This is a genomic window from Pseudomonas sp. ICBG1301, from assembly GCF_016918385.1.
GTDB classification, from domain to species: Bacteria; Pseudomonadota; Gammaproteobacteria; order Pseudomonadales; family Pseudomonadaceae; genus Aquipseudomonas; species Aquipseudomonas palleroniana.
Map to the genome: position 1 here is coordinate 55,903 of NZ_JAEKGB010000013.1, position 56,385 is coordinate 112,287.

Annotated in this window: 54 protein-coding genes (2 of these 54 cut by a window edge); 30 read left to right on the forward strand and 24 right to left on the reverse strand. The window is 60.9% G+C overall.

Annotated elements, in window-relative coordinates; all coding sequences use genetic code 11:
• A protein-coding gene (locus JBE38_RS24450) for an SCO family protein (protein WP_060752522.1) crosses the window boundary here: on the reverse strand, positions 1-26 show its 5' portion. Its footprint begins 583 nt before the window's first position; 26 of the gene's 609 nt are visible here — the first part of the coding sequence; the start codon lies at positions 24-26; its stop codon lies off the left edge, out of view.
• A gap of 191 nt (positions 27-217) precedes the next feature.
• On the opposite strand from JBE38_RS24450, the gene JBE38_RS24455 reads away from it, so the two are divergent.
• The 3 genes from JBE38_RS24455 (at position 218) to JBE38_RS24465 (ending at position 1,522) form a co-directional block, all read left to right on the forward strand.
• Positions 218-601 (forward strand): DUF2946 domain-containing protein, encoded by a 384-nt coding sequence (locus JBE38_RS24455; RefSeq protein WP_060752523.1) that lies wholly within the window; start codon positions 218-220, stop codon positions 599-601.
• Positions 602-663: 62 nt separating this feature from the next.
• The gene (locus JBE38_RS24460) at positions 664-1,224 is read left to right on the forward strand and encodes a putative natural product biosynthesis protein (RefSeq protein ID WP_205345333.1); all 561 of its coding nucleotides are present in this window, start codon (positions 664-666) and stop codon (positions 1,222-1,224) included.
• A 91-nt stretch (positions 1,225-1,315) separates the two neighbouring features.
• On the forward strand, positions 1,316-1,522 hold the full coding sequence (locus JBE38_RS24465) for a PLD nuclease N-terminal domain-containing protein (protein ID WP_060752525.1): 207 nt from the start codon (positions 1,316-1,318) through the stop codon (positions 1,520-1,522).
• Between the two features lie 60 nt (positions 1,523-1,582).
• On the opposite strand, the gene JBE38_RS24470 is transcribed toward JBE38_RS24465, so the two are convergent.
• Complete coding sequence (locus JBE38_RS24470; RefSeq protein WP_090370511.1) at positions 1,583-2,143, reverse strand: type 1 glutamine amidotransferase domain-containing protein; 561 nt, start codon at positions 2,141-2,143, stop codon at positions 1,583-1,585.
• A 203-nt stretch (positions 2,144-2,346) separates the two neighbouring features.
• On the opposite strand from JBE38_RS24470, the gene JBE38_RS24475 reads away from it, so the two are divergent.
• The 3 genes from JBE38_RS24475 to JBE38_RS24485 are packed head-to-tail and all read left to right on the forward strand — an operon-like array spanning position 2,347 to position 3,718.
• Positions 2,347-2,559 carry a hypothetical protein gene (locus JBE38_RS24475; RefSeq protein ID WP_090370513.1) on the forward strand — a complete coding sequence of 71 codons (213 nt, stop codon included), beginning with the start codon at positions 2,347-2,349 and terminating at the stop codon, positions 2,557-2,559.
• Between the two features lie 2 nt (positions 2,560-2,561).
• Positions 2,562-2,993, forward strand: coding sequence for a hypothetical protein (locus JBE38_RS24480; RefSeq protein ID WP_060752528.1), 432 nt, complete (start codon positions 2,562-2,564; stop codon positions 2,991-2,993).
• Positions 2,990-3,718 (forward strand): DUF72 domain-containing protein, encoded by a 729-nt coding sequence (locus JBE38_RS24485; protein ID WP_090370515.1) that lies wholly within the window; start codon positions 2,990-2,992, stop codon positions 3,716-3,718. The genes JBE38_RS24480 and JBE38_RS24485 overlap by 4 nt, the downstream gene beginning before the upstream one ends.
• On the opposite strand, the gene JBE38_RS24490 is transcribed toward JBE38_RS24485, so the two are convergent.
• Positions 3,683-4,468, reverse strand: coding sequence for a DeoR/GlpR family DNA-binding transcription regulator (locus JBE38_RS24490; RefSeq protein WP_060752530.1), 786 nt, complete (start codon positions 4,466-4,468; stop codon positions 3,683-3,685). The genes JBE38_RS24485 and JBE38_RS24490 overlap by 36 nt on opposite strands.
• 121 nt (positions 4,469-4,589) lie before the next feature.
• On the opposite strand from JBE38_RS24490, the gene JBE38_RS24495 reads away from it, so the two are divergent.
• Positions 4,590-5,750, forward strand: coding sequence for an alpha-hydroxy acid oxidase (locus tag JBE38_RS24495; protein WP_090370517.1), 1,161 nt, complete (start codon positions 4,590-4,592; stop codon positions 5,748-5,750).
• 192 nt (positions 5,751-5,942) lie between these two features.
• Here the strand turns inward: JBE38_RS24495 and JBE38_RS24500 are convergent, their stop codons facing one another.
• Positions 5,943-6,869, reverse strand: coding sequence for an alpha/beta hydrolase (locus tag JBE38_RS24500; RefSeq protein ID WP_205345334.1), 927 nt, complete (start codon positions 6,867-6,869; stop codon positions 5,943-5,945).
• A 195-nt stretch (positions 6,870-7,064) separates the two neighbouring features.
• On the opposite strand from JBE38_RS24500, the gene JBE38_RS24505 reads away from it, so the two are divergent.
• The 7 genes from JBE38_RS24505 to uvrA all read left to right on the forward strand — a co-directional run bounded on the left by JBE38_RS24505 (position 7,065) and on the right by uvrA (position 17,749).
• Positions 7,065-7,652 carry an NUDIX domain-containing protein gene (locus JBE38_RS24505; protein WP_060752533.1) on the forward strand — a complete coding sequence of 196 codons (588 nt, stop codon included), beginning with the start codon at positions 7,065-7,067 and terminating at the stop codon, positions 7,650-7,652.
• 45 nt (positions 7,653-7,697) lie between these two features.
• Complete coding sequence (lexA, locus tag JBE38_RS24510) at positions 7,698-8,315, forward strand: transcriptional repressor LexA (RefSeq protein WP_205345335.1); 618 nt, start codon at positions 7,698-7,700, stop codon at positions 8,313-8,315.
• Positions 8,315-8,929: a translesion DNA synthesis-associated protein ImuA gene (gene imuA / locus JBE38_RS24515; protein ID WP_060752535.1), complete on the forward strand. Its 615-nt coding sequence runs from the start codon at positions 8,315-8,317 to the stop codon at positions 8,927-8,929. Before lexA ends, imuA begins: the two co-directional genes overlap by 1 nt.
• A gap of 7 nt (positions 8,930-8,936) precedes the next feature.
• Positions 8,937-10,349, forward strand: a complete 1,413-nt coding sequence (locus JBE38_RS24520) for a Y-family DNA polymerase (protein ID WP_205345336.1) — start codon at positions 8,937-8,939, stop codon at positions 10,347-10,349.
• Positions 10,346-13,417, forward strand: coding sequence for an error-prone DNA polymerase (locus tag JBE38_RS24525; RefSeq protein ID WP_205345337.1), 3,072 nt, complete (start codon positions 10,346-10,348; stop codon positions 13,415-13,417). The genes JBE38_RS24520 and JBE38_RS24525 overlap by 4 nt, the downstream gene beginning before the upstream one ends.
• Before the next feature lie 109 nt (positions 13,418-13,526).
• Positions 13,527-15,239, forward strand: coding sequence for an ATP-binding protein (locus JBE38_RS24530; protein ID WP_060752538.1), 1,713 nt, complete (start codon positions 13,527-13,529; stop codon positions 15,237-15,239).
• On the forward strand, positions 15,236-17,749 hold the full coding sequence (gene uvrA, locus JBE38_RS24535; protein WP_205345338.1) for an excinuclease ABC subunit UvrA: 2,514 nt from the start codon (positions 15,236-15,238) through the stop codon (positions 17,747-17,749). Before JBE38_RS24530 ends, uvrA begins: the two co-directional genes overlap by 4 nt.
• Before the next feature lie 110 nt (positions 17,750-17,859).
• Here the strand turns inward: uvrA and tkt are convergent, their stop codons facing one another.
• Positions 17,860-19,914, reverse strand: a complete 2,055-nt coding sequence (gene tkt / locus JBE38_RS24540; RefSeq protein WP_205345339.1) for a transketolase — start codon at positions 19,912-19,914, stop codon at positions 17,860-17,862.
• A gap of 175 nt (positions 19,915-20,089) precedes the next feature.
• On the opposite strand from tkt, the gene JBE38_RS24545 reads away from it, so the two are divergent.
• Positions 20,090-20,314 carry a YdcH family protein gene (locus tag JBE38_RS24545; protein WP_060752759.1) on the forward strand — a complete coding sequence of 75 codons (225 nt, stop codon included), beginning with the start codon at positions 20,090-20,092 and terminating at the stop codon, positions 20,312-20,314.
• Positions 20,315-20,369: 55 nt separating this feature from the next.
• Here JBE38_RS24545 and solA read toward each other — a convergent pair whose 3' ends face one another.
• The 5 genes from solA to hglS form a co-directional block, all read right to left on the reverse strand.
• Entirely contained in the window at positions 20,370-21,614 is a 1,245-nt protein-coding gene (solA, locus tag JBE38_RS24550; protein ID WP_205345340.1) for an N-methyl-L-tryptophan oxidase, read from the reverse strand.
• 12 nt (positions 21,615-21,626) lie between these two features.
• Positions 21,627-22,520: an EamA family transporter gene (locus JBE38_RS24555; RefSeq protein WP_205345341.1), complete on the reverse strand. Its 894-nt coding sequence runs from the start codon at positions 22,518-22,520 to the stop codon at positions 21,627-21,629.
• Between the two features lie 6 nt (positions 22,521-22,526).
• Positions 22,527-23,384 carry a methyltransferase gene (locus JBE38_RS24560; protein ID WP_205345342.1) on the reverse strand — a complete coding sequence of 286 codons (858 nt, stop codon included), beginning with the start codon at positions 23,382-23,384 and terminating at the stop codon, positions 22,527-22,529.
• A 2-nt stretch (positions 23,385-23,386) separates the two neighbouring features.
• Positions 23,387-24,190, reverse strand: a complete 804-nt coding sequence (locus JBE38_RS24565; RefSeq protein ID WP_205345343.1) for a pyrroline-5-carboxylate reductase family protein — start codon at positions 24,188-24,190, stop codon at positions 23,387-23,389.
• A 211-nt stretch (positions 24,191-24,401) separates the two neighbouring features.
• A complete protein-coding gene (gene hglS, locus JBE38_RS24570) occupies positions 24,402-25,778 on the reverse strand; it encodes a 2-oxoadipate dioxygenase/decarboxylase HglS (protein ID WP_205345344.1) in 1,377 nt (458 codons plus the stop codon).
• Positions 25,779-26,075: 297 nt separating this feature from the next.
• Here hglS and JBE38_RS24575 point away from each other — a divergent pair, with 297 nt between their 5' ends.
• Together JBE38_RS24575 and JBE38_RS24580 are read left to right on the forward strand one after the other, a co-directional pair.
• The gene (locus JBE38_RS24575; protein WP_205345345.1) at positions 26,076-27,485 is read left to right on the forward strand and encodes an OprD family outer membrane porin; all 1,410 of its coding nucleotides are present in this window, start codon (positions 26,076-26,078) and stop codon (positions 27,483-27,485) included.
• 134 nt (positions 27,486-27,619) lie between these two features.
• Complete coding sequence (locus JBE38_RS24580; RefSeq protein ID WP_205345346.1) at positions 27,620-30,259, forward strand: MGH1-like glycoside hydrolase domain-containing protein; 2,640 nt, start codon at positions 27,620-27,622, stop codon at positions 30,257-30,259.
• A 47-nt stretch (positions 30,260-30,306) separates the two neighbouring features.
• Here JBE38_RS24580 and JBE38_RS24585 read toward each other — a convergent pair whose 3' ends face one another.
• Together JBE38_RS24585 and JBE38_RS24590 are read right to left on the reverse strand one after the other, a co-directional pair.
• A complete protein-coding gene (locus tag JBE38_RS24585) occupies positions 30,307-30,621 on the reverse strand; it encodes an SCP2 sterol-binding domain-containing protein (RefSeq protein WP_003215671.1) in 315 nt (104 codons plus the stop codon).
• Between the two features lie 55 nt (positions 30,622-30,676).
• Positions 30,677-31,387, reverse strand: coding sequence for a histidine phosphatase family protein (locus JBE38_RS24590; protein ID WP_090370542.1), 711 nt, complete (start codon positions 31,385-31,387; stop codon positions 30,677-30,679).
• Positions 31,388-31,591: 204 nt separating this feature from the next.
• Here JBE38_RS24590 and sohB point away from each other — a divergent pair, with 204 nt between their 5' ends.
• Complete coding sequence (sohB, locus tag JBE38_RS24595) at positions 31,592-32,617, forward strand: protease SohB (protein ID WP_060752545.1); 1,026 nt, start codon at positions 31,592-31,594, stop codon at positions 32,615-32,617.
• Between the two features lie 137 nt (positions 32,618-32,754).
• Here sohB and JBE38_RS24600 read toward each other — a convergent pair whose 3' ends face one another.
• The gene (locus JBE38_RS24600; protein ID WP_205345347.1) at positions 32,755-34,284 is read right to left on the reverse strand and encodes an MFS transporter; all 1,530 of its coding nucleotides are present in this window, start codon (positions 34,282-34,284) and stop codon (positions 32,755-32,757) included.
• Positions 34,285-34,433: 149 nt separating this feature from the next.
• On the opposite strand from JBE38_RS24600, the gene JBE38_RS24605 reads away from it, so the two are divergent.
• On the forward strand, positions 34,434-35,330 hold the full coding sequence (locus JBE38_RS24605; RefSeq protein WP_205345348.1) for a LysR family transcriptional regulator: 897 nt from the start codon (positions 34,434-34,436) through the stop codon (positions 35,328-35,330).
• Here the strand turns inward: JBE38_RS24605 and dhaL are convergent.
• The 7 genes from dhaL to JBE38_RS24640 form a co-directional block, all read right to left on the reverse strand.
• On the reverse strand, positions 35,287-35,934 hold the full coding sequence (dhaL, locus tag JBE38_RS24610) for a dihydroxyacetone kinase subunit DhaL (protein WP_205345349.1): 648 nt from the start codon (positions 35,932-35,934) through the stop codon (positions 35,287-35,289). The two genes, JBE38_RS24605 and dhaL, sit on opposite strands and share 44 nt — an antisense overlap.
• Before the next feature lie 3 nt (positions 35,935-35,937).
• Positions 35,938-36,939 carry a dihydroxyacetone kinase subunit DhaK gene (locus tag JBE38_RS24615; protein WP_205345350.1) on the reverse strand — a complete coding sequence of 334 codons (1,002 nt, stop codon included), beginning with the start codon at positions 36,937-36,939 and terminating at the stop codon, positions 35,938-35,940.
• A gap of 76 nt (positions 36,940-37,015) precedes the next feature.
• A complete protein-coding gene (locus JBE38_RS24620; RefSeq protein WP_090370548.1) occupies positions 37,016-38,131 on the reverse strand; it encodes an MDR/zinc-dependent alcohol dehydrogenase-like family protein in 1,116 nt (371 codons plus the stop codon).
• A gap of 25 nt (positions 38,132-38,156) precedes the next feature.
• Positions 38,157-38,912: an SDR family oxidoreductase gene (locus tag JBE38_RS24625; RefSeq protein WP_090370549.1), complete on the reverse strand. Its 756-nt coding sequence runs from the start codon at positions 38,910-38,912 to the stop codon at positions 38,157-38,159.
• Positions 38,913-38,972: 60 nt separating this feature from the next.
• Positions 38,973-39,980, reverse strand: coding sequence for a substrate-binding domain-containing protein (locus tag JBE38_RS24630; RefSeq protein WP_090370551.1), 1,008 nt, complete (start codon positions 39,978-39,980; stop codon positions 38,973-38,975).
• A gap of 34 nt (positions 39,981-40,014) precedes the next feature.
• Positions 40,015-40,992: an ABC transporter permease gene (locus JBE38_RS24635; RefSeq protein WP_060752553.1), complete on the reverse strand. Its 978-nt coding sequence runs from the start codon at positions 40,990-40,992 to the stop codon at positions 40,015-40,017.
• Positions 40,989-42,476: a sugar ABC transporter ATP-binding protein gene (locus JBE38_RS24640; protein WP_090370555.1), complete on the reverse strand. Its 1,488-nt coding sequence runs from the start codon at positions 42,474-42,476 to the stop codon at positions 40,989-40,991. The genes JBE38_RS24635 and JBE38_RS24640 overlap by 4 nt, the downstream gene beginning before the upstream one ends.
• A gap of 283 nt (positions 42,477-42,759) precedes the next feature.
• Between JBE38_RS24640 and rpiB the strand changes: the two genes are divergently transcribed.
• From rpiB to JBE38_RS24655, 3 genes are all read left to right on the forward strand, one after another.
• Positions 42,760-43,221 carry a ribose 5-phosphate isomerase B gene (gene rpiB / locus JBE38_RS24645; protein WP_060752555.1) on the forward strand — a complete coding sequence of 154 codons (462 nt, stop codon included), beginning with the start codon at positions 42,760-42,762 and terminating at the stop codon, positions 43,219-43,221.
• A gap of 63 nt (positions 43,222-43,284) precedes the next feature.
• Complete coding sequence (locus JBE38_RS24650) at positions 43,285-44,265, forward strand: sugar-binding transcriptional regulator (RefSeq protein WP_060752556.1); 981 nt, start codon at positions 43,285-43,287, stop codon at positions 44,263-44,265.
• Positions 44,266-44,653: 388 nt separating this feature from the next.
• Positions 44,654-46,216, forward strand: a complete 1,563-nt coding sequence (locus JBE38_RS24655; protein ID WP_205345351.1) for a TerC family protein — start codon at positions 44,654-44,656, stop codon at positions 46,214-46,216.
• On the opposite strand, the gene JBE38_RS24660 is transcribed toward JBE38_RS24655, so the two are convergent.
• Both JBE38_RS24660 and JBE38_RS24665 read right to left on the reverse strand, forming a co-directional pair.
• A complete protein-coding gene (locus tag JBE38_RS24660) occupies positions 46,206-46,538 on the reverse strand; it encodes a thioredoxin family protein (RefSeq protein WP_205345352.1) in 333 nt (110 codons plus the stop codon). The genes JBE38_RS24655 and JBE38_RS24660 overlap by 11 nt on opposite strands.
• Positions 46,539-46,623: 85 nt before the next feature.
• Positions 46,624-46,872, reverse strand: coding sequence for a hypothetical protein (locus JBE38_RS24665; RefSeq protein WP_060752558.1), 249 nt, complete (start codon positions 46,870-46,872; stop codon positions 46,624-46,626).
• A 332-nt stretch (positions 46,873-47,204) separates the two neighbouring features.
• Between JBE38_RS24665 and JBE38_RS24670 the strand changes: the two genes are divergently transcribed.
• The 8 genes from JBE38_RS24670 (at position 47,205) to JBE38_RS24705 (ending at position 53,772) form a co-directional block, all read left to right on the forward strand.
• On the forward strand, positions 47,205-48,053 hold the full coding sequence (locus JBE38_RS24670) for a transporter substrate-binding domain-containing protein (RefSeq protein ID WP_060752559.1): 849 nt from the start codon (positions 47,205-47,207) through the stop codon (positions 48,051-48,053).
• Between the two features lie 52 nt (positions 48,054-48,105).
• The gene (locus JBE38_RS24675; protein WP_060752560.1) at positions 48,106-48,768 is read left to right on the forward strand and encodes an amino acid ABC transporter permease; all 663 of its coding nucleotides are present in this window, start codon (positions 48,106-48,108) and stop codon (positions 48,766-48,768) included.
• 11 nt (positions 48,769-48,779) lie between these two features.
• Positions 48,780-49,442: an amino acid ABC transporter permease gene (locus JBE38_RS24680; RefSeq protein WP_060752561.1), complete on the forward strand. Its 663-nt coding sequence runs from the start codon at positions 48,780-48,782 to the stop codon at positions 49,440-49,442.
• Entirely contained in the window at positions 49,439-50,221 is a 783-nt protein-coding gene (locus JBE38_RS24685; RefSeq protein WP_205345353.1) for an amino acid ABC transporter ATP-binding protein, read from the forward strand. Before JBE38_RS24680 ends, JBE38_RS24685 begins: the two co-directional genes overlap by 4 nt.
• Positions 50,222-50,235: 14 nt before the next feature.
• Positions 50,236-50,625, forward strand: a complete 390-nt coding sequence (locus tag JBE38_RS24690; RefSeq protein WP_060752563.1) for a RidA family protein — start codon at positions 50,236-50,238, stop codon at positions 50,623-50,625.
• A 148-nt stretch (positions 50,626-50,773) separates the two neighbouring features.
• The gene (locus tag JBE38_RS24695; protein WP_060752564.1) at positions 50,774-51,538 is read left to right on the forward strand and encodes an IclR family transcriptional regulator; all 765 of its coding nucleotides are present in this window, start codon (positions 50,774-50,776) and stop codon (positions 51,536-51,538) included.
• 9 nt (positions 51,539-51,547) lie between these two features.
• The gene (locus tag JBE38_RS24700; RefSeq protein WP_205345354.1) at positions 51,548-52,756 is read left to right on the forward strand and encodes an amino acid deaminase; all 1,209 of its coding nucleotides are present in this window, start codon (positions 51,548-51,550) and stop codon (positions 52,754-52,756) included.
• 110 nt (positions 52,757-52,866) lie between these two features.
• Entirely contained in the window at positions 52,867-53,772 is a 906-nt protein-coding gene (locus tag JBE38_RS24705; protein ID WP_205345355.1) for a sugar kinase, read from the forward strand.
• 136 nt (positions 53,773-53,908) lie between these two features.
• Here the strand turns inward: JBE38_RS24705 and JBE38_RS24710 are convergent, their stop codons facing one another.
• Together JBE38_RS24710 and JBE38_RS24715 are read right to left on the reverse strand one after the other, a co-directional pair.
• Positions 53,909-54,184, reverse strand: coding sequence for a peptidylprolyl isomerase (locus tag JBE38_RS24710; RefSeq protein WP_060752567.1), 276 nt, complete (start codon positions 54,182-54,184; stop codon positions 53,909-53,911).
• 50 nt (positions 54,185-54,234) lie between these two features.
• On the reverse strand, positions 54,235-56,385 hold the 3' portion of the coding sequence (locus JBE38_RS24715) for a PAS domain-containing protein (protein ID WP_205345356.1). The gene runs 387 nt beyond the window's last position; 2,151 of the gene's 2,538 nt are visible here — the last part of the coding sequence; its start codon lies beyond the right edge, outside the window; its stop codon occupies positions 54,235-54,237.

Consider the following 56,385-nt stretch of genomic DNA (forward strand, 5'->3'; position numbering starts at 1 on the left):
TTGCGGCGGGTGAATAACGTACTCATCAACTGTGCATCCTGTGAAGCGCCTGCATGGCTCTGGATCTACACATCAGGCTTTGAAAAGGCATTGAAACGTAGAAACGAGGAGGGCGCACAGTCTACCAACCCAGGCCTGGCTGCGTAATCTGCGACGTTCTGCCACAGGGGCGCGTCGCGCTTCATCCTTTTACGGCTTCGGTGGTAGAGTCGCCGCCATGAAACTGAGCCATCCCGACCGTTCGCTGATCGCCTGGACCCTGTACTTCTGCGTGCTGATGAACGTGTTCGTGTGCGGTTTGGGCCATGGGCAGATGCTGGGCCAGCAGCTCAACGGTATCGGCGGCGCGTTCTGTTCGGTGGACGGTAGCCAGGCGCCACTTTCCGATAAAGGGTTGGGCACTCCGTCGTCCAGCAACATCTCGAACTACTTTGCCTGCCCGGTGTGCAACGCGGTCACCGTGGCCATCGTGTTTCTTATCGGCCTGGCCTGGCTGCTGAGCCTTCAGCAAACCCCGGGCCCGGCCCATGAGCGGCGCAACAAGGCGCCGCCGCGTTATTCCTGGCCCTCGGCCAACCCCCGCGCTTCTCCCGCAGCCTGACGTGTGCCTTGGGCTTCCTGTGATCAGGAGGCGTTCTATCGTCACGACTGTGAGTCCATCTGATGACCTCTCTATTGCCTGCAGGCGCCAGTCGCCTGGTCAGCAAGGCGTCCCGTCGCCCGCTTGCGCAACCCTTGCGTACGGAACCGTTGTTGGCGCACTACCCGAGTAATTCCCGTTGCTTCGTGCACCTGGATGCACGCCTGCTGCCTCATTGGCACAGCTTGTTCGACATCTGCCCGACGCTGCTCAAACTCGACCCGCCCGAGGGCTTGAACCTGTTCCGCAGCTTCATGACCTGGGCCTATCGCAAGCAGCCGCCACTGGATTGGACCTACCACCTGAATGTGGCGCGCTGGCTGCTGAGCTCCCCGTACCGTGCGCAAATCAATGAGGAGCCGATCGAGGCGTTCATGGCGGCCGCAGCGGCGTGCTGGATCAGCCTAGACACCAGCCAGGCCCGGGGTCTGGTCCTGGCCTGGCAAGGCGCCACTCTCTTCGATTGGAAAGGCCCGCCGATCAGCGCCGCGCAACAGCAGGCATTACCCGCTTCTACCTTGGACTTCGCCTGGAGCCCGCTGAACGCACGGGGTGAATTCAGCGGTTGGTTGCCGGTGCCCTGAGCAGTCAGCAGCACGCTGCGATGGCTGCGCAATTTTAATGAACCCTTGGCGCATCGGCTTGACCTAACGCATACGACCTAGGAGGTGAAGCATGCAAACTGAATACATCTGGATCGGCCTGGCCGTGGTTCTGGTGCTGGTGGAATTGTGGGCGATCAGTACCGTGTTGCGCAGTACCGGGGGCTGGGAAAGCAAGGGTTTCTGGCTGGTGATCTTGATCTTTGTGCCGCTGTTCGGGCTGATCGCCTGGGCGATGTTCGGGCCTAAACGCGAGATGCCTGAGCAACGTAGAAGCTAACGTAGAAGCTGAAGCAGAACAGGCGCCCTTGAGGCGCCTGTTTTCATTCAAGGGTTCGGCTTATCCAGCAACCGCCTTGGCAATCGCGTCATTGAACGCCGGCAGGTCATCGGGTGTGCGCGAGGTGATCAAGGTCCAGCCATTGGCCTTGCATACCTTGACCTCGGCGTCGACCCAGCCCGCAGCTCCGGCATTTTCCAGGTCGATGCGCACGCTTTTATACGAGGTCAGCGTCTTGCCCTGGATCACGCCGGCGTCGATCAGCGTCCACGGCCCATGGCAAATCGCTGCCACGGTCTTGCCGGCCTTGACGAAATCGTTGATCAACTTCAACGCGCCGGCGTCCTGGCGCAGGGTGTCGGCATTGACGGTGCCACCCGGGATGACCAGGGCATCGAAATCGCTGCTCAACACATCCGACAGCGCCACGTCGGACTCTACGGTTTTGTCTTTCTCTGTATCGCCGACGAACGTCTGCGTGGTGCCGCCCTTGCTGGAACCGTGGGTTACGGTCGCGCCGTAGCCGCGCAATGCCTCCAGGGGCTTGAGCAGTTCATCGCGCTCGATACCGGTGTTGGAGGTGATGACCAGAATCTTCTTGCCGCTAAGGGGTGAGCTCATGATCGAGAGTCTCCTGATGGCTGGGTTTATGGGTGGATATGGGAGAGTTGATCAAGGCCAGGGGCTAAAGGTTTAAATTAATTTGGGTTGATGGGCTGGACGGTTGTGCGGGGCAGTTTCCTTGAACTATCGAAAGGGGGCGGGCTCTGCTGCATAAGGGCTCGCCTTTATTGCGAGCATTAAAAAAAGCCTGGAGACCAAGCATGACTGTCGATAAAACCCCTGACCCGATCAGTTCCGAGCAAGCGCAGAAGGGCGCGGAAAAACCCGTCAAAGGCCGCACGCTGGAGCATCCGAACCCGAAGACCGAAACCATCGACAAGGTGCTCACGCCCACCTCGATCAAGGACACCGAGCGCCAGGTGGAGGCGATCAACCGGCAGGCCGACAAGGCTGAGCGCAAGCTGGACCACTGATCATGGCCAAGTCGATCACCGCTTCCGAACTGGGTATCGAACTGGCGCCCGAAGACGACGCCAGCCTGTTCAAATGGTTTATTGCCAGCTTTCTGATGGGCAAGCGAATCCAGGCGCCGATTGCCGCGCAGGCGTACCGCGTGATCGTCGAGCAAGAGGGGCGTGATACTGCGCGCAAGTTGCAGCACTGCACTGCTGGCGAACTGGTCAGGATGCTGGGGCGTGCCCACTACGTGCGCTATGACGAAACCACCGCGCAACGGCTGTTGGACCTTAGCGCCAAGTTGAACGCCGAGTATGCCGGCAAGATCACGCAGATACGCGACGCCAGTGGCGACCGTCCGGGGTTCGAGAAACGCCTGGGTGAGTTCGAGGGGGTCGGCCCCAAGACGATCGAAATCTTCATGCGCGATGCGGCCAAGGTGCTGTTTTGACCGCACCGTTGTATCTAGGCTGTGCGGGGTGGAGTTTGCCCCGTGAGCACTGGCCGGCATTTGCCGACGAGGGCACGCATTTGCAACGTTATGCGTCGCGCTTCAATGCAGTGGAGATCAACAGTTCGTTTTATCGCGCGCACCAGCCCAAGACCTACGAGCGCTGGGCACAATCGGTGCCGGCAAGCTTTCGCTTTTCGGTCAAGGTGCCCAAGCGCATCACCCATGAACTGCGTTTACAGCGTTGTGACACGGCACTGGATGAGTTTCTGGAGCAGTGTCTGCACCTGGGTGAAAAGCTCGGTTGCCTGCTGGTGCAGTTACCGCCCTCACTGAGCTATGACCCGGCCGTGGCGTCGAATTGGTTCCTGGCATTGCGCCAACGTTTTGCCGGCGCCGTGGTGCTGGAGCCGCGTCATCCCAGCTGGCGAGAGGCCGAGTCGCTGCTGATGGACCTGCACATCGGCCGGGTGATCGCCGACCCGGTTGTCATCCAGATGAGCACCGGTTGGCCAGGCGTGCAGTATTGGCGCCTGCACGGCGCTGAGCGCATCTATTACAGTGCCTATGGGCCCGAACGCGTGAAGGCGTTCGGGCAACAGCTCGACCTCTCGGTAGCGGCGGGCGTGCCCACGTGGTGCATTTTCGATAACACCGCCAGTGGCCACGCGACGGCCGATGCCTTGTGCCTACTCGACCTCTACCCGAACCACTTCCAGACCTAGCTGTTCATAGGCTTCGACACTCGGCACATGCCACTCGGTAATCAGCGTGTGAAGACGGTTGCAGGGTGCTACGACAAAGGGCTCCACCGCGCCGAGCTTGTCCGCCATGGTCACTGCGACCACGTGGGAGGCGCTGTCGAGCAAGGCCTGTTTGACCACCACTTCATCGAAGTGCAACGAGGTGATGCCCACTTGCGGGTGCAGGGCGCACACGCCCGTGAACAACAGGTCTGCCTTGATACTCTGGATCAGGCGCACGGCATCGTGGCCGCCGGTGGAAAGGGTGGCCGGGTTGAGCTGGCCGCCGGCCAGGATCACTTTCACATGGGGATGGTCGGCCAGGGCGATGGCGATCATCGGTGAGGGCGTGACCACCGTCAGGTGAATCGAGCGCGGCAGCGATTGGGCAATGCGCAGGGTGGTCGAACCGGAATCGAACAGCACGATCTGGCCGTCCTCCACGCGCTGCGCCGCCAATTGGGCGAGCTGACGCTTGGCCTCGTTGGTCTCGCCGACCCGGGTAAAGAAGTCTTTGCCGGTGTCCTTGGGCCGGGGCAGGGCGCCACCGTGTACGCGCTGCAGCAAACCGGCGGCGGCCAGTTCGCCGAGGTCGCGGCGGATGGTGTCTTGGGATACGGCAAAATGCTCCACCAGCTCCGCTGCGGTGACTTTTCCGTCGCGCTCCAGCAGCAACAGGATCTTCTGTTTGCGCAAGGAAGGCAGGTCAGTGGCTTGATGAGTGTTATGCATGTTTGTGCGTCTTTTTGCTGGTTTGTGCGACATTAGCCGCCTGCTGCCATAAACGCAATGGCTGGTTGCGCAACCGCTGGACGGTTACTCTTCGTACTCGGTTCAGGGAAAGGTGACCTAGATGACGTTGATCACAACCATCGAAGACTTACGCAAGCTGGCGCAAAAACGTGTCCCACGGATGTTCTACGATTACGCCGATTCCGGTTCCTGGACTGAAAGCACCTACCGGGCCAACGAAAGCGATTTCGCCCGGATCAAATTCCGCCAGCGCGTGGCGCGCAATATCGACCAGCGCTCGATCCGCACCACGATGATCGGCCAGGACATGGCCATGCCGGTAGCCCTGGCGCCGACGGGCCTGGCGGGCATGCAGCACGCCGATGGCGAAATTCTTACCGCCCGCGCCGCCGCCGCATTCGGCCTGCGCTACACCTTGTCGACCATGAGCATCTGTTCACTGGAGGACATTGCCGAGCATGTCGGCCAGCCGTTCTGGTTCCAGCTCTATGTGATGCGTGATCGCGGGTTTATCGAACAGTTGATCGAGCGCGCCAAGGCTGCCGGCGTGGATGCGCTGGTGCTCACACTCGACTTGCAGATCCTCGGGCAGCGCCACAAGGACTTGATCAACGGCCTGTCGGCACCGCCGCGATTGACCTTGCCGAATATCCTCAACATGGCGACCAAACCACGCTGGGTGATGGGCATGCTCGGTACCAGGCGCCGTGGGTTCGGCAATATCGTTGGCCACGTGAAAGGCGTGGCCGACATGAGTTCGCTTTCGTCATGGACCGCCCAGCAATTCGACCCGCGCCTGAGCTGGGACGATGTGGAGTGGATCAAACAATGCTGGGGCGGCAAGCTGATCATCAAGGGCATTCTCGATGTGGACGATGCGCGCCTGGCGGCAGACGCCGGTGCCGATGCACTGGTGGTGAGTAACCACGGTGGCCGTCAACTTGATGGGGCGCCGTCGAGCATCAGCCAATTGCCGGCGATTGTCGACGCGGTGGGCCAGCGCATTGAAGTGTGGCTCGATGGCGGTATCCGCAGCGGCCAGGATGTGCTCAAGGCGGTCGCGCTGGGGGCCAGGGGCACGATGATCGGCCGCCCCCATCTGTACGGTCTGGGCGCGATGGGGGAGGCGGGCGTGACCAAGGCTCTCGACATCATCGCCCGCGAGTTGGATGTGTCGATGGCGCTGTGCGGCTATAACGATATACGCGATGTGAATCGCGAGATTTTGCTGCCGGGAACCTTGCCTGAAGGGAATTGCTGAGCAAAAAAATCGTAAAAAAGTAAAAAGAGTTGTCCACGAAAACCGTGGGTATCTCTGTGGATAACTTTGCGAAGACCCGGCTGGGTTGGCGATTTAACCTGCGGTTAATATTTGATCAACTGCCGGCGAGGGCCAGTATGGGCAGGGTTTGCGCTTGACAGGCAAGCGCGAACTCAGTGCCGAAATGCATGTTCAGGAGTCGCCGTCGGGCGCTGTGGAGTGTGTCACGACCTGGGACGGCGCCTTTGCTTGCATCAACCTGTCCAGCGCCTGACCATAACTGCGACCGGCCAGGCTCATGCTGTTGTTGTGGGTGGCACCGGGCACCAGCAGCAGTCGCTTGGGCTGCTGGGCGGCGTCGAATAATTGCTGGCTGAAACGCGGCGGCACGTACTGGTCGGCCAGGCCGTGGACCACCAGCAGCGGCATGTGCACATCAGCGATCTTGTCGATGGAGTCGAACTTCTGCGAGAGCAACCAGCGCACCGGCAGCGAGGTGTTGGCCACGGCGGTCGCCGCGTCCCCCAGCGATGTGAAAGTGGATTCGATCACCAGGCCGCGCACAGGGATCGGCGTTTGCCGGCTCAGTTCGGCCGCCAGGTCGATCGCCACCGCGCCGCCCAGGGAGTGCCCGTAGATCAGGCGCTTGTTCGGGTCGGGTTGCAGCACCTTGAAGCGGTCCCAGGCGATACGCGCGTCTGCGTAGACACTGGTTTCCGACGGCAGATCACCCTGGCTCTGGCCGAAGCCACGATAGTCGATGGCCAGCACCGAATACCCCAAGGCGTGCAATTGCTCGATGCGAAACAGCTGGCCGGTGAGGTTCCAGCGCACGCCGTGCAGGTAGAGGATCGCCGGGGCGTCCTTCTTGTCTGCCGGGTACCACCAGCCGTGAATGTTCTGGCCCGACTTGAAACTGGCCGGCTTGAGGTCGAATTCCTGTACCGCTTTGGGCAGCCCGGTATACCAGCCGGCGGTGCCCGGTTCGATGCGAAACACCAGCTCACGTTCTTTGTGTTGCAGCACGGCACACCCCACGGGCAGGCCGATGATCAGCAGCGCCATGCACAGCAGGGGAAACCAGCGCAGGCCGAGGCGAGACAGAAAACGAGAGGACATGAAGATTCCAGGACAAAAACAAAGCAGGGGTTTTACCAGATGGCTTATCGGGTAAGGAATTAATTCGACAGTCGTGAGTGGGCATTGCTTGCAAAGTGTTACATCGCCCCAGCGGAATTCGATCACGCCCCTGCCAACTTGACGTTGGCCGGCGCCCGGGAACATGCTCGCCCTCCCACGTACAGAGGCCCAACCATGGACAACAGCCCCGTTCGCATCACCGCCGAAGAAACCCTCTCGAAAAACTGGTACCTGTTGAAAAAATACAGCTTCGACTTGCGCCGCCAGGACGGCAGCTGGCAAGCCCAGACCCGTGAGGTGTACGACCGCGGCAATGGCGCGACCATCCTGCTGTACAACCGTGCGCAGCGCACGGTGTTGCTGATCCGCCAGTTCCGCATGCCCACCTTCGTCAACGACTACCACGGCTATCTGATCGAAGCGGCGGCCGGCTTGCTCGACAACGCCAGCCCCGAAGAACGCATTCGCCTGGAAGCCGAAGAAGAGACCGGCTATCGCGTCGGCCACGTGGAGAAGATCTACTCGGCGTTCATGAGCCCGGGTTCGGTGACTGAGCGCATTCACTTCTTTATCGGCGAGTACCAACCGACGGATCAGGTCGGTACGGGGGGCGGCCTGGAGGAGGAGGGCGAGGATATCGAAGTGCTGGAGCTGGGGTTCGAGCAGGCGCTGGCGATGGTACAGAACGGCGAGATTGTGGATGGCAAGACGATCATGCTGCTGCAGTATCTGGAACTGCGAATGTTGAAAGACGGCTGGTGAGCCCCGACTGGCGGTTATTGTCAGAAATTTCCCAGAGGAGTACAAATGTACTCCATGACGACTCTCACTCCCCGCCGTACCGCCATCCTGACCTTTATCCGCGACCGTATCGCGCAGCAAGGTCAGCCCCCCAGCCTCGCCGAGATCGCCGAGGCGTTCGGCTTCGCCTCGCGCAGCGTCGCGCGAAAGCACGTGGTAGCCCTGACTGAAGCCGGGTTCATCGAGGTCAACGCCAACCAGGCGCGGGGCATTCGCCTGCTCAACCAACCGGCACGCCCCGAATGGCTGGATGTGCCGGTGCTCGGCCGAGTGGCCGCGGGCCGGCCCATCGGCGCCGACGCCGAAGTGTACAGCCGCCTGCAACTGGACCCTGCCACCTTCACGAAAAACCCGGATTATCTATTGCGGGTGCAGGGCGACTCGATGATCGAGGACGGCATCCTCGACGGCGACCTGGTGGGCGTGCGCCGCAGTGCCGAGGTGTTGAACGGGCAAATCGTCGTGGCGCGGCTGGATGGCGAAGTCACCATCAAGCGTTTCGAGCGCAGTGGCGAGCGCGTGCGCTTGCTGCCGCGCAACCCCGCCTATCAACCCATCGTGGTCGGGCCCGACCAGGACCTGGCCATTGAAGGGGTGTTCTGTGGCCTGGTGAGGCAAGGCTGATGGGCGCCGTGGTTGCCCTGGACGCGCTGTTCAATGGCGGGCGCGTGTGGAAGGGCCGGCCCGTTGCACCACCGGCCAGCGTGCACCCCACGGGGTTGGCGAGGCTGGATGCGGTGTTGCCAACGGGCGGCTGGCCGGAGTCGGCTTTGAGCGAAATCCTGATGGCCAAAGAGGGCATCGGCGAATTGCAATTGGTGCTGCCGACCCTGGCGCGCTTGTCGGCGGCGGGGGAGCGCATTGTGTTGGTCGCGCCGCCTTACACGCCGTACCCACACGCCTGGCAGAACGCCGGGGTGGATGTACGCCAGCTGTCGGTGATCCGGGCCGAGGAGCGCGATGCGTTGTGGGCGGTGGAGCAATGCCTGCGCTCCGGTAGTTGCGGCGCGGTGCTGTGCTGGCCGCGCAAGGCCGATGACCGAGCACTGCGCCGCTTGCAGGTGGCGGCGGAAACCGGGCAGACCCTGGCGTTTGCCTGGCGTGCCTTGAGCGAGGCGGTCAATGCGTCGCCTGCGGCTTTGCGCTTGGCGGTTGAGGCAGCGCCTGCACAAGTGCGGGTGCTCAAATGCCGGGGCGGGTTGGCCCATCCGGCGCCCATCGCGTTGGCGGGGCACTGAGGTTGCCATGCGTTGGGTGTGTATTGTCTTTCCGCAATTGGCGCTGGATGGCGTGCAGCGTGCACACCCCGAGCCGGACGCGCCCCTCGCGTTGTTGGCCGGTACCCCGCAACGTCGCGTGCTGCAGACCGTCAATGCTGCCGCCCGTGCCTTGGGCCTGCGCCCCGGGCAATCGCTGACGGCGGCCCATGCGCTGGCCAAGTCCTTTGCCTGCGCCGAATACGACCCCGCCGAGATCGAGCGTTGGCAGCAGTTCCTCGCGGCCTGGGCCTACTGTTTCAGCTCCCAGGTCAGCCTGCACTACCCACGCGCCTTGTTGTTCGAGATCGAGTCGAGCCTGGGCCTGTTCGGGCCGTGGCCGCGGTTTGAAGCGCGTTTGCGCCAGGAACTGAACGAGTTAGGTTTTCGCCACCGTATCGTCGCCGCGCCCAACCCTGCGGCGGCGCGGGTACTGGCCAATCTCTACGATGGCCTGGCGGTGACTGACGACGCCTTGAGCCAGGCCCTGGCGCAGTTGCCCATCGACCGCGCCGGCCTCGACCCGCAGGCCGCCATCGCGTTGTCCCGCATGGGCCTGCGCACCCTGGCCCAGGTGCAGGCGTTGCCCCGGCACACCCTGGCGCGGCGTTTCGAGGCGGGCTTGCTCAAGCATCTGGATACCCTCACCGGGCAACGGCCATTGGCCTTGGCGTTCTATCAGCCGCCGGATCAGTTCGAGGCACGCATCGAATTGAATTTCGACGTGCAATCCCACCAGGCGCTGCTCTTCCCCTTGCGCCGTTTGACCGGCGACCTGTCCGCCTTCCTCTGCGGTCGTGACAGTGGTGTGCAGCGCTTTGACCTGCACCTGGAACACGCCCAGCAACCCGATAGCGTGATCAAGGTCGGCCTGCTCAGCGCCGAGCGGGAACCTTCGATGTTGTTCGAACTGGCCCGCGGGCGCCTGGAGCAGGTGCAAGTCAGCGCGCCGGTACGCGGCGTGCGCCTGCTGGCCCAGGACTTGCCCGTATTCGTGCCGCAGCGCCAGGACCTGTTCGACGACCGCCCGCAACAGACCTTGCCCTGGGAGCAACTGCGCGAACGCCTGCGTGCGCGGCTTGGCGATGACGCGGTGCAGAGCTTGCGTTTTCATGCCGACCATCGCCCCGAATGCGCCTGGCAAGCGGCAGCGGCCAAACACCCGTGCCAGCCCCTGGACAACGTGCGCCGCCCCGGCTGGTTGCTGGCCGAGCCGACCCTGCTGGCCGAGCCGGGCGTGCAGATCCTCATGGGCCCGGAGCGCATCGAATCCGGCTGGTGGGACGGCGCGGATATCCGTCGCGACTATTACCTGATCCGCACCCGTGCCGGCCAGCAAGGCTGGGCCTACCGCACCGTCGGCGAACCCGATGGGTTGTGGTTGCAGGGTTGGTTTGCATGAATTACGCCGAGCTGCATTGCCTGTCCAACTTCAGTTTCCAGCGCGGCGCCTCCAGTGCGCTGGAGTTGTTCGAGCGCGCCAAAGGCCAGGGCTACAGCGCCCTGGCGATCACTGACGAATGCACGCTGGCAGGTATCGTGCGGGCCTGGCAGGCGGCAAAGGCCGTGGCATTGCCGTTGATTATCGGCAGCGAAGTGCGCATCGAAAACGGCCCGAAACTGGTGCTGCTGGTGGAAGACCTGAGTGGCTACCAGCACCTGTGCCGCTTGATCACCCTGGCCCGACGGCGTGCCGCAAAGGGCGGTTATCGCCTGCTGCCAGCCGACTTCGAACAACCGTTGCCGGGCCTGCTGGCATTGTGGGTGGCCGAAGACAGCGACACCCAGGCGTCGATCCAATGGCTGCGCCACACCTTCGCCGAACGCCTGTGGCTGGCGGTACACCTGCACTGCGGTCAGGACGATGCGCGTCATCTGGAGCAACGCCTGCAGCTGGCTGCCAGCCTGAATATCAAGGCGGTGGCCTGCGGTGATGTACATATGCATGTGCGCGGCCGTCGGGCCCTGCAAGACACCATGACTGCTATCCGCCATCACGTGCCGGTGGCCGAGGCCGGCACGCGGCTGCACCCCAATGGCGAGCGGCACTTGCGTGACCTCGGTGCCCTGGCTGCGCTGTATCCGCAAGCGTTGCTCGACGAGACCCAGGCCATTGCGCGCCGTTGCACCTTTGACCTCGGCCAGTTGCATTATCACTACCCACGCGAGCTGGTGCCCGAGGGGCATGACGCAACGTCCTGGCTGCGTGCCGTGACGCAAGAAGGCATTGCCCGGCGCTGGCCAAAGGGGGTTGATAGCAAGACCTTGCAGCAGATCGACAAGGAACTGGAGGTGATCGGCACCCTGGGTTATGAAAGCTATTTCCTCACGGTTCACGACATCGTGCGCTTTGCCCGCAGCCGTTCGATCCTGTGCCAGGGCCGGGGTTCGGCGGCCAACTCGGCCGTGTGTTTTGCCTTGGGCATCACCGAGATCGACCCCAGCCTGACGGCTATGCTGTTCGAGCGCTTCCTGTCCAAGGAGCGCAATGAGCCTCCGGACATTGATGTGGACTTCGAGCACGATCGCCGCGAGGAGGTGTTGCAGTATGTGTTCCAACGCTACGGCCGCACCCGTGCGGCGTTGACGGCGGTGGTCAGTTGTTATCACGCGGCCGGCGCGGTACGCGACGTGGCCAAGGCCCTGGGGCTGCCGCCGGACCAGATCAACGCCCTGGCCGACTGTTGCGGGCGCTGGAGTGACGATGCTCCGCCCCTGGAACGCCTGCGTGAAAGCGGCTTTGACCCGCACAGCCCGATCCTGCGCCGCGTGTTGACGCTGACCCGGCAACTGATCGGTTTTCCCCGTCATCTGTCGCAGCACCCCGGCGGCTTCGTGATTTCCGAATATCCGCTGGACACCCTGGTGCCGGTGGAAAACGCAGCCATGGCCGAGCGCACCATCATCCAGTGGGACAAGGACGACCTCGATGCGGTCGGCCTGCTCAAGGTGGATATTCTGGCCCTGGGCATGCTCAGTGCGATCCGCCGCTGTTTCGACCTGTTGCGCCGCCACCGTGGCCGTGATCTGGCCTTGGCGACGATCCCCAAGGAAGATCCGGCGACCTACGCGATGATCAGCAAGGCCGATACCATCGGCGTGTTCCAGATCGAATCGCGGGCGCAGATGTCGATGCTGCCCAGGCTCAAGCCGAATAATTTCTATGATCTGGTGATTGAGGTGGCGATTGTGCGGCCGGGGCCGATCCAGGGCGGCATGGTGCATCCTTACCTGCGTCGTCGGAACAATGAAGAAGCCACCACTTACCCGTCGCCGCAATTGAAAACGGTGTTGAAGCGCACCCTGGGCATTCCGCTGTTCCAGGAACAGGTGATGCAGATCGCCATGGTCGCCGCCGACTACAGCCCCGGCGAGGCCGACCAGTTGCGCCGTTCGATGGCCGCCTGGAAGCGCCACGGCGGGCTGGAACCGCACCAGGAGCGCTTGCGCGACGGCATGCTCAAGAACGGCTACACCGAAGCCTTTGCCGCGCAGATTTTCGAGCAGATCAAGGGCTTTGGCAGCTATGGTTTCCCCGAGTCCCACGCGGCCAGTTTCGCCTTGCTGACCTATGCCAGTTGCTGGCTCAAATGCCATGAGCCGGCGGCCTTCGCCTGTGCGCTGATCAACAGTTGGCCCATGGGGTTCTACAGCCCGGACCAGATCCTGCAGGACGCCCGGCGCCATCGGTTACAGATTCGCCCGGTGGAAGTCCAGGCCAGCGACTGGGATTGCAGCCTGGAGCCTATCGACGGCGCGCAACCGGCAATCCGCATGGGCTTGCGCATGATCGCGGGGTTTCGCGAGGAGGACGCACGACGTATCGAGGCCGCTCGCCAACACCAGGCATTCAGTGACATTGCCGACCTGGGCGCACGCGCCGGGCTGGATGCGCGGGCCCAGGCCTTGCTGGCGGATGCCGGGGCCTTGCGGGCGTTGGCCGGGCATCGGCACAAAGCGCGCTGGGAGGTGGCGGGCGTGCAGCAGCAACTGGGCCTGTTCGCCGGCCTGCCCAGCCCCGACGAAGCGGTGGTGGAGTTGCCGGCGCCTTCGGTCGGCGAAGACCTGCACGCTGATTACGCCACCGTTGGCACCACCCTTGGCCCGCACCCGTTGGCGCTGTTGCGTGAAGAATTGCGCAAGCGACGCTGCCGCAGCTCCCATGAACTCCTGGCGGTCGAGCATGGTCGTAACGTGAGCATTGCCGGGCTGGTCACGGGGCGGCAGCGGCCCGGCACGGCCAGTGGCGTGACCTTCGTCACCCTGGAGGATGAGTTCGGTAACCTCAACGTGGTGGTCTGGCGTGACTTGGCCGAGCGCCAGCGCCAGGCGCTGGTGGGCTCTCGGCTGCTCAAGGTGGATGGGCGCTGGGAGGCGGTGGGCGACGTGCGACACCTGATTGCCGGACGTTTGACCGACCTGACGCCGCTGCTGGAAGGGATCCATGTGCGCAGCCGGGATTTTCACTGAAGACTGTGACACGGGTTGCATTTACCTGCTGGCGTTAAGGCAGTGAAACGATCTAGGGTTGGCGCGCTCCAACGCTGGTCGATGTTTTCTTTTCGTACTGAGTCAACCCATGCATTTTTTATCCAACTCTCATGGCTGCGAAGGCTGGGCCGGTGAAATGGCCCGGCGAATCCGCGCGTTCGACTGGTCGACCACTGATCTTGGCCCCATCGACTCGTGGTCCACCAGCCTGGTCTGCAACGTGCAAATGATGCTGGCCTCGCCCGTGCCGATGGTGATGCTGTGGGGGCGGGCGGGGTACATGATCTATAACGACAGCTATTCGGCGTTTGCCGGTGGCCGCCACCCGTATTTATTGGGCAAGCCGGTGGAGTTGGGTTGGCCGGAAGTCGCCGACTTCAACCGGCATGTGGTCGACACCTGCCTGGCGGGCGGCACCTTGTTATTCAACAACAAGGACCTGGTACTGTCGCGCCATGGCAAGCCGGAGACGGTCTGGCTGGACCTGTATTACAGCCCGGTTGCCGGCGACAACCAGCAGCCGGCCGGCGTGCTGGCGATTGTGGTGGAGACCACCGAACTGGTGAAGTCCGAGCAAGTGCGCCAGGAACTCACCCACAATCTGGAACAACGCGTCGCCGCTGAAGTGCAGGCGCGCTCCGCTGCCGAGGATCAACTGCGCCAGTCGCAGAAGCTGGAAGCCATCGGCGGCCTGACCGGTGGTGTAGCCCACGACTTCAATAACCTGCTGCAGGTGATCGCCGGCAACCTGCACCTGCTGGCCCGGCATGAGCCGGATAACGCCCAGGTGCAGCGCCGGGTCAACGCAGCCATTGAGGCCGTTGAGCGCGGCGCCAAGCTGTCGGCGCAACTGCTCGCCTTCGCCCGTCGCCAGCCGCTGTCGCCGGCGGTGTACAACCCGCAGCGCATCTATGCGGGCCTGGGCGAATTGCTGCAGCGTGCGTTGGGTGAAACCATTCATATCGATGTGCAGATGCCCACGGATGCCTGGTGCATCAAGGTCGACCGCAACCAGCTGGAAAACGCGCTGCTCAACCTCGCGATCAATGCCCGGGATGCCATGCACGGCGAAGGCGTGATTCGTATCACCGGCGAAAACATCATCCTCAACCCTGACGATTGCGCCGGTAAAAGCATCAAGCCGGGCGAGTATGTGCGCCTGGCGGTCAGCGACACCGGCGTGGGGATGTGCCCGGAGGTGCTCAAACGCGTCTTCGAGCCGTTTTTCACCACCAAGCTCGAGGGCCAGGGCACCGGGCTGGGCTTGAGCATGGTGTTCGGCTTCGTGCGCCAAAGCGGCGGGCACGTGGAGATGTGGAGCGAGGAGGGCAAGGGTTCGACGGTGCAGATGTATTTCCCCCACAGCCTGGAGCCGGAATGCCTGGACACACAGGAAGAACTGGCACTGCACTGCGGCGGCCAGGAGACCATTCTGGTGGTGGAAGACAATGAAGGCGTGCGCCTGACGGTCGTCGAGTTGCTCAAGCAAGCGGGCTACACCGTACTCACCGCCGAGGACGGCGACCGGGCGATGCGGGTGTTGCAGGACGGTGTACGGCCGGACCTGATTTTCACGGATGTGGTGATGCCCGGCCGAGTCAAAAGCACGGACCTGGCCGACTGGGCCCGCGTGCAGCAGCCTCCCGTGCCGGTGCTGTTCACCTCCGGGCACACCCGTGACATTCTCTCCAGCAATCATTTGCTGAGCCCGGATATCAACTTGCTGAGCAAGCCCTACAGCCCCGATGCCCTGACGCAACGGGTGCGCTCGGTGCTCACTACCCGACAAGGTTGTCCATGACCTCACAGCGCAACATGCCCAAGCTTTCTACCCCGGTCGGCTTCGTCCGGGTGCGTGGCGCCCGCGAACACAACCTGCGCGATGTCGATGTGGACATTCCCCGTGACGCCCTGGTGGTGTTCACCGGGGTGTCCGGCTCCGGCAAGTCGTCGCTGGCATTTTCCACGGTGTATGCCGAGGCGCAGCGCCGTTACTTCGAGTCGGTGGCGCCGTATGCGCGGCGCCTGATCGATCAGGTCGGTGTCCCGGATGTGGACAGCATCGAGGGCCTGCCCCCCGCCGTGGCCCTGCAACAGCAGCGCGGCACGCCGAGTGCGCGTTCATCGGTGGGCAGCGTGACCACGCTGTCGAGCCTGATCCGCATGCTGTACTCCCGCGCCGGCAGCTACCCGCCGGGCCAGCCAATGCTGTACGCCGAAGACTTTTCGCCGAACCTGCCGCAGGGGGCCTGCCCGGAGTGCCATGGCCTGGGTCGCGTGTATGAGGTGACCGAGGCGCTGATGGTGCCTGACCCGTCGTTGACCCTGCGCCAACGTGCGGTGGCATCCTGGCCGCTGGCCTGGCAGGGCCAGAACCTGCGCGACATCCTCGTGACGCTGGGCTATGACGTCGATATTCCGTGGCGCGACCTGCCGAAAAAGCAGCGCGACTGGATCCTGTTCACCGAAGAAACCCCGACCGTACCGGTGTATGCCGGCTTCACCCCCGAACAGACCCGCGACGCCCTCAAGCGCAAACTGGAGCCGAGCTACCAGGGCACGTTCAGCGGTGCGAGGCGTTATATCCTGCACACCTTCACCCACACCCAAAGCGCACTGATGAAAAAGCGCGTCGCGCAATTCATGCAGGGCAGCGCGTGCCCGTTGTGCGAAGGCAAGCGACTGAACCAGGCGGCGCTGTCGGTGAAGTTTGCTGGGGTGGATATCGGTGAGTTGTCGCAGTTGTCGTTGTCCCGGTTGGCCGAGCTGTTGCGCCCGGTGGCGGCGGGGCAGGACAAGATGAAACTGTCGGTGGAAAAGCGCCTGGCGGCGCAGCGCATCGCCCAGGACCTGCTGGAGCGGGTCAACACCTTGATCGAATTGGGCCTGGGTTATCTGTCCCTGGAACGCAGTACGCCGACCTTGTCGTCCGGTGAATTGCAGCGCCTGCGCCTGGCCACTCAATTGGGCTCGCAGTTGTTCGGGGTGATCTATGTGCTGGATGAGCCTTCGGCGGGCCTGCACCCGGCCGATGGTGAAGCGTTGTTCAGCGCATTGGAGCGTTTGAAGGCGGCGGGCAATTCGTTGTTCGTGGTCGAGCACGACCTGGAAACCATGCGCCGCGCCGACTGGCTGATCGACGTCGGCCCGGCGGCCGGCGAGCAGGGTGGGCAGGTGCTGTACAGCGGCCCGCCGGCCGGTTTGGCCGACGTTGAGGCGTCGCAGACCCGTGAGTATCTGTTCGCCGAACGGCGCCCGCCAGGTCAGCCGCAGCGTGAGCCCTCGGGCTGGTTGAAGCTCGAAGGGGTGACGCGCAATAACCTCAATGACCTGGACGTGGAGTTCCCGCTGGGTTGCTTCACGGCGGTGACCGGTATTTCCGGCTCGGGTAAATCCAGCCTGGTCAGCCAGGCGCTGCTGGAACTGGTGGGCACGGGCCTGGGGCGCGTGCTGGAGAACGACGAAGAACCAAGCCTGGAAGACGACGCGCCGCAAGCCAGCGGCGGGCGGATCAGCAGCGGCCTGGAACACCTTCGCCGTCTGGTGCAGGTGGATCAGAAACCCATCGGCCGTACCCCGCGTTCGAACCTTGCGACCTACACCGGGCTGTTCGACAACGTGCGCAAGCTGTTCGCCGCCACGCCGGCGGCGAAAAAGCGCGGTTACGATGCCGGGCAGTTTTCCTTCAACGTCGCCAAGGGCCGCTGCTCGAATTGCGAAGGCGAAGGCTTTGTCAGCGTCGAATTGTTATTCATGCCCAGTGTGTATGCGCCGTGCCCGACGTGCCATGGCGCCCGCTACAACCCTGAGACTCTGGCGATCCAGTGGCAGGGTTTGAACATCGCCCAAGTGCTGGGGCTGACGGTGGCGCAGGCGGTCGAGGTCTTCGCCGAGCAGCCGGGGATATTGCGCTCCTTGCAGGTACTGCGGGATATCGGCCTGGGCTATTTGCGCCTGGGCCAGCCGGCGACGGAGTTGTCGGGCGGTGAGGCGCAGCGCATCAAGCTGGCGACCGAACTGCAACGCAATGCGCGGGGCGCCACGTTGTATGTGCTGGATGAGCCGACCACCGGCCTGCATCCGCGTGACGTCGACCGCCTGCTCAGCCAGTTGAATCAACTGGTGGATGCCGGCCACACCGTGGTGGTGGTGGAGCATGAAATGCGCGTGGTTGCCCAGAGTGATTGGGTGATCGATATCGGGCCGGGAGCGGGCGCTCAAGGCGGCAAGGTGGTGGCGTGTGGTACGCCGCAGAAAGTCGCCAAGAGTAAGGCCAGCCGCACCGCCCCCTTCCTCGCCCGGGAACTGTGAGGCCGATGCGGGACAAACTGTGGGAGGGGGCTTGCTCCCGATGACGGCCTGTCAGTCACTTCATGTGTCGACTGAACCCCGCCATCGAGAGCAAGTGCGAATCAACGCATTCAGTGTTGAGCCCGTTGGATCTGCTGCCTGGCCAGCTCCACCACATTCTCAACCGTAAACCCGAACTTCTCCTGCAACTTGGCCAGCGGCGCCGAAGCCCCGAAGCTGTTCATCACCACTTTGGCCCCGGTCTGCCCGACATAACGGTCCCAACCCAGGGGGCCGGCCTGTTCTATCGCTACCCGAGCCTTCACTGCGGGCGGCAACACACTGTCGCGATAGCTGCGTTCCTGCTCTTCAAACAGCTCCCAACTGGGCATTGAAACCACCTGCGCGGCAATCCCTTCGGCGGTCAACTGTTCATAGGCCGCCACGGCCAGGCTGACTTCACTGCCGGTCGCCAACAGCAACACTTCAGGGCGCTCGGCACCCGCCAGCACATAGGCGCCCCTGGCCGCCCCCGAGGCGCTCGCATACTGCGTACGGTCCAGGGTCGGCAACGCCTGGCGCGACAGCACCAGGCAACTGGGCCGGTGGGTTTGCGCCAGGGCTACCTTCCACAATTCCAGGGTTTCATTTGCATCGCCGGGGCGCAGGGTCAGCAACCCCGGCGTGGCCCGCAGCTGCGTGAGGTGCTCGATGGGTTGGTGCGTTGGCCCGTCCTCACCCACGCCGATCGAGTCGTGGGTAAACACGAACACTACCGGCAACTCCATGATCGCTGCCAGGCGGATCGGCGGTTTCATGTAGTCGCTGAACACCAGGAACGTCGAGGTGTAGGGCCGCAGATAGGACAAGGCCATGCCGTTGGCGATGGCGCCCATGGCATGTTCACGAATCCCGAAGTGCAGGTTGCGTCCGCTGTAGTCGTCGGCGCTGAAACGCCCGGCGCCGTCAAAGGTGAGGTTGGTCTTGGTCGAGGGCGACAGATCCGCCGACCCGCCGATCAGCCAAGGGATATGCTGGGCGAAGGCGTTCAGCACCTCGCCGCCCGAGGCACGGCTGGCGACGCCCTTGGTATCCGCCGCAAAGTCCGGCAGGTCGGCTTGCCACTGTGCCGGCATTTCCCCGGCGCGCATGCGCTGGAGTTCGTCGGCCAATGGTGCGTCGAGCTGGGACAAGGTCTGGTTCCATTGGCTGAACAAGGGTTCGGCGCGTTCGAGCAGCGCATCGCGCAACGCCGTACGCGCCGCATCGGGCACCAGGAAACTGGAGTCTTGCGGCCAGCCATAGGCGGCCTTGGTCAGGCGGATTTCTTCTTCACCCAGCGGCTCGCCATGGGCGGCGGCTGTGTTGTGTTTGTGGGGCGAGCCATAGCCGATCACGCTGTCGACCACGATCAGGGTCGGGGCGCCGGTGTTGGCCTGGAAGGTTGCCAGCGCAGCACTCAGGGCCTGCAGATCATTGGCATCGGTGACGTGCAGGGTGTGCCAGCCATAGGCCTGGAAGCGCTGGATCACATCTTCGCTGAACGCCAGCTCCGTGTGGCCCTCGATGCTGATGGTGTTGTTGTCGTAGATCCAGCACAGGTTATCCAGCTGCAGGTGCCCGGCCAACGATGCCGCTTCGCCGCTGATACCCTCCATCATGTCGCCGTCACCGCACAGGGTGTAGACGTTGTAGTCGAACAGCACCTTGCCGTCGCGGTTGAAACGCTTGGCCAGCCAGCGCTCGGCCATGGCCATGCCGACGCTGTTGGCACAGCCCTGGCCGAGCGGGCCGGTGGTGGTTTCCACGCCGGTAGTCATGCGGTATTCGGGGTGGCCTGGGGTCTTGGAGCCCATCTGCCGGAACTGCTTGATGTCGTCGAGGCTGATCGCGGGCGCTCCGGAGCGTTTGCCATGGGCATCGATCTCGACCACACCGGCCAGGTGCAGCAGCGAATACAGCAGCATCGACGCATGCCCCACCGACAACACAAACCGATCACGGTTGGGCCAGTCGGGTTGCTGCGGGTGATAACGCAGGAAGCGACTCCACAACGTATACCCCACCGGCGCCAGGCCCATCGGCGTGCCGGGGTGGCCGGAATTGGCCTTCTGCACGGCGTCCATGGCCAGGGTACGAATCGTGTTGATGCATTGGGTGTCGACAGCGGTGGCAGCATGATTCATGAACCGGTCTCCCTCGGGTGGCGATCTAGAGTGGAGGGCAGGGCTGGGCAAAAGGTTTGATCCCATCGCCCGCCTTGCGACGAACGGAGCCCTATTGATCCCGGACATGACAAGACCCTGCGCAATGGGCTAGCTTCAAGAGCGTAGGCCATTGATCAACGTGCAGAGGTACGCCATGCCAGTGAAACACGACCTGATTCAGGACTTGGGTAAAAGCAAGGAAGAGGTTCACCAACGTAGGGCGAGTGATAAGCGCCTGGACGCGCTGTTCGACCAGTACAAGGACGCCGACGACGCGGTACTGAAAGCGGAATCGGCCAGCGCCAGCGATGAACAGGTGGAGGTACTGAAGAAAAAGCGGCTGTTGATCAAAGACGAAATTGTGCAACGGATGTTGTAGGAACGAAGGCAATATTTGTTCAGAATTGTCTGGGGGACAGACGGCGTCTTACTGCCTATGATGCCCCCCGTCCACCCGGCTCTGGGGATTTTTGCAGCGCATGGAATGCGCAGCTGAGCCGGGCGGGCACCTTTAGAAAACACGCGATGTTGAGTTGAATCGGTGTGCGGAAAATGATGAGAGAGACAAAAGGTTGTTGGCCGACAGCAACGTTGGCCAAAGCATCACCGATAGCCGGGGCGAATTTAAACCCGTGTCCTGAGCAAGCGGACGCAAAGTAAGTCGACTTCAATGCTTCAGATTTACCGATCAAGAACGACTCATCAGGACTCATCGTGTAAAAGCAATTTTTTTCTTTTACCGGAGAGCGCTCCAGCTTTGGAAACAGTGCTTCTACCGCCTCAGTTATTTCTTTTACGCTACTATCCTGCACCGCAACACTCTTCCAGTCCGGTCTAGCGAAACTCTGCTGTCTATTGTGAAAACCAATTTTCACACCTGGCTCATCGCTAACGATTGAGGGCATTCCGTAAAGGATGCTTCCATTTGGGCATTCATAGAGAAAGACCGGAAAACGCTCCCTTGAAAACAGTTTCTCGGAGTCAATTTTAGGTTTGAACCAATAGATCGGGACCCGCCGCGGTTCCAGGAGCCCATAGAGCTCAGGCATTAGCTCACTAGCAATCCATGGGCCGGTGGTGACTACTACCGCTCTCGCACGATAAGACCGACTGTTTCGAGTAGTCACAAGCACTTCTGCTCCCTGATTTTTAATGTCTACGACAGTGTTGCCAAATTCAGTAGTGGCCCCTCTACGCACTGCCTCATCCAACATTCCTAATCTGGCAACCTGCGCCGATATTGCGTAGGCACCGGGCTCGTGTACAGTTTGCATTCCCTCCGGGACGCTGAATGCCGGGAAGACGTTTTTTGTTTCTGACGGGGTCCATATCTCGTGTTCGATTCTTCCCTGCCTGGCGGTTTCAATGCTTCCTGCCACCACGCGACTAGACTGCGGTCCGATAAAAATCCCCCGTGTCCGAAATATAATTTGCTTCTGCAGCAAATGTTCCAGCTCCTGCCAAAGCAAGTCGGCATGTTGAAGCAAAGGAAGATATTTATTGCCCTCCCAATACGCGCGGCGAAAGATTCTGGAGCTTCCTTGCGAGGAACCATAGCAATGAGTTGGGCCAGAGGCGTCAATGCCTAGTGCGCGATCGCATTTCGCTGCGACTCTCCACAAAGCTGCAGCACCCATAATGCCAAGACCTATAACAATAACATCATATGTGTTTTTCATTTTGGCACTCTTTCATGGAGCGCGAGTTTTTAATGTGTCATAAGCGAGTAGTGTGATAAGTATGCTGATGATTGCGATGGTTGAGGCTAACGCAGTGGTAGATGCTACTTCCTGGTAGAAAAAAACTCCAATGACAGTTAATGTAAGTGGCAATATGAACTGTAGGAATCCAGTCGGCGATAGCGGTAGTTTGCCAGTTGCATGTGAGAACATTAATAAAGGCGCGACCGATACTGCCCCGGCCAGCCAGATAAGCGCCCCTGATTGGCTGGGAAGCCTGGAGGGCCATGGAACGGGAAAGCTGAACAAATAAATGGCTGTTATTAAGCCTGTTGTCAAAAAAAGCGTTTCTATAAAAAGGCCGTTTATAGCGTTAAGTGAGCTTTTCTTTTTGATATACGTGTAAAAGCCCCATGATGTTGAAATTGTCAGGTAGGTCAGGTGATTTAGGTTATCATTAAAAATGATTAACACGGCAGTCAGGGCTAAAGCGATGATTGTTAATGTGAGTTTTCTGAGGTTTAGTGGTTCATGGTACATTATTGCTCCGCCAATAATGGATATGAATGGAGCTAGTAAATATCCGATTGCGCTTTCTAAGAAATAACCATTAATGGAAGACCCTATGAAAGCTCCCCAGTTTATGGCGACAAAAAAAGATGCGATGCAATGCAGGGTGATTGAGCTAAGGTTAAATATTTTTTGTGGGCGCATGTGTTTTAATAGGGTGAAAAAAAGTATGAGGGTGGCCGCAGATAATATTATCCTGTAGGCGACTATTGTTGTGGGGGAGGTATCACGAAATTCTCGCCAGTACAATGAGGAGAGCCCGAGGAAAAAATTCGCGAAGCCAGCCAGAAGCATCGCTAAAGCTGGAGACTGTTTAAGCTCTTCACGTGTTTTCATTTTGATTTATATCGTGCGAAGGGAAAATTCTATAATTTCGTACGACCAGTAAATATTGCCATTATGATCGACGCAGTAAGTCGCTAGGTCTTGGCTGGACCAGTGTTCGAATTCTTTCGTCAAGTGTTTTCTGCACGCTTTCCAATTGGCCGAGTAGTAAAGAAGCGGCAAGGTATGGCGCTCTGCCAATTTATAGACTAGCGGAGGTGCGCCATTGTGGCGTTGGTTGTATCTGCTCAATACATCACGTATACCTACTAGTGAGTTAAGTCCCACGATTGCTTTGCCCGTAGGTTCAAGGTATTGCGGAAGATCTTCAAGAAAGCGAGTAATGACCTGCTCACCATAAAACATTGATTCAATAGGTATCTCTCCCGGAAGCTCTATGGCTTTCAAACGTTGAAGAAGTGACGGGGAGGGAGTGCGCCATCCGGGAGGGTTGAAGACAATGGTATGAAATTTCCTTCCTGCAATATTGTTGAATAGGTCGCTGACAAGGAAAGAAATTTTAGCTTGATTGAAATTGATGTGTTCGTGGAGCCTTGCCTGATCAATAGATTTTTCAGAAATGTCTGTCGCAATAATATCGTGGCCGCCGAGTGCGCGTATCAATAGGGCATGTACGCCACTTCCCGTGCCGATATCCAAAAAACTTCTGTTGGGAATGTCGGGGGCTAATGTGTGTGTTAAATAGTTACCGAGTTTTATGCCTGCAACGCTTACCTTAAAAACTTCAGGTGTGTTGATGAGTGTTAGATGTTGACCTAATCCGAAGTGAATTTTATAGTTGCTGTCCATGCAGTCTATATGCCCATTATTCAGGTGGTGCAAGCCTGCTACTCCATGATCGATAAGTCCCTGCATCTCTAGGTTCTCCCGCCCAGAATTTTCGAGCGCCTGCTTGATTGCTTCAGTCCGCTGATGATTGTTGCGCGCACATGTTTTTTGTCAAAGTGGTTAATCGCTAATTCTGTGGTTCCTTTGGGTGTCATGACCTGTTGGCAAAGTTTTTCTGGGGGCTCTTGATTTATTTCTAAAAGTGCAGCTGTCCCTTGTAGTATTTTGGTTGTCATTAAAAACGCGCTTTTGCTCTCAAAACCGACGGACTGTGCATATTCAATGAGCGCTGTTGCAAAGTAGCAGATGTAGGCGGGGCCTCCACCAATTATAGCTGTAGCATCGTCAATAAGATTTTCATCTTTAACGTGGAAATATGTGCCGAGTGTGGAAAATAAGTTGTTGATCAGGCTTTTATTGTCTTTGCTTAACCGTGGGGCACAAATTAGAGCAGTGACACCTTCATTGATAGCGCAGGGAAGGTTGGGTATTGCTCTACATATTTTGGAGTTTTTTAAGCGTGATTTGAGTTCGGCTATATTTATGCCTGCCATAACCGAAATTATGACCCCTGGATATTGCTCTAGTTGAGGAGTTCTTTTTGAAAATTCCAAGAAAGCTTGAGGTGGTATTGCGAGAATTAGGACATCTGATAGAAGAGGATCCGAAAGGCAATCCAAAGACGGAATACCTGCGGTGATTATTTCGTTGCGACGGATAGGGTTCGATTCTATGACGGTTATCGATAGAAATGAATTGGAACGCCTAAGGTCTAGCGCGATTGCCGAGCCCATATGACCTGCACCGACAATTACCATGTTGGTTGACGTCATGATGAAATTGTCCTTTTCTCACGATTAGCGTCGCATGTTGTCTGCATGCTTTCAGCTTCATGTCGAATAGGATTTACATCAAACCCCTAGCTTCCTAAAGCAACGTAGGTCATTTCTGATGCTGGAAGTTAGTTGGGTAGGAGTGACAGGCCGGCTCTGGGGATTTTTGCAGCGCATGGAATGCGCAGCTGAGCCGGGCGGGCACCCCATTTCAATTCAGCAGGGTTTTCAGGCATTCGTCGATGGAGCGCTGCTGCGTCTCGCCATACAGCTGCAATTCATCAATCGTCTGACGCCCCAGCGCCTGTTCGAACTGCGCCTGGTTGGCGTTGGCTGCGTAATGACTTTGCGCCGCATCCCCCAGGTTCGACTGGAAAATCCCCGCCGCACTCACCGGCAGGAAATCCTCATAGACCAACGGCTCTACCGCCACATGGCCGGCTGCGATCAATGCCGCCAGGGTCTGTGGTTGATCGGCGTGACCGCGTGCCGCCAAGCCTTGTTCGGTGGCGAAGTAGCGAAAGTACGCCAGGCCCTGTTCACGCATCTGTGCATGATCATCGGGGAAGGCTTGGAAGTGTTGTTCCATCAACGCCACATAACGCGCAGCGTTGCCTTCATTGGGGAAGGCGCCCAGCGCGTCGCGGGCGGCGTTCAGCAGTTGGTCGTACAGGGCGCGGCCTTTGGGTGTCAGGGCGACGCCGCGTTGCTCGATTTCACCGAAGCGTGCGCTGTGGCTGCCCTGGGCATCGGTGAAGGCGATCGGTTCATCAAGGGCCTTGAAGCTGGTCTGGCGCAGCAGGATCGGGCAGCGGCGGCGGGGTGGGCCTTCGATCACGGCCTTGGGGGTGATGCCTTTGCCTGGCATGGCCGCCTGCACCTGGTCGATATCCAGGGTGCGCGGTGTCAGGTGGTTGATGTGCGGGCCTTTGAACGCCACGACATCGGCGATCAGGCGGTGCTGGTCGCTCAATTGCTGGTATTGCGCGGCGGTGACGGTGGCGGTGTGGTGCCAGCGGAAGGTTTCCAGGGCCTGGCGGATGAATTCATCAGCGTCCTGGGCGTTGAGGCCGCCGTCCCGTTCGGATTGTGCAATCAGCGCCAGTGCGCCCGGGGTGAAGATCGTACGTTTGGCCAGGGCCTGTTCGGCGAACGTGCGCAGTTCGGGGTTTTCGATCAGTTCCAGGCGTAGCAGCGAGGTGAACACGCGAAACGGGCTGACCTGCAGCGAATGTTCATGCACGGCGCGAAAGGCCGTTGAATGCACCGGCACCCCGGCGGGCGTCAGGTCGTAGTAGCCCACCGGTTGCATGCCCATCACCGCAAACAGGCGGCTGATGGTTGCCAATTCCTCGGCGGTGCCCAGGCGGATGGCACCGTGGCGTTCCATGTCGAGGCGCTCGATCTCTGCGGTGCGGCGCAACTGCCGGGCCAGGGCCGGATCAGCCTTCAACACCCGGCTGTTGGTCTCGGCCACCAGCGACATCAACGCGCCGTACAGCGGAACTTCATCTCGGTACATGTCCGACATCGCCTTGGAAAAACCTTTGCGGATCTCGTCGGGGCTGACATGCGCGGCGCTGGGCATAAAAAAATTCCTGAACACTAGAGAGAGGGACATGCAATGACGCGGCTTGTGCCTGGATTTTGTTGGGCTGGGTGCCGGCGTGCAAACGAAGAATCTTCAGGACTTCATTCTGCGAATGAATGACATGACGCAAATATGACAAAAACCATGCTCTGCGAAATTTCATTTTTCCCAGACTTTCCTAACAAATTCTTCACGAGGTGCGCCCAGGGCGTCATGAAACAATCGTCACGTTTGTAGGGATGAAAGCTGTTCTAAACACCGCACACATAAAAATAGATTTAGGGGCCGTCATTAATGAAAATTTCTAAACTGGCGTTAGCCGTCACCGCCGCCGTGCTCGCACAGCAAGCGAGCGCCGATGGTTTTGGGCTGGGTTCTCTGGGTACAGGCAACGGTCACAGCGGTTTTCTTGAAGACAGCCATGCTTCCGTCAGTTCGCGGACCATGTACTACAGCGCCGATAACCGCTCGGGAACCAACAACGATTTGCGCGAAACCGCGACCGCCCTGCGTTTTGACTATAAATCCGGCTACACCCAAGGCACCCTCGGCGTCGGTTTCGACGTGATGGCCTTTGGTGCGTTGCGCCTGGACGGTGGCGATGGTCACACCGCAGGCCCGGGCCTGGCGGGTAACGGCAACAGCTTCTTCCCGACCAAGAACAACGGTACCGAACCGGCCGACTCTTTCAGCCGTGCCGCCGGCAATGTGAAGTTCCGCATTTCCCAGACCGAGCTGCATGTGGGTGGCGGCCTGGCGCCGGTGTTGCCGATCCTGGTCTCGAACGACAGCCGCGTGGCGCCGCAGACCTTTGATGGCGGCATCCTCACTTCCAACGACATCCCGAACGTGAGTATCACCGCCGGTGAGTTGAACAAGGCCGAAGGCCGTGCGTCGAGCAACTCCACCGGGCTGAGCGTGGCCGGTGGTACCCGTGACAGCGACAGCTTCAAATTCGGCGGGTTTGATTACAAGCCGTTTGGCTCCTCCGACAACGCCATCGCTAAAAACCTGACGTTGCAGTACTACTACGCCAACCTGGAAAACTTCTACAAACAGAACTATTTCGGCCTGGTCCACGTGTTGCCGCTGGGCAACGATCAATCGTTCAAGACGGACCTGCGCTACTTCGACAGCAGCAGCGACGGTAAAAACGGCGAGTCCGGCTACGCGTTCAACAACAACGGCGGCTACGCCAAGCACGCCGGCGAAGTGGACAACAAAACCTACAGCGCTGCGTTCACCTACCAGTTGGGCGGCAGCAGCCTGATGCTTGGCCATATCGGTGTGAGCGATGACGGTGGCTTCGTCTGGGTCAATCAGGGCAGCCTTGCCGACCCTAACCCGCAAGGCGCGGGCGGCAGCGACTTCTACCTGTTCACCGACGCCGTGGTCGGCCAGTTCTCCCGTGCCGGTGAGCAGGTCAACTTCGGTCAGTACTCTTATGACTTCAAGGCTTTCGTACCTGGCCTGAGAGCGTCCGTGGCCTACCTGGACGGTACCGGCATCAAGTCCAAAGTGGCCGGCGGTTCCGACCAGAAAGAAAACGAAACCGACTTCCGTCTCGACTACGTCGTGCAGGAAGGGCCGCTCAAGGGCTTCGGTACTACGTTGCGCACCGGTACTTACCACGGCCACAACACCGGCACGCCGGATCAGGACCAGACGCGCCTGATCTTCAACTACACCTACGCGATCTTCTAAGAACGCGCCGGGATAACAAGCGGCCGCTGAATCAGCGGCCGTTTTTTTTGGCGCTCATAAAATGAGACTTCATGTGCATCCGGGCACGGCGGGGCTCTACACTGCCCCTCACTGTGTCAGTGATGGAGGACTCGATGACGGCCAAGCCCGCAACCCACATCCTTGAAACCCTGGAAGGCCGGCGCCTGGCGGCTCAAGACGCCGAGCGCTGGCGCGAATGGGGGCCTTATCTGAGTGAACGCCAATGGGGCACCGTGCGCGAAGACTACAGCGCCGACGGCGACGCCTGGGCCTACTTTCCCCACGAGCACGCCCGCAGCCGGGCGTATCGCTGGGGTGAAGACGGCCTGGCCGGTTTCAGTGACAAGGCGCAACGCTGGTGCCTGGGCCTGGCCCTTTGGAACGAGCGCGACGCGATCATCAAGGAGCGCCTGTTCGGCCTGAACAATGCCGAGGGCAACCACGGTGAAGACGTCAAGGAGCTGTATTTCTTCGTCGACGGCGTGCCCAGCCATGCCTACATGCGCATGCTCTACAAATACCCGCATGCCGCCTTTCCCTATGAAGATTTGCTCAACGAAAACGCCCGGCGCGGTCTGGACGCCGCCGAGTATGAAGTGCTCGACACTGGGGTATTCGAAGACAACCGCTACTGCGATGTCAGTGTCGAATACGCCAAGCATCAACCCGACGATATCTGCATGCGCATCACCGTGCACAACCGCTCGGACCAACCGACGCGCTTGCAAGTACTGCCCCAGCTCTGGGCGCGCAATGACTGGAGCTGGACCTACGACGCGCCCAAGCCAAGCCTGACCCTCAGCGGCGAGCAGGTGCTGGCCCGTCACCCTGAGCTGCCCGATCGCCATCTCAGCGCGTGGGGGCAGGAGGGTGTCGAATGGCTGTTTTGCGAAAACGAGACCAACTTCCCCAAGCTGGATGGGCTGGCAGCCTTGGGGCCGTTCAAGGATGGCATCAACGATTACGTGGTGGGTGCGGTGCAATCGGCGATTCGCCGCGACCGCGGCACCAAGGTCGCGGCGCGCTTTGTCCTTGAACTGGCGGGCCTGGAAAGCAAGACCCTGTACCTGCGGTTTGCCCCCACCGATGCGCCTGAGCTGAATGCGCGCAAGCTCTTCGAGCAGCGTCGCCAGGAGGCGGATGATTTCTACGCGGCCTTGCAGCAGGGTATTGCCGATGAGGATGCGCGTAATGTGCAACGCCAGGCACTGGCCGGCCTGCTGTGGTCCAAGCAACTCTATTATTTTGACGTGAACCAATGGCTCGACGGCGACCCGGCCCAGCCCGCGCCGCCGCCCGAGCGCCTGCATATCCGCAATACCCATTGGCGGCACCTGTCCAACTTCGACATCCTGACCATGCCCGATACTTGGGAATACCCGTGGTACGCCTCCTGGGACCAGGGCTTCCAGGCGGTGGCGATCGCACTGATCGACCCAGGGTATGCCAAGCAACAGCTGCTGTTGCTGGTGAAAGACCGCTTCATGCACCCCAACGGCCAATTGCCGGCCTATGAATGGCGTTTTGACGACGCCAACCCGCCGGTACACGCCTGGGCCAGCTGGCGGGTGTATCAGCAGGACAAAGCGCTCAACGGCGTGGGCGACATGGACTTTCTTGAGCGGATATTCCACAAGCTGCTGTTGAATTTTTCCTGGTGGGTCAACCGCAAGGACGCCGAAGGGCGCAACCTGTTCCAGGGCGGCTTCCTCGGCCTGGACAACATTGCGTTGTTCGACCGCTCGGCGGCGCTGCCGCCGGGTTACCAGTTGGATCAGGCCGACGGCACGGCCTGGGTGGCCGCCTATGCCCTGGACCTGATGCGCATCGGCCTGGAGCTGGCCAAGCGCAACGCGGTGTACGTGGACATCGCCGTGAAGTTTTTCGAGCACTTCCTGTATATCGCCGGCGCGATCAATCGCGTCGACGACAGTGCCGAAGGCTTGTGGGATGAGCAGGACCGGTTTTTCTACGACGTGCTGCACCGCCCCGACGGCCAGAATGAACCGGTGCGCCTGCGTTCCATCGTCGGCCTGATGCCGCTGTTTGCAGTGCTGGTGCTGGAGCAGCGTGAGCACGAAGGCTTGCCGGGCTTGCGTGAACGTCTGTTGGGGTTCATGAAGCACCGGCCAGACCTGGCCAAGCTGGTGTCACGCTGGAACGAACCGGGGCAGGGCAATCGCCTGTTGCTGGCGCTGTTGCGCGGCGAGCGCACCAAGGACCTGCTGCGGCGCATGTTGGAGGGCGATGAGTTCCTTTCGGCGTATGGCGTGCGCTCTCTGTCCAAGGCATTTGCCGAGCAGCCGTTGGCGCTGAAAATGAATGGCGACACCCTGTGTGCGCGCTACCAGCCTGCTGAATCCGACTCACGCCTTTACGGCGGCAACTCCAACTGGCGGGGGCCGCTGTGGATGCCGGTGAACTACATGCTGATTGAGTCGCTGCGCGAGTTTCATCGTTACTACGCGGATAATTTTTCGGTGGAGTACCCGACGGGGAGTGGTTATCTGTCTTCCCTGGAGGAAGTCGCCGACAGCCTGAGCCAGCGTCTGACGGGTTTATTCCTGCGCGATGAAAATGGCCTGCGGCCTTCTATGGCGGGGTATGCACAGTTGGAGGCAGACCCGGCCAGCCGGGATCTGGTGCTGTTCCATGAGTATTTCCATGGGGAAACCGGTCGGGGGTTGGGCGCATCCCATCAAACGGGATGGAGTGCGTTGGTGGCGTTGTTGCTACAGCCGAACACAGTATGAATGTGGGAGGGAGCAAGCCCCCTCCCACCATTGGAGTTTCAGTGCACTCAGGCTGGGAACAGTTCGCTCAGCTTCATGGCCAGCATCATGTCGCCTTCAGTGCGCAGTTTGCCGCCCATGAACGCCTGCATGCCGTCGGTGGAGCCGTCGACGATGCCTTTCATGGTCTCGCCGTCCATGACCAGGGTCACTTGGGCGTCCGGGTTTTCGCCTTCCAGCAGTTCGCAGGTGTTGTTTTTAACCACCAGCGAGAAGTTCTGGGTGTCATCGATACGGAAACCGAAGACCAGGTCCAGGCCGTCGGCGGCAGCTGGGTTGAATTTGGCTTTCATTGCTTCTACGGCTTTAGCTACGTCAGTCATGGTTTCGATCCTTTAGGGTGAGTCCAGTGACCTTGGGGTCACGGTTGGCCGCAATTCATCGGAAAGTGATGAGCTGCGGCGCCTTCAACAATTGCAAGTGGGTATGACTGTTGAAGGAAGCCAGTGCCACCTCGCGACCGCGGAATTTCAGCTGGTTGAGCGAGGTGTTAACAATTTGCCAGTTCAGTTCGAAGGCCTGGGCGGCAGGCATCCGGGTAATCAGGTGGAGCAGGGCGGTGATGGTGCCGCCGGAGGTAAACACGGCGATCTTGTGGGTGTTGTCGGCCGCCTCGAGGATGCGCTGCAGGCCACCCTGGACGCGCTCGACAAACCCCAGCCAACTTTCCAGCCCGGGCGGGTCATAGGTGCCGGCCAGCCAGCGCTCGATGATCAGCGCGAAAATGCGCTGGAATTCGCTGCGGTTCTGCGCAGCATTGCGCAGGATCTCCAGGGCGTGGGGCTCGGTGCCGAGCAGGTCGGGCAGCAGGGCGCGGATGATCGCCTCGGCGTCGAACTCGTTGAAGGCACTGTCGACTTCAAGCGGTGGCACCGCGAGGCCCAGAGCCGTGTACTGATCGAAGGTAGCGCGGGCGGTGTGCTGCTGGCGACGCAGGTCGCCGGCGATGCAACGGTCGAATGCCAGGCCGAGGTCGGCCAGGTGGCGACCGAGCACTTGCGCTTGCTCCACACCGACGGGCGACAGCACGTCGTAGTCGTCTGCACCGAAGGAGGCTTGGCCATGTCGAATCAGGTAGATGCTGCCCACGTCCGTTTTCCCGGTACGTTGAAAGTCTGGCGAGGTTATGAGGATGCCCGCGAGCTGTCAATGAAAAAACATACGCTTGTTTTAAAAGCGCGTTAGAGGGGCATTGCTGGCGGTTTGAGCACTGGTCCGAAGGCGGTGCCGCCGGTATGCTGGGGCATCTGCGCCTGGCGCACATCCATTTAAATTGTCCTTATAAGGAGCGACATGGATTTTCTGGCTGAATACGCGAGTTTCCTGGCAAAGACCGTCACCCTGGTGGTCGCCATCCTGGTGGTACTGATCAGTTTCGCGGCGCTGCGCAACAAAGGCCGTCGCAAGTCCGCCGGCCAATTGCAGGTCAGTAAGCTCAACGATTTCTACAAGGGCCTGCGTGAGCGCCTGGAGTCGAGCCTGCTCGACAAAGAGCAGCTCAAGGCCCTGCGCAAAGCCGAAAGCAAAACCGAAAAGAAAAACAGCAAGAAGAAACCTGAGGCCAAGCCGCGGGTGTTCGTGCTGGATTTCGACGGTGATATCAAGGCCTCTGCCACCGAGAGCCTGCGCAATGAAATCACCGCGTTGCTGAGCCTGGCCACGCCCAAGGACGAAGTGGTGCTGCGCCTGGAAAGCGGCGGCGGCATGGTGCACAGCTATGGCCTGGCGTCATCGCAACTGGCGCGTATCCGCCAGGCGGGCGTGCCGTTGACCGTGTGCATCGACAAAGTGGCGGCCAGCGGCGGCTACATGATGGCGTGCATCGGCGAGAAGATCATCAGCGCACCGTTCGCCATCCTCGGCTCCATTGGCGTGGTGGCGCAACTGCCCAACGTCAATCGCCTGCTCAAGAAGCACGATATCGACTTCGAAGTGCTGACGGCCGGCGAGTACAAGCGCACCTTGACGGTATTTGGCGAAAACACCGAGAAGGGCCGCGAGAAGTTCCAGGAGGACCTGGACATCACCCATCAGTTGTTCAAGAACTTCGTCTCGCGCTACCGCCCACAGCTGGCGATCGACGACGTGGCGACCGGCGAAGTGTGGTTGGGGGTTGCCGCCCTCGACAAACAACTGGTCGATGAACTGCAGACCAGCGACGAATACCTGGCGAACAAGGCGAAGACCGCCGAGGTGTTCCACCTGCATTATGCCGAGCGTAAAAGCCTGCAGGAACGCGTGGGCCTGGCCGCCAGCGGCTCGGTTGACCGCGTGTTGCTGACCTGGTGGAACCGGCTGACCCAGCAGCGGTTCTGGTAACCGATGCTGGACCTGTAGCTGATCCCTTGTGGGAGGGGGCTTGCTCCCGATGGCGATGTGACAGTCGATAACTGTATTGACTGAACCACCGCCATCGGGAGCAAGCCCTCTCCCACATTTGTTGTGTGCTGTTGGAATCAGCGGGTCGGCAGTGGCGATGGGGTGGCTGCCGGAATGGGTTTGCTCATCAAGATCCCCACCACCACCGCCCCGAGCAACCCCAACAATCCGGCTACCCACAATACCCCGCCGAACCCACCCACAAACGCCTGTTGCGCCAGCGGTTGCACGCCCGCCCGTGCCGATGGCGGCAACAACCCCGTCGCCGCCGGCATATCCCCGGCCACGACGCGCGAGGCAATAGCCGCCACCTGGGCCTGCCACTGAGCGTCAAGACTCGCACTGAGCAACCGCTCGCTATGGCTGCTTAACAACGCCCCATAAACGCCGATGGCCAGCATGATCGCGCTGAAACGCATGGTGGTGCTCATGCCCGACGCCATTCCGGCGCGGTCGCGTGGCACGCAGGCCATGATGTTTTTCTGTGTATCGCCATTGAGCAGCCCCGCACCGGCGCCGGTGACGGCAATCGCCAGGGCGAAGGGCAGATAGCCGCCGACGTTCACGGCCCAGGCACTCAGCAAGTTGCCGCAGCCCACCAGGGTCAAGCCGGCGGCCATCATCGTCGCGGGTGCAAAGCGGCCAGCCAGGCGGGCGCCGATCCGGGGGCAGATGAGCATGGTCAAAGCAAACGGCAGCATGCCCAGCCCCGAGGCAATCGCGGAAAAGCCCAAGCCGTTTTGCAGGTAGAACGGCAGCAGCGTCATCATCACCTGGGCACAACCGGCGTAGGCAAACATTCCCAACAGCGCGCCGATAAAGCGCGGGTGGCGCAACAGTTGCAAATCCACCATTGGTCGTTGTTGTTGGCGCTCGACCCACACAAACACGCCCAGCAACAGCGCGCCACCGACCAGACGCGCGTAGGTCAACGGGTTGTCCCAGCCAATGCGATTGGCCTCGATCAAGCCCCAGATCAGGCACAGCAAGCTTGCGCTGAAGGCCAGGCTGCCCCATGGGTCGAGGCGTGCCGACTGGGTGTCGCGTGATTCAGGAATTGCGCGCAGCACCAGGCTCATCAGCATCAGGCCCACGGGCAGGTTGAGGTAGAAGATCCAGCGCCAGCCCAGATAGTGGGTAATCAGGCCGCCCAGGGTCGGCGCGGCGGTCATCGCCACGCCCATGCAGGCGCCCCAGAACGCCCAGGCTTTGGCACGCTCCACTTCATCGTGGAAGGTGTGGCCGATGGACGCCAGTGCCGAGGTCAACAGCAAGGCCGCGCCGACCCCTTTGACGGCCCGGGCGATATCGAGCAACAACGCGTTCGGCGCAGCACCACAGCCCAGGGACGCCAGGATGAAAATGCTCAATCCCCAGATCAGCGATTTCTTGCGGCCAAAGCGATCGGCAATGCTGCCGGCCGGCAGTAACAAGGCCGCGAAGGCGAGCATGTAGGCGCTGACCACCCATTCGATATCGGCAAAATTGGCGCCCAGGTCGCGGGCGATGCTTGGCAATGTCACCGCGACGATATTGGTATCCAGCACGATCAACGAACAGACACCGGAGGCGGTCAGCAGCGTCAGGCGTGGGCTGGCCGGGTTCATGGTTGAATTACCTTGCAGGCAATCCTGAAAAGACAATTGACGGGCATCGCGAGGGCTCTCTAGTGTTGAAGTGGTATGAGCTTATCCTTGGCTGTTAACGTCTTTGTTAGCCGCTGCGAAGCACTTCATTACCTTTGAGCTAATCCTCTATGGAACTGCGCCATTTCCGTTACTTTCTGGCCGTTGCCGGGCACCGCAACTTCAGCCGTGCGGCCGAGCAGTTAGGCATCGCGCCGCCGACCCTGAGCCGGCAGATCCAGAACATGGAAAATAGCCTGGGCACACGTTTGTTCATCCGCCGGCAGCGCGAGGTCAGCCTCACCGAAGCGGGCGCCGCCTTGCTGATTGAAGCCGAGGCCACGGTGCGGCAATTCGAGTTCGCCCAACGCAATGCCCAGCGCGCCGGCCGTGGGGAGATCGGGCATATCGAGTTGGGTTACGTGGCTTCGGCGCTGTACTGCGGTTTGCTGCAACGGCAAATGCAGGGGTTCAGCCAGGCGTTCCCCGACGTGAGCGTGAACGTGCGCGAGTGCGCGATGGCGACCTTGGCCAATGCGGTGGCGGATGGGCGCTATGACATCGGCTACATCCGCTCACCCATGACCTTGCCCGATGGCGTGGAGGCGGTACGCCTGGACAGTGAGGGCTTCGTGCTCGCGCTGCCGCAGAATTCCTGGCTGCTCGGGCTCAAAGCCATCGGCTGCGAACACTTGCAGAATGAGACGTTTATCCTGCCGGAACAGATCAGCGGCACCCTGCACGTGGCCGCACAAGGTGGCTATGCGCCGCGCCTGGGGCCGCAACCGGGAGGTTTGGTCGCGGTGGTGGCGCTGGTGTCATTGGGGCAGGGCGTGGCGGTGGTGCCGGCGTCCATGGTGGGGCATGTGAGTTTGCCGGGCGTGGTGTACCGCACGATTCAGGGATGCGAAGCGTCGTCATGGTTGTCGTTGATTCACCGGCGCTTTGAGCAAGCGCCGGCGGTGGTGCGCTACTTGGAGCACATCAAGCAATCAGTCGCGGTTGTACCGAGTCGGCCAGGCGCGTGAGGATCAGGCAGCACGACACCGCCCCTGCATCCAGCACCCCCAGGGAACGCTCGCCCAGGCGACGGGCGCGGCCGATTTTCGCCACCAGGTCCTTGGTCGAATCGCGGCCGCGTGACGCAGCGCTTTTCATCGCCTCCAACGCATCATGGAAGGACGCGCCGCCGGCATGCGCGCCCTCAAAGGCTTCGACCGCCGGGATCAGCGTATCCATCAAGCACTTGTCGCCCACGCCGGCTTCGGTAATGTCCTGCAGCGAGGTCAAGCCGCCGCGCAGCAAGTGGGCGAAGGTGGTGGCGTCGATGTCATCACAGCTGCGTACCTCGTCGGCCATGCCGATAAACAGGCTGCCGTACAACGGGCCCATGGAGCCGCCGATGCCTTCCATCAGGCTCAGGGTCAGTTCATCCAGGGCTTCGGCCAGCGTCAGTTGGCGGCCCTCGATTGTGCGCCCGCAATGGGCGAACCCTTTGGCCATGTTGATGCCGTGGTCGCCATCGCCGATGGCGCCGTCCACTTCGCTCAAGTATTCACGGTTGGCGACGATCACGCTGACCAGGTCGGCAACGATGGCGCTGCCGTCGTGGGTGGAAAAATGCTGGCTCATGGTTCACTCCGCCTGGGTCATGCCGATGGAACGGCAGGGATGATCGATCAGGGTTTTCAGCTCTGCGTCCAGGCCGAGCAGGGTCAAGGTCACGCCCATCATCTCGAGGGAGGTGAAGTAGTTTCCGACGTAGCAACGGTGAATCTTCAAGCCCTTGGCGCTGAGCTGGCGCTCCACTTCGGCGTAGAACACATACAGTTCCATCAGCGGCGTGGCCCCCAGGCCTGAAACCAATACCACCACGCTGTCGTCCTGGCTGAAATCGCGGTCGGCGAGGATTGGCGCGAGCATGCGTTCAGCCATCGCGGCTGCCGGTTCGATGGCGACCACTTCGATGCCCGGCTCGCCATGATGGCCGATGCCCAATTCCATCTGGCCATCGGGGATCTGGAAGTTCGGCTTGCCGACGGCGGCAATGGTGCAGGGGGTGAGGCCAATACCGATTGAGCGGCAATGATCGACGGTTTTTTGCGCAACCCGTATGACCCCGTCCAGGTCGTAATGCTGGGCTGCAGCGGCACCGCCGACCTTCCACATGAAAATTTCCCCAGCCACCCCTCGGCGCTTGGCGATATCGGCCTTTGGCGCGGAGGCCACGTCATCGTTGGCGACCACCGTGCGGATGCGCATGTCTTTGCTGGCCGCCATTTTCATCGCCAGCTTCACGTTTATATTGTCGCCGGCATAGTTGCCGTACAGCCAGGCCACGCCCGCGCCATGGTCGGCGGCGCGGAAGGCATCGAAAAAGCTTTTGGCGGTGGGTGACGAAAAAATTTCGCCGACGGCTACCGCGTCCACCAGGCCCGGGCCGACATAGCCGAGAAACGCCGGTTCATGGCCTGAACCGCCGCCGGTGACAATGCCTACGCGGCCCTGGCCGGAGGGCCTGGCTTTGGTGATGACCCGAGGGTTGGTCTCGTACTGGCGCAACTCGGGGTGCGCGACCAGGATGCCGCGCAGCATGTCCTCGACCACTTGGTCCGGATCGTTGATGACTCGATTCATAACGCGGGTTCCTGTGTTCTTGTTCTGTTGGACGACAACAATCCAGTGTGGAGCGGCTTGCTCCCAGGTGGTGCGCCTAAGGTTTGAGCACAACCTTGAGCGACTTGTCTCCACGCTCCATCACCGCAAACGCCTCCTTGAAATCCGCGAGTGCGAACGTATGGGTCACCACATCGCGCATGTCGATCTTGCGGTTACCAATAAAGTCGATGGCGCGCGGGTACATGTAAGGCCCCAGGTGGGAACCGAGGATATCGAGTTCCTTGCGGTCGCCGATGATCGACCAGTCGACCGTGGCCTCGTCGTTGAACACGCTGAACTCGACGAAGCGCCCCAGTTTGCGCAGCATTGCCAGGCCCTGGTTGACCGCTTTGTGGTGCCCGGTGGCCTCGATGTAAATATCGCAGCCGTAGCCATCGGTGATCTCGCGGATTTTGCCCATGACGTCGACTTCGGCCGGGTTCCAGACTTCGTCGGCGCCCAGGCGCAGGGCGAGGGCGGCGCGCTCGGGCTTCATGTCCAGCACGATGAGTCTTTTCGGATTGCGCAGGCGCACGGCGCCGATGATGCCCAGGCCCAGCGTGCCGGCGCCGGCGACCACCACAACGTCGTCGTGGTCGACATTGGCGCGCTCGGCGGCGTGCAGCGAACAGGCCAGCGGCTCGATCAAGATCGCTTCATCGGGGGCGATGGATTCCGGCACTTTGTGAATGATGCCCTCCTTGGTGAAGATCATGTACTGGGCCATCGCCCCCTGGACATTGTTCTGGAAGCCGTAGAGGTCATGCTTCTGGCACATCCAGTACTGGCCGTGGTTGCAGAAGCGGCAGCCCCAGCAGGGCACGATCTGCTCGGAGATCACCCGATCGCCGACCTGTACACCCCGCTTTTGCGCGCCCGGGCCAAGGGCGACTACACGGCAGACAAACTCATGCCCGGGAATCATCGGCGGTTTCACGTAGCGCGGTTGTTCGGCATCGCCCCAGAACGACGGCGCGCCGCGATAGGTCTTGATGTCGCCCATGCAGATACCGCACAGCTCGACTTTGGTGAGGATTTCATCGGGGCCCGGCGTCGGGACGTCGACGGTTTCCAGGCGATAGTCTTCCGGGCCGTGGCAGACCACGGCCTGCATGGTTTTCGGGATGACCGGGTGCAGTTGATCAGGTGTGCGTTCGGTAGCGGTGGACATGACAGAACCTCACGACAAAAAAGAATTACTGAATGCTGTAGCCGCCGTCGATCACCATGTTGGCGCCGGTAATCATCTGTGCGGCATCGCTGAGCAGGTACAGCGCCAGCCCGGCGATTTCTTCGGGCTGGGCAAAACGGCCCGCCGGGATCTGCAGTTTGGCTCGCTCACCCACTTCACCGGCCCAGGCTTTCTTGCCCAGGGCAGTCTCGACGATGGTCGGGGAGATGGCGTTGACGTTGATCTGCGGCGCCCATTCCATGGCCAATACCTTGGTCATGCCGACGATCGCGGCCTTGCTGGCGCAATAGGCAACGTGGCGGTCGAGGCCGATCACGGCAGCCTGGGAGGCGAGGTTGACGATACGCCCGGCGCCCTGGGCCAGCATGTGCCTGGCGCAGGCCTGGGCCACGAAAAAACTGGCTTTCAGGTTGATGTCCAGGGTGCTGTCCCAGGCGCTTTCGCTGACGTCGATGGCTTTGTCCAGCAGCGCGATGCCGGCGCTGTTGATCAAGTAGTCCAGGCGTTGGAAGTGTTCGAACACCTGGTCGATGGTGTGTTGCACCTGGCTGATCCGGCTGAGGTCGACGGCGATACCCAGATGTTCGGCACCCAGGCTTGCCGCGACATCCACGACCGCCGGATCACGGTCCAGCAGCGCCACGCGGGCGCCGCGTTCGGCCAGCAGGGTGGCGCAGGCCAGGCCGATCCCGGCGGCACCGCCGGTGATCACGGCGCAACGGCCGCTGAGGTCGAAGGCTTGGTTCCAGAATCCAGACATGCATGGCTCCTCTTGTGAGCGCTGTGACGATCCAATGTGGGCGGTGTTTCAGGCCAATAGCTATTTGCCGCCGCTGACTTGTTTGTACAGGGCGTCGGCGTTGGCGTCGGTCACCGGCACCCACGGCAGGATGTAGTTCTTGGCCGTGCCCTCAGCCCATTTCAGCTCTTTGGCATAGCGCTCCCAGATCACCGACTGGGGTTTGTAGTCCTTGCCGGCCAAGGCGCGCAGCGCTACATCCAGCGCACCTTGGGACTGGGCCTGGGCGTCCTGGAGGAAGGTGGTGACTTCGCCTTTCTTCGCCGCCTGGATCGCATCGGGCATGCCGTCAATCGAGGTCACCGGCACGTCTTTGGCGGTCAAGCCGTGGGACTTCAGCGCCTGCACGGCGCCCAGGGCCATGTCATCGTTCTGCGCGATCACACCGTTGATGCCTTTGGGGTGGGCGTTCAACCAGTCTTCGGTCAGTGCGAGGGCTTGGGCGCGGTCCCAGTTGGCGGTTTTTTTCTCGATGATCTTGATCTCGGGGTGTTGACCGAGCACTTCCAGCTCGCCTTTTTCCCGGTCGATTTGCGCCGATTGGCCAATCGGGCCCTGGATGATCACCACGTTGCCTTTGCCGTTGAGCTTGTCGACCATGGCCTGGGCCTGCAGGCGACCACCCTCCACGTCGTCGTTACCCACATAAGGGACGGCGGCATCGGCGACTTTGGTATTGGACGCGATGACCACTACGTCGTTGCTCATGGCTTGCTTGACGGTGCCGACGCCGGCCTTGGTGTCGATCGGCACGAACAGGATGGCGTCGTAGTGCTGGGTCACCATGTTTTCGATCTGGTTGTTCTGGGTCAGGGCGTCGTAGTTGCCGTCGAAAATGGTCAACTGCACGGTGCCGTCCTTGACGGCCGGGTGTTCCTTCAGCTCGCGCACCCAATTCTGCATGAACTGGCCCTTGAGGCCGTAGACGGCCGCGCCGATCTTGTAGGACTTGCCTTCGGCGGCCAGGGTGATACTGCTGGCGAGCAGGGAGAGGGCCGCCACGGCGGCCAAGGTGGTACCAAGTTTCATGAGTAGAACTCCGGTTATTGTTGTGGGTCGTTCTTTAGGGTTTTTTCTTGCGCCACACGTCAATCAGTACTGCGAACACGATGATCAGGCCCTTGGCGACCTGCTGGTAATAGGAGGACACGCCGAGCAGGTTCAACCCGTTGTTGATCACGCCGATCAACAACGCACCAAACAGCGTGCCGACAATGCTGCCGGTGCCGCCCGACAGGCTGGTGCCGCCGATCACCACCGCGGCAATCGCGTCCAGCTCATAGGACACCCCGGCCTGGGGCAGGGCGGATGTGGTGCGGGCCGACAGCACCACGCCGGCCAGCCCGGCGAGCAGGCCCGAAACCACGTACACCGAAAACATCACTTTGCGTACGCCAATGCCGGAAGTGCGTGCGCTCTTTTCGTTGCCGCCTACCGCATACACATAACGGCCGTAGGTGGTGTAGCGCAGCACCATCCAGAAGATCAGCGCGACCACGGCAAAGATGATGATCGGCACGCCAATCGGGCCGATCTTGCCGATACCCAGCGCCAGGTAAGCGTCGGGCAGGTCGGTGATCGGGCTGCCGTCGTTGAGGATGAACGTCATGCCTCGTGCCACGCTGAGCATGCCCAAGGTCGCCACGAAGGGCGGGATCGACAGGTTGGCGACCATGAAGCCGTTCACCACGCCGAGCATCGCCCCGGCAAACATCCCCGCGCTCACGGCGGCCAGCAGGCCGTAGCCCTGAGTGGCAACCATGGCGCTGCACAGCCCGGCGAAGGCCAGGATCGAGCCCACCGACAGGTCGATGCCCTTGGTCAGGATCACGTAGGTCATGCCTACGGCCAGGATGCCGTTGATGGAGGTCTGGCGCAGGATGTCCATCCAGTTGCGCCAGGTCATGAAGTATTCGCTGGAAAATGCCATAACCCCGCACAGCAGGATAAACACCAGCGGCAGGCCGAAGCGGTCGATGGAGAGGCGCAGGCGATTGCGCGGCGCGGCGGTAATCGGAGCAGCAAGGATTTTGGCATTCATGAGGCAAGACTCAACAAGGCTTCCTGGGAAAGGGCGGTGTCAGTGCTGATGGTCACCAGCCTGCCGCCTTTGAATACGGCGATGCGATCACTCAGGTGCAGCAACTCAGGGGCTTCCGACGACACCACGATGGCCGCGCCGCCGGCCCTCACGAACTGATCGAGCAGGTGGTAGATCTCCTGTTTGGCGCCTTCGTCGATACCGCGGGTCGGTTCATCGCACAGCAGGCACACCGGCTCGGTGGACAGGCATTTGGCGAGCACGACTTTCTGTTGGTTACCGCCGCTCATGGAGGCCACCGGCAGGTCCAGTGACGTGGTCTTGATCTGCAGGCGCTTGACCATGTCGCGGGCCAGTTGGGTTTCCTTGCGCGCATTGATCAACGACCAGTTCGACAAGCGCTTGTAGGCCGACAGGGCAATGTTGGAAAGAATGCTGCCGGTCAGCACCAGGCCGCTGTCTTTACGGTCTTCGGTAACCAGGGATACGCCGGCATTGATCGTGGCCTTGGGCAGGCCGATCGGCATGGGCTTGCCGTGCAGGGTGACGCTGCCGGAATCCGGTGTGGTCAGGCCATAGATGCAGTTGAGGAATTCACTGCGCCCCGACCCCATCAGGCCATAGATGCCGAGGATTTCCCCCTGGCGCAGTTGCAGGCTGATGTCGTGGAATTCGCCGGCGCGACTCAGGTTGTCCACTTGCAGGCAGGTACTGGCGGCGCATTCGCGGCCGACCTTGTGGTCGATGCGCGTCAGTTCCTGGCCGACGATGCCACGCACCAGGTGGTTGCGATCGATATCCGCCATGCGCCCGCTTTCCACAAAGGCGCCATCGCGAAAGATGCTGTAGTCGTCGGCGATCTGCGCCAGCTCGCTCAGGCGGTGCGACACATACACGATACCGGCGCCCCGGGCGGTGAGGCGGCGGATCGCCTTGAACAGGGTTTCAGCCTCGCGCTCGCCGATGGCCGAGGTGGGTTCGTCCATGATCATCACCTGACAGTCATGGCTGAATGCCTTGGCGATTTCCACCAGTTGGATCTGCGCCACGCTCAGGCGGTGCATGGGTTGGGTCGCGTCGACGTCGAACTCCAGGCTTTCAAGCAGCTCGCGGGTGCGACGGTTGAGGGTCTTGCTGTCGACGATACAGCCGGCGCGGCGCGGTTCGCGGCCCAACCAGATATTTTCGGCGACGGTCATGTAGGGGATGGGCTCCAGCTCCTGGGTGATCATCGCGATCCCCGCCGCCAAGGCTTCGCCTGGACGGTTGAACTGCACCGGTGCGCCGTTGAGCAGAATGGTCCCGGCGTCACGTTGGGTGATGCCCATCAGGATACTCAGGAACGTCGATTTGCCTGCGCCATTGCCACCGCACAGGGCGTGGACGCTGCCGGCCCGCAGCGAGAGGCGCCCATCACGCAGGGCAGGCACCCCGGCATAAGCCTTGGCGACGTGTTCAGCCTGGAGCAGTAATGGCGTAGCCATCGGCGTGTCCTCGTGCTGTGAATTCTTATTAGGTCGCACAGTCATGTTTTGCTGTGATCATATGTGTATCAAATGAAATTCTGATCAGTCAATCTCTTTCATTGAAAAGCCATGATTCTGGTCGTGAGTGGCAATATCGCCTTTTTAGACCGCTTTGACTGCCGGGTCAGTTAGAACTTGCTTGACAGGAAGGGGTGAATGCAAGCGAAATGACTGAGAGAAATTTCATTGAGTGATCATATGATCAGTCGCAATCATAAACACGGCAGCGGAGTCAGACGCCATGAACACACCTTTCCCGGTGGCTATCGGATGCGATGAAGCGGGTTTTGAGCTCAAGGAGCTGTTGAAGCGTCATATCGAGGCGCTGGGTTATCCGGTCACCGACTTCGGCACTCATTCCACCGCGCCGGTGCTGTATCCGGATATCGCCCTGGCCGTGGCCAACGCCATTAATGCCGGTGAGCAACGCCTGGGTGTGCTGGTGTGCGGCACCGGTATCGGCATGGCCATTTCCGCGAACAAGGTATTGGGCATTCGTGCAGCCCAGGCTCACGATACCTACTCGGCGGAGCGTGCCCGCAAGAGCAACGATGCGCAGATACTGTCCATCGGTGCGCGAGTGATCGGTGCGGAATTGGCCAAAAGCATCGTCAAGGCATTTCTGGAGTCGGAGTTCGAAGCGACGCGTTCCGGGGCCAAGGTCGAGCGCATCAATGCGATTGAGCGCGATGGGCATCAGTAGTGGACTAAACGGGGCAAGAGTCGGGAGAATGCGCCTTTGACGCCGAAACGGAAGCCCGTCCCCATGAGTGACAGTACCCAGCGCATTGCCAGCGATATCGATCAGATGACCGAAGTGGCGATGCTCTATTACCTTGAGAACGTCACTCAGGAGGCCATCGCCAAGCGCTTCGACCTGTCGCGGGCCAAGGTCAGCCGCCTGCTCAAGCGTGCGCGGGATGAAGGCATCGTCGAGGTGCGCGTCTTGCAGCATCCGGCGATGAACAACGAACTGGAGCGGGCGTTGGTGGAGCGCTTCAAGTTGGATCGTGCGTTGATCGCGGTCGACCATAGCGACCCCGACACCCAGCGCTCGGCAGTCGCCAGCCTGGTGGCCAACTACCTGAACAAAACGTTGAGCGATGGCATGATCGTCGCCGTAGGCATGGGGCGCAATGTCGGCGCAGTGGCCGATAATGTCTTTCTGCCGGTGACGCGCAACTGCACATTTGTGTGTGCTATCGGTGGTTCGCTCAAGGCCGGCGAATACATGAACCCTGACCATATCTGCCGGCGCCTGGCGCTGCGCTTTGGTGGCGAAAGCGAAAGTCTGTATGCCCCTGCCTTAGTGGCCAACCCGGAATTGCGGGGCGTACTGATCAACAACGACACCGTGCGTTCCACACTCGACCGCGCCCGGCGCGCTGACATTGCGTTGATCGGCATTGGCGATATGAGCGAAAACAGCAATATGGTGCGCATGGGCTGGTTCTCGCCCCAGGAGATTGCCCAGGCGCGGTTGTCCGGTACGGTCGGGGACATGATGGGCTATGACTTCATCGACATTCATGGCCAGCCGGCGGTCAACGCCATTCAAGGGCGGGTGATCGGCTTGACGGTACAGGAGCTGGTCCGCATTCCGGATGTGGTGGCGATTGCCAGCGAAAACACCAAGGCGGCGGCGACGCTGGGTGCGTTGCGCTCGGGGGTGATCAACACGCTGGCAACGACGGTCACCAACGCTCACACCATCCTGGCGCTGGATGATGCCACCCGTAAAGGCTGACTCAGCCGAGATCGGAATGAGGGTGGGGCGGTGCGACGATTCGGCTGGTCCCCGATGGAGGCGGATCAGTCGGTAGATAGGTTGACTGACAGGCTGTCATCGGGAGCAAGCCCCCTCCCACAGGGTGTGGGGCGGCGTTGAGGACAGGTTTTGTAATAGTTTTGCGTTGTAGGAAATTTGTGTTCAGGCTGTACGATTCAAGTCCTTTTATGATTTCAGGACCTGCATGAACACCCTCTCGGAGCCCCCCAGTCGTCTTTCCCCAAGACCACCATTGCCGCTGTTCCAGCTGAAACCCTGCCGTATTCCGCCTGCTAACCTTGCCCCGGTCCATCGACCGCACATTGCCGTGCCCGGCATTCTGAAAAATTCTAAAGAGGTTCTATAAATGGAGTGGTTAGCGGACCCCACGGCCTGGCTCGGCCTGTTGACGTTGATTGTGCTGGAACTGGTGCTGGGTATCGACAACCTGGTGTTTATCGCGATCCTGGCCGACAAGTTGCCACCGGAGCAGCGCGACCGTGCGCGGTTGATCGGCTTGTCCCTGGCGTTGCTGATGCGCCTGGGCCTGCTGGCAAGTATTTCCTGGTTGGTGACCCTCACTCAACCGCTGTTCGAGGTGTTCGGCAAGAGCTTCTCCGGCCGTGACCTGATCATGCTGTTGGGCGGTGTGTTCCTGTTGTTCAAGGCCACCATGGAACTGCACGAGCGGCTGGAAGGTCATGTGGCCCAGCGCTCGGGCAATGTCGCCTATGCGATGTTCTGGCCGATCGTGGCGCAGATCGTGGTGCTCGACGCGGTGTTCTCCCTGGATGCGGTGATTACCGCTGTGGGTATGGTCGACGAGTTGGCCGTGATGATGATTGCGGTGATCGTATCCATCGGCCTGATGATTGTGGCGAGCAAGCCGCTGACCCGTTTCGTCAACGCGCACCCGACGGTGATCATGTTGTGCCTGGGCTTTTTGATGATGATTGGTTTTGCCCTGACCGCCGAAGGCTTGGGCTTCCATATTCCGAAGGGCTATCTGTATGCGGCGATCGGTTTCTCGATCCTGATCGAACTGTTCAACCAGATTGCCCGTGCCCGTCGCAAGAAGTCGGCGCAAGGTACGCTGCCGGTTCGCCAGCGTACCGCGCATGCGGTCATGCGCTTGTTGGGTGGCCGCAGCCTGGCGGTGGAAGGCATGGATGACGACGTGGCTGACTTGCTGGGCGAGCCCGACGCCAGCCAGGGGCCGTTATTTGATCGGCGCGAGCGCGTGATGATCAGCGGTGTGCTGCAACTGGCCGAGCGGCCGATCCGCACGTTGATGACGCCCAGGGCCAAGGTCGACTGTATCGATCTGGCGGACGATCCCGAGACGATTCGCCTGAAGCTGATGCATTCGTCCTACTCGCGTTTGCCGTTGATCCGCAACGGTGCGGTGGATGAACCGCTGGGCTTTGTGCACAAAAAGGAGCTGCTCAAGGAGTACCTGGCCGGTCACGAGTCTGACCTTGAGCGCCTGGCGCGCCGTGCGATCAACCTGCTGGAGAGTTTTTCGATCCTCAACGCCCTGGAGCAGATGCGCCAGGAATCCACCCACATTGCCTTCGTGATCAACGAGTTCGGCGATTTCATGGGCGTGTTGAGCATGACCGACATTCTGGAGTCCATTGCCGGTGAATTGCCCGATGCCAGCGAAATCGAGGGGCCGGATATCGTCGAGGAAGGCAACGGCTTCCGCGCCAACGGCGCATTGACCCTGAGCCAGGTCAGTCAGCGCACCGGCTTCAATGCCGTAGCCACCGAGGATTACCAAACCCTGGCCGGCCTGGTGATGAGCCTGCTCGACCGCCTGCCGGTGGTGGGCGACAGCCTGGAACATGCAGGCTGGCGCCTGGCGGTGGCGGCGGTGGAGGAGCGGCGGGTGACCCAGGTTCACCTGGCACCCCTGCCTAGCCCGTAACCGGTCGCCGGGTGTGCGCTTCGAAAGCACTTTCGAGCGCTTGCTCACTCAGCCCGGGAATGCTTTGGACCAGGGTTTGGTCGCGGTAGATCAGCAGCATCGGGATACGATCGACCTGGGGATGGCGCGGCGTGTTGGCGCAATCAAGGATCAAGAGTTTGATTTGATCCTTGTAGGGTTCGCTGATGCGCATGAACCCTGGCATTGTCTCACGGCACGCCGCACAGCGATCTGAGATGAACACCACGAATACTGGCTTCGGTGTATCAAGCGCACGTTCAAACGCGGCCTTGTCTTCAATCACAGCGTTGACATAGTTCATCCGTATCTCTCCCGTTGGCACCTTGGCTTACGCTAAGGCCGGGCGAGATACGGGTCTACTGTCAACCTTCACAGGTACCTGCACCTCACGCGTCGCGATCGCGCTCCAGTCGCTCGCGTTCCTTGCGCGCCTGGCTCGCACATTTGCGATATTCCTCATTGTCCCGAGAGGCCTTGGCCTTGCGATAGCCGTGATGGTTCTGGCTGGTGTAGTTGGTGTCGAAGGCTTCCTTGAGTTTTTGCAGTTCTTGCGTGCATTCGTGGCGGTCGCTGGCGGCTGAAACGCTGCCGGCGGCCAGAAAGCTGAGCAGAACCAGAATAAGGCTGAGCTTCATCAGTGAGGTCCTTGTGGGGCGGCAATCTGCCAAGGCTAGTCCAGCGCAGGCGTTTTTGCACCGGTGTAGGCGCACTCGAAAGGGGCGCAGTAACACGCTTGTGACGCACTTTGCTGGAGCAATCACTGGGTGGTGGGGCATTGGGTAGCAAGGTGACCCTGGATGCTGGCGCAACGCCTTGTATGGTTATTTGAATTAGCACGCTGATTTATAACGACTTTATCCCGCTCATATTTTTCTGCTGGCGCCTGTGGCACACTTTCTGCTGTCTATTCCGTTGTTACAAACCAAGTTCCGGTATAGCGGAATACACAATCCCTGGAGTGCTTGTCATGCATCACCGACCTTCCGTGTTTAAAGCGTGTGTTTTTCTCTTCGCCGCATCGGCTTCCCTCGCAAGCCTGGTGCAGGCGGCGGACAGCAAGCTCGATGATGTGCTCAAGCGTGGGCATCTGATCGTGGGTACAGGCAGTACCAATGCGCCGTGGCACTTCCAGGGAGCGGATGGCAAGTTGCAGGGGTTTGATATCGACATCGGCCGCATCGTGGCCAAGGGATTGTTCAACGACCCGAGCAAGGTGGAGTTTGTGGTGCAGTCCTCCGACGCCCGTATTCCCAACCTGCTGACCGACAAGGTCGACATGAGTTGCCAGTTCATCACCGTTACCGCCAGCCGAGCGCAGCAGGTTGCCTTTACCTTGCCGTACTACCGCGAAGGGGTGGGCCTGCTGTTGCCGAACAACAGCAAGTACAAAGAGATCGAAGACCTGCAGGCCGCCGGCGACGGCGTCACCGTAGCCGTGCTGCAAAACGTGTATGCCGAAGAGTTGGTGCACCAGGCACTGCCCAAGGCCAAGGTCGATCAGTACGACAGCGTCGACCTGATGTACCAGGCCGTGAATTCCGGTCGCGCCGATGCCGCCGCCACCGACCAGTCTTCGGTCAAGTACCTGATGGTGCAAAACCCCGGTCGCTATCGCAGCCCGGCCTATGCCTGGAGCCCGCAAACCTATGCGTGCGCCGTCAAGCGTGGCGACCAGGACTGGCTGAACTTCGTCAACACCGCGCTGCATGAAGCCATGACCGGCGTGGAGTTCCCGACCTACAAAGCCTCGTTCAAGCAATGGTTCGGCGTAGATCTGCCGGAGCCTGCGATTGGTTTCCCGGTTGAATTCAAGTGATGTGTAAACCGCGGGCGCCGCACATGGCGCCCCGTTTCAGGTACTGCCGACCATGAACTATCAGTTGAACTTTGCCGCCGTGTGGCGCGACTTCCCCAGCTTGCTGGCAGGGCTTGGCCTCGGCCTTGAGCTGGCGTTGCTGTCGATCGCCATCGGCTGCGTGATCGGCCTGATGATGGCGTTTGCCATGCTGTCCAGGCACCGTGCGTTGCGCCTCTTCGCCTCGGTGTATGTGACGGTGATCCGCAACACGCCGATCCTCGTGCTGATCCTGTTGATCTATTTTGCATTGCCCAGCCTGGGCATCCGTCTGGACAAGATCCCGTCGTTCATCATCACCTTGTCGTTGTACGCCGGTGCCTACCTGACCGAAGTGTTCCGCGCCGGGCTGTTGAACATTCCCAAGGGTTTGCGTGAAGCCGGCCTGGCCATCGGCTTGGGTGAGTGGCGCATCCGTGCCTACATCACGGTGCCGGTGATGCTGCGCAACGTGCTGCCGGCGCTGTCGAACAATTTCATTTCGCTGTTCAAGGACACCTCTCTGGCCGCCGCCATCGCGGTGCCCGAACTGACTTACTACGCCCGCAAGATCAACGTCGAGAGTTACCGGGTCATTGAAACCTGGCTGGTCACGACGGCGCTCTATGTGGCCGCCTGTTACCTGATTGCCATGCTGCTCCGTTACCTGGAACAGCGTCTGGCGATCCGTCGTTAAGGAGGGTTTCCATGTACGAATCTCCCAGCTGGTTGCACGAGTTGTGGGTCGCCCGGGACACCCTTTGGGCGGGGTTTGAAACCAGCGTGTATTGCTCGGCACTGGCGATTGTGTTCGGCACGCTGATCGGCATCGTCGCCGGGTTGATCCTGACGTACGGCAAGTTCTGGATGCGTGCACCGTTTCGTCTGTATGTCGACCTGATCCGCGGTACGCCGGTGTTCGTGCTGGTGCTGGCGTGTTTCTACATGCTGCCAGCCCTCGGCTGGCACATCAGCGCATTCCAGGCCGGCGCGGTCGGGCTGACGTTATTCTGTGGTTCCCACGTCTCGGAAATCGTGCGGGGCGCACTGCAAGCCATTCCGCGTGGGCAACTGGAGGCGGGCAAGGCCATCGGCCTGACGTTCTACCAGTCCCTGGGTTACGTGCTTTTGCCCCAGGCGCTGCGCCAGATCCTGCCGACCTGGGTCAATTCCTCCACGGAAATCGTCAAGGCCTCGACCTTGCTCTCGGTGATCGGCGTGGCCGAGTTGCTGCTCAGTACCCAGCAGGTGATCGCACGCACCTTCATGACCCTGGAGTTCTACCTGTTCGCGGGTTTTCTGTTCTTTGTCATCAACTACGCCATCGAGCTGTTCGGGCGTTACCTTGAAAAGCGGGTGGCCTTGCCATGAATCAACCTCAAACCCAGCAACCGCTGCTGAACATCAGCGGCCTGCGTAAACAATACGGTCAGGTGGAAGTGCTCAAGGGCGTCGACCTGTCCATGCAACGCGGTAACGTGGTGACGTTGATCGGCTCCAGCGGCTCGGGCAAGACCACGCTGTTGCGCTGCGTCAACCTGCTCGAAGAGTTCCAGGGCGGGCAGATCACCCTGGACGGCGAGTCCATCGGCTACAGCGAAGTCGCCGGCAAGCGTGTGCGCAACCCCGAGCGCGTGATCGCCCAGCACCGGGCGATGACCGGCATGGCGTTCCAGCAATTCAACCTGTTCCCGCACCTGACCGCGCTGCAGAACGTCACCCTTGGCCTGCTCAAGGTCAAGAAGATGAACAAGGATGAAGCCGTGGCCCTGGCCGAAAAATGGCTGGACCGCGTCGGCCTGCTGGAGCGGCGTAACCACTTCCCCGGGCAATTGTCGGGCGGCCAGCAACAGCGCGTGGCGATTGCCCGCGCCATTGCCATGAACCCCAGCCTGATGTTGTTCGATGAAGTCACCTCGGCCCTCGACCCGGAACTGGTCGGTGAGGTGCTCAGTGTGATCAAGGGCTTGGCGGAAGAGGGCATGACCATGCTGCTGGTCACCCACGAAATGCGCTTCGCCTATGAAGTGTCTGACAAGATCGTATTCATGAACCAGGGGCGCATTGAGGAACAAGGTTCGTCGAAGGACATCTTCGAACGCCCGCAATCGCCGCGCCTGGCTGAATTTTTGAAGAACATTCGTTTTTAATCAGGAGTTATTTTATGAGCATTACTCGTTACGGCACCGGCAGCACCGCCGGCGGCGGCCAGCCACGTCCTTTTGCGCGTGCGGTGGAAGCGGACGGTTGGCTCTACGTCTCGGGCCAGGTGCCGGCGGTTGACGGTGAAATCATCACCGGCGGCATCGTCGAGCAGACCCGGCAGACCCTGCGCAATGTGGTGGCGATCCTCGAAGAGGCCGGTTACGAACTCAAGGACGTGGTCCGCGTTGGCGTGTGGTTGGAAGACCCACGGGACTTCTGGAGTTTCAACAAGGTCTTCGGCGAATACTTCACCCCGGAACACGCTCCGGCGCGGGCCTGCGTACAGGCCAGCATGATGGTCGACTGCAAGGTCGAGATCGATTGCGTGGCCTACAAGAAAAAAGGCTAAATGCCCCCGACTCTAAATGATTGTTCCCGCGCTCTGCGTGGGAACGCCGCCTCGGACGCTCTGCGTTCGCTTCTGTGACGCAGAGCGTCACGGTATGCGTTCCCACGCGGAGCGTGGGAACGATCAATAACTCGGACCGATTACCGTTATGACCGAAGACACCATCAAACGCCGCGCCAAAGGCCTGGACCGTGCATTCGATATCCTCGATTTTCTCAAGGAAGTCGGCCAGCCCCTGCGCCCGAATGATATTGCCAACGGCATCGGCAGCCCCAAGTCCACGGTCTACGAATTGGTCGCCTCCTTGCTCGAGCGGCGCATCCTGGAAACCGTGGGCAAGGACGGCCATGTCTACCTGGGCCGCCAGCTGTATTTTCTCGGCCAGGCGCACCTGCGCCATTTCGACCTGACCCGCGAGGCTGACCATGCCTTGCAGGAAATCGTCAGCCAGACCCGCGAAACCGCGCAGATGTGCCTGCTCAACGGGCGCAAATACACCGTGGCGCTGATGCGCGAAGGCGAGCGGCATTTCCGCATTTCGTCGGACATCGGTGAAAACGCGCCGATCCCATGGACCGCGTCCGGGCGCCTGTTGCTGGGGCACTTGAGCGACCAGCAGATCATTGACTTGATCGACCCCGACGACTTTATCCTGCCGGACGGCCAGCGCTTGCCGCTGGAGACGTTCCTGGCGCAAATCCGTCAGGCCACCCTCGACGGGTTCTTTTCCTTCGACAGTGTGGCCGACACCTTTACCCATTGCTTTGCCGCCCCGGTCAGGGACGCGCAGGGCGTCAGCATCGCGACGCTGTGCATCGTCGCACCGCGTGCGGATGCCATCACCCATTACCACGACTATCGCCGGGTGCTGATCGAAAGCGCCAACAACCTGGCCCGTCGCATCAACGAATAGGAGCATGTCATGTCTGCCTTCAATGCTGTCGAAAAGGGCGCCGCCGCAGTGGGAGCCCACCTGGTCCGTGATGTCAGCCTGCCGGCGCTGGTGCTGCATCGCGACGCCCTGGCACACAACATCCGCTGGATGCAGGCGTTTGTCAGCAACAGCGGCGCCGAGCTCGCGCCCCATGGCAAAACCAGCATGATGCCTGCGCTGTTTCAGCGCCAGATCGCGGCAGGCGCTTGGGGCATCACCCTGGCCAACGCCGTGCAAACCCGTGCGGCCTATGCCGGTGGTGTGCGCCGTGTATTGATGGCCAACCAGTTGGTGGGCGCGCCGAACATGGCGCTGATCGCCGACCTGCTGGCCGATCAGGATTTCGACTTTCACTGCATGGTCGATCACCCGGACAATGTCGCCGACCTGGGCTTGTTCTTCGCCGCCCGTGGCCTGCGCCTGAACGTGATGATCGAGTACGGCGTGGTCGGGGGCCGTTGCGGTTGCCGCAGCGAGCAGCAAGTGCGTGACCTGGCCAAGGCGATCAAGGCGCAGCCGGCGCTCGCGCTGACCGGCATCGAAGGGTATGAAGGCGTGATCCACGGCGAGCATGCCGTCAGCGGCATTCGCGAGTTCGCCGCCAGCCTGGTGCGTTTGGCGGTGGAGCTGCAAGACAGCGGCGCTTTCGACCTGCCCAAGCCGATCATCACGGCGTCGGGTTCGGCCTGGTATGACCTGATCGCCGAGTCTTTTCAAACCCAGAACGCCGCCGGCCGTTTCCTCAGCGTATTACGCCCGGGCAGCTATGTGGCCCACGACCACGGCATCTACAAAGAAGCGCAGTGCTGCGTGCTCGACCGCCGCAGTGACCTCGACGAAGGCTTGCGCCCGGCCCTGGAAGTCTGGGCGCATGTGCAGTCGCTGCCTGAACCGGGCTTTGCGGTGATCGCGCTGGGCAAGCGCGATGTAGCCTACGACGCCGGTCTGCCGGTGCCGCTCAAACGCTACAAGGCCGGTATTGTGCCGGCGCAAGGTGATGATGTGAGCGCGTGCAAGGTCACAGCGGTGATGGACCAGCATGCGTTCATGACCGTGGCGCCGGGGGTCGAACTGCGCATCGGCGATATCCTTTCGTTCGGTACTTCGCACCCGTGCCTGACCTTCGACAAGTGGCAAGTCGGCTGCCTGGTCGATGAGCAGTTGCAGGTGATCGAGTCCCTGGAAACCTGCTTCTGAACCGAGTCGCTCCTTTCGCGAGCACGCCCGTCCCACCGTTGAAATGCATTCCAAATGTGGGAGCGGGCCTGCTCGCGATGAGGCCATCAGCCACACCCGAGACCATCGCTATGAGCACCCATCCGCACATCGCCCTGATCGGCGAATGCATGATCGAACTGCAACACCGCACCGACGGTAGCCTGCACCAGAGCTTCGGCGGTGACACCTTGAACACGGCGGTGTACCTGCGCCGTGAGCTGGGCGACAGCGGCAGTGTCGACTACGTCACCGCGCTGGGCGATGACAGTTTCAGCGATGCCATGTGTGCCCAGTGGACACAAGAAGGCGTGGGCCTGGGCATGGTCCAGCGCTTGCCTGGGCGCTTGCCGGGGTTGTACTGCATCCAGACCGACGCCAACGGCGAGCGCAAATTTCTCTATTGGCGCAACGAGGCCGCCGTGCGTGATTGTTTCACCACGCCTGCGGCCGAACCGATCCTCGCGGCCTTGCCGGGTTATGACGTGGTGTATTTCAGTGGCATCACCCTCGCGGTACTGGGTGAGGTCGGGCGTCAGCGCTTGCTGCAGGCCCTGATCGAGACCCGTCGACGCGGCGGCAAGGTGGTGTTCGACAACAACTACCGCCCCCGGCTGTGGGCCACTGTCGAGGCGGCGCGCGCGGCGTATCACCAGGTCATGGCCGAGGTGGATATCGCCTTGCTGACCGAGGATGACGAACGTGCATTGTTTGGCTATGCCGACAGTGAGCAGGTGTTCGCAGCGTATCCGAGGTTGGCCGAGGTGGTGCTCAAGCGTGGGGCGGATGCGTGTCTGATCCGTTGTGATGGCGAGCGTTTTGCGGTGCCGGCCTTGAAGGTGGAGAGGGTGGTGGACACCACGGCAGCGGGGGATTCGTTCAGTGCGGCGTATCTGGCTTGTCGGCTGAAGGGCGGCTCGCCTGGGCAGGCGGCTTTGGCTGGGCATCGATTGGCTAGCCGGGTGATCCAGATGCCAGGGGCATTGATTCCCAGGTGAATGGCCGCCTCTGGCGGATCGGGAGCAAGTCGAACCGTCGCACCGCCCCTCCCACAGTTGACCGCATTATATCCAGAGGATATGCGATCAACTGTGGGAGGGGGCTCGCTCCCGATAGCGGTTTGAAGTCAAACGCTCAGTCGCGGTAGAACACCTGTACCAGGTGGTACCCGAACTTGCTCTTGATCGGCCCGTGAACCACCTTCACCGGTTTCTTGAAGATCACCGCATCGATCGCCCCGACCATCTGCCCTGGCCGTACTTCGCCCAAGTCGCCGCCGCGCTTGCCCGAAGGGCAGGTGGAGTACTTTTTGGCCAACACATCAAACGCTTCGCCCTTGGCGATGCGTTGCTTGAGCTGTTCGGCTTCTTCACTGGTTTTCACCAGGATGTGACGGGCTAGGGCTTTCATCTTGTTACCTTGCAACGGTCAAACGTCAGGGCGCGCGATTATGCCTGAACTCAGGCGTCAACGCCGATCATGCTGCGGATTTTCGTGGCCAGCAACTCGATGGAAAAGGGTTTGGCGACCATGTCCATGCCGTCTTCCAGAAAGCCTTGGCGCTCGGCGGCTTTTTCAGCGTAGCCGGTCATGAACAAGACCCGCAGGCCCGGGCGGTGCTGGCGGGCGATTTCCGCCAGTTGCCGGCCGTTCAGGCCCGGCAGGCCGACATCGGTCACCAGCAGGTCGACACGCAGGTCCGACTCCAGCAACGGCAGCGCCGTGCGTGCATCGCCAGCCTGGTGTGCGGTGTAGCCCAGTTCACCGAGCACGTTGACCACCAGCATCCGCACGGCGGGGTCGTCCTCGACCACCACGACGGACTCACCGGCCAATGCCAGCGGGGCTTCGCTTAAGTTCGCGGGCTGGCGGCTCTCCAGTGCGGTGCCATGCAGGCGCGGCAGGTACAGGCGCACGCAGGTGCCCTGGCCCGGTTCGCTGTGAATGGTCACATGGCCGCCGGACTGCTGGGCAAAGCCGTAGATCATCGACAGCCCCAGGCCCGTACCCTGGCCGATGGGCTTGGTGGTGAAGAACGGGTCGAAGGCTTTGGCGAGGATTTTCGGCGCCATGCCGGTGCCGTTATCGCATACGCCGAGCATCACGTAATCGCCGGCCTTGACCGGTTCCAGGGTGGTGATATCAGTGCCGTCCAGGTAGCTGTTGGCGGTTTCGATCAGCAATTCACCGCCGTCGGGCATGGCGTCGCGCGCGTTGATCACCAGGTTGAGCAGGGCGTTTTCCAGTTGGCTGGCGTCGGTGTTGACCGGCCAGATGTCCTTGCCCAACTGCACCTTGAGCGTGATATGCGCGCCTTTGGTGCGGCGGAACAGATCTTCCAGGGAGGCCACCAACTGGTTGGGATCGATCGGACGACGGTCCAGCGACTGGCGCCGTGAAAACGCCAGCAGCCGGTGGGTGAGGGCGGCCGCGCGGTGGGCGGAGGACACCGCCGCGTCAGTGAAGCGGCCGATTTCGTCGCTGCGCCCGGCGGCGATATAACGCTGCATCAGGTCCAGGCTGCCAATGATGCCGGTGAGCATATTGTTGAAGTCGTGGGCGATGCCGCCGGTGAGCTGGCCCACCGCCTCCATCTTCTGCGCATGGCGCAGTGCGTCTTCGGCGCGCTCGCGCTCGAACATTTCGTTTTGCAGGCGCTGGTTGGCCTCGGCCAGCGCCTGGGTGCGCTGGGCCACGCGTTCTTCAAGGTTTTCGTTGAGGTGACGCAAGGCTTCTTCAGTGAGGATGCGTTCGGTCTCGTCGATCACAAAGATGTAGAAGCCGTTGACCGAACCGTCATTGCTGAAACGCGGCAGGTACTTCATCAAGGCGTGGCGCGCCCGGCCGTCGCGATGCGGGGTGATGGTCAGGAAACTGCAGGCCTTGCCCTTGAGGGCGGCGGCGATCTTGTCGGCGCGCCCGGCATACACCTCGTCGCCAAGCACTTCACGGATGCTCTTACCGTACAGCTCCTGGGGCGTCAGGCCGTACCAGTCGAGGTAGGCGCTGTTGTTCAGGCGAAAGCGCTCTTCGTGGTCGACGTAGCCGATCAGCACCGGCATGGCGTTGATGATCAGCTGCAATTCGGTCTGGCTTTGGCGCAGGGCCTGCTCGGTGTGCTTGCGTTCGGTCAGGTCCAGTGCGGCACCGAGGAAGCGTGCCGGGCGGCCCTGCGGGTCCTTGTAGCAGCGGCCGCGGGCAAACACCCAGCGCAACTGGCCGTCGGCTTGCAGCAAGCGGTACTCCTCGGCGTATTCGGTGCCGAAGGTGATGCAGTGCTTGATGCTGCGCGCCACCATGCCACGGTCTTCGGGGTGCACGCCTTGCAGGTACGCGCTGATCGGCAACAGGTCGGCGTCTTGCGGGTCGACGCCGTGCAGGTAGGCGAAATGGGCGTCGGCGATAAAACGGTCTTCGCTGATATCCCAATCCCAGGTGCCGACCGCGTCGGTCGCGGCCAAGGCCAGTTGCAGGCGTTGTTCGGTGTTGTGCTGGGCCTTGAGGCTGTCTTCGGAGCGTTGCTGCAGTTCGAGGGTTTTGCTGCGGCGTTCGTTGGTTTCAATCGCGGTGACCAGAATGCCGGCGACCGTGCCGTGCTCATTGCGTACCGG

Coding starts and splice junctions, on each gene's coding strand:
- JBE38_RS24455 (WP_060752523.1), top strand. CDS start 218: ATGAAACTGAGCCATCCCGACCGTTCGCTGATCGCCTGGACCCTGTAC.
- JBE38_RS24460 (WP_205345333.1), top strand. CDS start 664: ATGACCTCTCTATTGCCTGCAGGCGCCAGTCGCCTGGTCAGCAAGGCG.
- JBE38_RS24465 (WP_060752525.1), top strand. CDS start 1,316: ATGCAAACTGAATACATCTGGATCGGCCTGGCCGTGGTTCTGGTGCTG.
- JBE38_RS24470 (WP_090370511.1), bottom strand. CDS start 2,143: ATGAGCTCACCCCTTAGCGGCAAGAAGATTCTGGTCATCACCTCCAAC.
- JBE38_RS24475 (WP_090370513.1), top strand. CDS start 2,347: ATGACTGTCGATAAAACCCCTGACCCGATCAGTTCCGAGCAAGCGCAG.
- JBE38_RS24480 (WP_060752528.1), top strand. CDS start 2,562: ATGGCCAAGTCGATCACCGCTTCCGAACTGGGTATCGAACTGGCGCCC.
- JBE38_RS24490 (WP_060752530.1), bottom strand. CDS start 4,468: ATGCATAACACTCATCAAGCCACTGACCTGCCTTCCTTGCGCAAACAG.
- JBE38_RS24495 (WP_090370517.1), top strand. CDS start 4,590: ATGACGTTGATCACAACCATCGAAGACTTACGCAAGCTGGCGCAAAAA.
- JBE38_RS24500 (WP_205345334.1), bottom strand. CDS start 6,869: ATGTCCTCTCGTTTTCTGTCTCGCCTCGGCCTGCGCTGGTTTCCCCTG.
- JBE38_RS24505 (WP_060752533.1), top strand. CDS start 7,065: ATGGACAACAGCCCCGTTCGCATCACCGCCGAAGAAACCCTCTCGAAA.
- lexA (WP_205345335.1), top strand. CDS start 7,698: ATGTACTCCATGACGACTCTCACTCCCCGCCGTACCGCCATCCTGACC.
- imuA (WP_060752535.1), top strand. CDS start 8,315: ATGGGCGCCGTGGTTGCCCTGGACGCGCTGTTCAATGGCGGGCGCGTG.
- JBE38_RS24520 (WP_205345336.1), top strand. CDS start 8,937: ATGCGTTGGGTGTGTATTGTCTTTCCGCAATTGGCGCTGGATGGCGTG.
- JBE38_RS24525 (WP_205345337.1), top strand. CDS start 10,346: ATGAATTACGCCGAGCTGCATTGCCTGTCCAACTTCAGTTTCCAGCGC.
- JBE38_RS24530 (WP_060752538.1), top strand. CDS start 13,527: ATGCATTTTTTATCCAACTCTCATGGCTGCGAAGGCTGGGCCGGTGAA.
- uvrA (WP_205345338.1), top strand. CDS start 15,236: ATGACCTCACAGCGCAACATGCCCAAGCTTTCTACCCCGGTCGGCTTC.
- tkt (WP_205345339.1), bottom strand. CDS start 19,914: ATGAATCATGCTGCCACCGCTGTCGACACCCAATGCATCAACACGATT.
- JBE38_RS24545 (WP_060752759.1), top strand. CDS start 20,090: ATGCCAGTGAAACACGACCTGATTCAGGACTTGGGTAAAAGCAAGGAA.
- solA (WP_205345340.1), bottom strand. CDS start 21,614: ATGAAAAACACATATGATGTTATTGTTATAGGTCTTGGCATTATGGGT.
- JBE38_RS24555 (WP_205345341.1), bottom strand. CDS start 22,520: ATGAAAACACGTGAAGAGCTTAAACAGTCTCCAGCTTTAGCGATGCTT.
- JBE38_RS24560 (WP_205345342.1), bottom strand. CDS start 23,384: ATGCAGGGACTTATCGATCATGGAGTAGCAGGCTTGCACCACCTGAAT.
- JBE38_RS24565 (WP_205345343.1), bottom strand. CDS start 24,190: ATGACGTCAACCAACATGGTAATTGTCGGTGCAGGTCATATGGGCTCG.
- hglS (WP_205345344.1), bottom strand. CDS start 25,778: ATGCCCAGCGCCGCGCATGTCAGCCCCGACGAGATCCGCAAAGGTTTT.
- JBE38_RS24575 (WP_205345345.1), top strand. CDS start 26,076: ATGAAAATTTCTAAACTGGCGTTAGCCGTCACCGCCGCCGTGCTCGCA.
- JBE38_RS24580 (WP_205345346.1), top strand. CDS start 27,620: ATGACGGCCAAGCCCGCAACCCACATCCTTGAAACCCTGGAAGGCCGG.
- JBE38_RS24585 (WP_003215671.1), bottom strand. CDS start 30,621: ATGACTGACGTAGCTAAAGCCGTAGAAGCAATGAAAGCCAAATTCAAC.
- sohB (WP_060752545.1), top strand. CDS start 31,592: ATGGATTTTCTGGCTGAATACGCGAGTTTCCTGGCAAAGACCGTCACC.
- JBE38_RS24600 (WP_205345347.1), bottom strand. CDS start 34,284: ATGAACCCGGCCAGCCCACGCCTGACGCTGCTGACCGCCTCCGGTGTC.
- JBE38_RS24605 (WP_205345348.1), top strand. CDS start 34,434: ATGGAACTGCGCCATTTCCGTTACTTTCTGGCCGTTGCCGGGCACCGC.
- dhaL (WP_205345349.1), bottom strand. CDS start 35,934: ATGAGCCAGCATTTTTCCACCCACGACGGCAGCGCCATCGTTGCCGAC.
- JBE38_RS24615 (WP_205345350.1), bottom strand. CDS start 36,939: ATGAATCGAGTCATCAACGATCCGGACCAAGTGGTCGAGGACATGCTG.
- JBE38_RS24620 (WP_090370548.1), bottom strand. CDS start 38,131: ATGTCCACCGCTACCGAACGCACACCTGATCAACTGCACCCGGTCATC.
- JBE38_RS24625 (WP_090370549.1), bottom strand. CDS start 38,912: ATGTCTGGATTCTGGAACCAAGCCTTCGACCTCAGCGGCCGTTGCGCC.
- JBE38_RS24630 (WP_090370551.1), bottom strand. CDS start 39,980: ATGAAACTTGGTACCACCTTGGCCGCCGTGGCGGCCCTCTCCCTGCTC.
- JBE38_RS24635 (WP_060752553.1), bottom strand. CDS start 40,992: ATGAATGCCAAAATCCTTGCTGCTCCGATTACCGCCGCGCCGCGCAAT.
- JBE38_RS24640 (WP_090370555.1), bottom strand. CDS start 42,476: ATGGCTACGCCATTACTGCTCCAGGCTGAACACGTCGCCAAGGCTTAT.
- rpiB (WP_060752555.1), top strand. CDS start 42,760: ATGAACACACCTTTCCCGGTGGCTATCGGATGCGATGAAGCGGGTTTT.
- JBE38_RS24650 (WP_060752556.1), top strand. CDS start 43,285: ATGAGTGACAGTACCCAGCGCATTGCCAGCGATATCGATCAGATGACC.
- JBE38_RS24655 (WP_205345351.1), top strand. CDS start 44,654: ATGGAGTGGTTAGCGGACCCCACGGCCTGGCTCGGCCTGTTGACGTTG.
- JBE38_RS24660 (WP_205345352.1), bottom strand. CDS start 46,538: ATGAACTATGTCAACGCTGTGATTGAAGACAAGGCCGCGTTTGAACGT.
- JBE38_RS24665 (WP_060752558.1), bottom strand. CDS start 46,872: ATGAAGCTCAGCCTTATTCTGGTTCTGCTCAGCTTTCTGGCCGCCGGC.
- JBE38_RS24670 (WP_060752559.1), top strand. CDS start 47,205: ATGCATCACCGACCTTCCGTGTTTAAAGCGTGTGTTTTTCTCTTCGCC.
- JBE38_RS24675 (WP_060752560.1), top strand. CDS start 48,106: ATGAACTATCAGTTGAACTTTGCCGCCGTGTGGCGCGACTTCCCCAGC.
- JBE38_RS24680 (WP_060752561.1), top strand. CDS start 48,780: ATGTACGAATCTCCCAGCTGGTTGCACGAGTTGTGGGTCGCCCGGGAC.
- JBE38_RS24685 (WP_205345353.1), top strand. CDS start 49,439: ATGAATCAACCTCAAACCCAGCAACCGCTGCTGAACATCAGCGGCCTG.
- JBE38_RS24690 (WP_060752563.1), top strand. CDS start 50,236: ATGAGCATTACTCGTTACGGCACCGGCAGCACCGCCGGCGGCGGCCAG.
- JBE38_RS24695 (WP_060752564.1), top strand. CDS start 50,774: ATGACCGAAGACACCATCAAACGCCGCGCCAAAGGCCTGGACCGTGCA.
- JBE38_RS24700 (WP_205345354.1), top strand. CDS start 51,548: ATGTCTGCCTTCAATGCTGTCGAAAAGGGCGCCGCCGCAGTGGGAGCC.
- JBE38_RS24705 (WP_205345355.1), top strand. CDS start 52,867: ATGAGCACCCATCCGCACATCGCCCTGATCGGCGAATGCATGATCGAA.
- JBE38_RS24710 (WP_060752567.1), bottom strand. CDS start 54,184: ATGAAAGCCCTAGCCCGTCACATCCTGGTGAAAACCAGTGAAGAAGCC.